Source organism: Pseudomonas frederiksbergensis (assembly GCF_001874645.1).
GTDB lineage: Bacteria > Pseudomonadota > Gammaproteobacteria > Pseudomonadales > Pseudomonadaceae > Aquipseudomonas > Aquipseudomonas frederiksbergensis_B.
Genome location: NZ_CP017886.1, coordinates 171,815 through 229,485, shown reverse-complemented (window position 1 = coordinate 229,485; position 57,671 = coordinate 171,815). Strand labels below are relative to the sequence as shown.

The 57,671-nt window shown below is 58.0% G+C and carries 40 protein-coding genes and 2 pseudogenes (2 of these 42 running past the window's edge); 17 read left to right on the top strand and 25 right to left on the bottom strand.

The window, feature by feature from the left end; all coding sequences use genetic code 11:
• From pepN to BLL42_RS00975, 6 genes are all read left to right on the top strand, one after another.
• Positions 1-2,373 carry the 3' portion of an aminopeptidase N gene (gene pepN / locus BLL42_RS01000; protein ID WP_071550339.1) on the top strand. Its footprint begins 285 nt before the window's first position, so 2,373 of the gene's 2,658 nt are visible here — the last part of the coding sequence; its start codon lies off the left edge, out of view; the stop codon is at positions 2,371-2,373.
• A 621-nt stretch (positions 2,374-2,994) separates the two neighbouring features.
• A complete protein-coding gene (locus tag BLL42_RS00995) occupies positions 2,995-4,047 on the top strand; it encodes a WD40/YVTN/BNR-like repeat-containing protein (RefSeq protein ID WP_071550337.1) in 1,053 nt (350 codons plus the stop codon).
• Between the two features lie 23 nt (positions 4,048-4,070).
• Positions 4,071-6,446 (top strand): efflux RND transporter permease subunit, encoded by a 2,376-nt coding sequence (locus BLL42_RS00990; protein WP_071550335.1) that lies wholly within the window; start codon positions 4,071-4,073, stop codon positions 6,444-6,446.
• A gap of 144 nt (positions 6,447-6,590) precedes the next feature.
• On the top strand, positions 6,591-6,887 hold the full coding sequence (locus BLL42_RS00985) for a DUF5629 family protein (protein WP_071550334.1): 297 nt from the start codon (positions 6,591-6,593) through the stop codon (positions 6,885-6,887).
• Entirely contained in the window at positions 6,874-8,049 is a 1,176-nt protein-coding gene (locus tag BLL42_RS00980) for a lactonase family protein (protein WP_071550332.1), read from the top strand. The genes BLL42_RS00985 and BLL42_RS00980 overlap by 14 nt, the downstream gene beginning before the upstream one ends.
• A gap of 156 nt (positions 8,050-8,205) precedes the next feature.
• Positions 8,206-8,385, top strand: coding sequence for a hypothetical protein (locus tag BLL42_RS00975; protein ID WP_071550330.1), 180 nt, complete (start codon positions 8,206-8,208; stop codon positions 8,383-8,385).
• A gap of 132 nt (positions 8,386-8,517) precedes the next feature.
• Here the strand turns inward: BLL42_RS00975 and BLL42_RS00970 are convergent, their stop codons facing one another.
• Genes BLL42_RS00970 through BLL42_RS00960 form a run of 3 tightly spaced genes read right to left on the bottom strand, consistent with a single transcriptional unit; the run spans position 8,518 to position 14,008 of the window.
• Positions 8,518-9,129 (bottom strand): glutathione S-transferase, encoded by a 612-nt coding sequence (locus BLL42_RS00970; RefSeq protein WP_071550329.1) that lies wholly within the window; start codon positions 9,127-9,129, stop codon positions 8,518-8,520.
• Positions 9,126-12,767 carry an AAA family ATPase gene (locus BLL42_RS00965; RefSeq protein ID WP_071550327.1) on the bottom strand — a complete coding sequence of 1,214 codons (3,642 nt, stop codon included), beginning with the start codon at positions 12,765-12,767 and terminating at the stop codon, positions 9,126-9,128. The genes BLL42_RS00970 and BLL42_RS00965 overlap by 4 nt, the downstream gene beginning before the upstream one ends.
• Positions 12,764-14,008, bottom strand: coding sequence for an exonuclease SbcCD subunit D C-terminal domain-containing protein (locus tag BLL42_RS00960; protein ID WP_071550325.1), 1,245 nt, complete (start codon positions 14,006-14,008; stop codon positions 12,764-12,766). The genes BLL42_RS00965 and BLL42_RS00960 overlap by 4 nt, the downstream gene beginning before the upstream one ends.
• A gap of 249 nt (positions 14,009-14,257) precedes the next feature.
• Between BLL42_RS00960 and BLL42_RS00955 the strand changes: the two genes are divergently transcribed.
• On the top strand, positions 14,258-15,841 hold the full coding sequence (locus BLL42_RS00955) for an ABC-F family ATP-binding cassette domain-containing protein (protein WP_071550323.1): 1,584 nt from the start codon (positions 14,258-14,260) through the stop codon (positions 15,839-15,841).
• A 6-nt stretch (positions 15,842-15,847) separates the two neighbouring features.
• Here BLL42_RS00955 and BLL42_RS00950 read toward each other — a convergent pair whose 3' ends face one another.
• From BLL42_RS00950 to BLL42_RS00920, 7 genes are all read right to left on the bottom strand, one after another.
• A complete protein-coding gene (locus BLL42_RS00950; protein ID WP_071550321.1) occupies positions 15,848-17,488 on the bottom strand; it encodes a BatD family protein in 1,641 nt (546 codons plus the stop codon).
• Complete coding sequence (locus tag BLL42_RS00945) at positions 17,485-19,233, bottom strand: VWA domain-containing protein (RefSeq protein WP_071550320.1); 1,749 nt, start codon at positions 19,231-19,233, stop codon at positions 17,485-17,487. The genes BLL42_RS00950 and BLL42_RS00945 overlap by 4 nt, the downstream gene beginning before the upstream one ends.
• Positions 19,230-20,306, bottom strand: a complete 1,077-nt coding sequence (locus BLL42_RS00940; protein ID WP_071550313.1) for a vWA domain-containing protein — start codon at positions 20,304-20,306, stop codon at positions 19,230-19,232. Before BLL42_RS00940 ends, BLL42_RS00945 begins: the two co-directional genes overlap by 4 nt.
• Entirely contained in the window at positions 20,299-20,793 is a 495-nt protein-coding gene (locus BLL42_RS00935; protein WP_071550311.1) for a DUF4381 domain-containing protein, read from the bottom strand. Before BLL42_RS00935 ends, BLL42_RS00940 begins: the two co-directional genes overlap by 8 nt.
• Positions 20,790-21,734, bottom strand: coding sequence for a DUF58 domain-containing protein (locus BLL42_RS00930; RefSeq protein ID WP_071550309.1), 945 nt, complete (start codon positions 21,732-21,734; stop codon positions 20,790-20,792). Before BLL42_RS00930 ends, BLL42_RS00935 begins: the two co-directional genes overlap by 4 nt.
• A gap of 5 nt (positions 21,735-21,739) precedes the next feature.
• Positions 21,740-22,699: an AAA family ATPase gene (locus BLL42_RS00925; RefSeq protein ID WP_071550307.1), complete on the bottom strand. Its 960-nt coding sequence runs from the start codon at positions 22,697-22,699 to the stop codon at positions 21,740-21,742.
• A 271-nt stretch (positions 22,700-22,970) separates the two neighbouring features.
• Positions 22,971-24,035 (bottom strand): autotransporter domain-containing protein, encoded by a 1,065-nt coding sequence (locus tag BLL42_RS00920; RefSeq protein ID WP_071550305.1) that lies wholly within the window; start codon positions 24,033-24,035, stop codon positions 22,971-22,973.
• A 767-nt stretch (positions 24,036-24,802) separates the two neighbouring features.
• On the opposite strand from BLL42_RS00920, the gene ccrA reads away from it, so the two are divergent.
• From ccrA to BLL42_RS00880, 8 genes are read left to right on the top strand one after another with little or no spacing between them, the layout of a single operon-like run.
• Positions 24,803-26,011 carry a crotonyl-CoA carboxylase/reductase gene (ccrA, locus tag BLL42_RS00915; RefSeq protein ID WP_071550303.1) on the top strand — a complete coding sequence of 403 codons (1,209 nt, stop codon included), beginning with the start codon at positions 24,803-24,805 and terminating at the stop codon, positions 26,009-26,011.
• A gap of 4 nt (positions 26,012-26,015) precedes the next feature.
• Positions 26,016-27,872, top strand: coding sequence for a non-ribosomal peptide synthetase (locus BLL42_RS00910; RefSeq protein ID WP_071550301.1), 1,857 nt, complete (start codon positions 26,016-26,018; stop codon positions 27,870-27,872).
• A 1-nt stretch (position 27,873) separates the two neighbouring features.
• Complete coding sequence (locus tag BLL42_RS00905; protein WP_071550300.1) at positions 27,874-31,887, top strand: type I polyketide synthase; 4,014 nt, start codon at positions 27,874-27,876, stop codon at positions 31,885-31,887.
• A gap of 38 nt (positions 31,888-31,925) precedes the next feature.
• Positions 31,926-33,662 (top strand): condensation domain-containing protein, encoded by a 1,737-nt coding sequence (locus tag BLL42_RS00900; RefSeq protein WP_071550299.1) that lies wholly within the window; start codon positions 31,926-31,928, stop codon positions 33,660-33,662.
• A complete protein-coding gene (locus tag BLL42_RS00895) occupies positions 33,652-34,380 on the top strand; it encodes a thioesterase II family protein (protein ID WP_071550298.1) in 729 nt (242 codons plus the stop codon). The genes BLL42_RS00900 and BLL42_RS00895 overlap by 11 nt, the downstream gene beginning before the upstream one ends.
• Positions 34,370-35,275 carry a serine hydrolase gene (locus BLL42_RS00890; protein ID WP_071550297.1) on the top strand — a complete coding sequence of 302 codons (906 nt, stop codon included), beginning with the start codon at positions 34,370-34,372 and terminating at the stop codon, positions 35,273-35,275. The genes BLL42_RS00895 and BLL42_RS00890 overlap by 11 nt, the downstream gene beginning before the upstream one ends.
• Before the next feature lie 17 nt (positions 35,276-35,292).
• Positions 35,293-36,051, top strand: coding sequence for a class I SAM-dependent methyltransferase (locus BLL42_RS00885; RefSeq protein WP_071550296.1), 759 nt, complete (start codon positions 35,293-35,295; stop codon positions 36,049-36,051).
• Positions 36,038-37,231 carry an MFS transporter gene (locus BLL42_RS00880; protein ID WP_071550295.1) on the top strand — a complete coding sequence of 398 codons (1,194 nt, stop codon included), beginning with the start codon at positions 36,038-36,040 and terminating at the stop codon, positions 37,229-37,231. The genes BLL42_RS00885 and BLL42_RS00880 overlap by 14 nt, the downstream gene beginning before the upstream one ends.
• Before the next feature lie 53 nt (positions 37,232-37,284).
• Here the strand turns inward: BLL42_RS00880 and proS are convergent, their stop codons facing one another.
• The 11 genes and pseudogenes from proS to BLL42_RS00830 all read right to left on the bottom strand — a co-directional run bounded on the left by proS (position 37,285) and on the right by BLL42_RS00830 (position 54,154).
• Complete coding sequence (gene proS / locus BLL42_RS00875; protein WP_071550294.1) at positions 37,285-38,775, bottom strand: proline--tRNA ligase; 1,491 nt, start codon at positions 38,773-38,775, stop codon at positions 37,285-37,287.
• Between the two features lie 268 nt (positions 38,776-39,043).
• Positions 39,044-39,202, bottom strand: a pseudogene (locus BLL42_RS29440) (endonuclease/exonuclease/phosphatase family protein); the annotation flags it as partial.
• A gap of 1 nt (position 39,203) precedes the next feature.
• The gene (locus BLL42_RS00870; RefSeq protein ID WP_071550293.1) at positions 39,204-39,962 is read right to left on the bottom strand and encodes a PIG-L deacetylase family protein; all 759 of its coding nucleotides are present in this window, start codon (positions 39,960-39,962) and stop codon (positions 39,204-39,206) included.
• Between the two features lie 229 nt (positions 39,963-40,191).
• Positions 40,192-42,351 (bottom strand): glycogen debranching protein GlgX, encoded by a 2,160-nt coding sequence (gene glgX / locus BLL42_RS00865; RefSeq protein WP_071550292.1) that lies wholly within the window; start codon positions 42,349-42,351, stop codon positions 40,192-40,194.
• Between the two features lie 114 nt (positions 42,352-42,465).
• Positions 42,466-42,774, bottom strand: a complete 309-nt coding sequence (locus BLL42_RS00860) for a DUF2934 domain-containing protein (RefSeq protein WP_071550291.1) — start codon at positions 42,772-42,774, stop codon at positions 42,466-42,468.
• Positions 42,775-42,795: 21 nt separating this feature from the next.
• A complete protein-coding gene (locus BLL42_RS00855) occupies positions 42,796-45,582 on the bottom strand; it encodes a malto-oligosyltrehalose synthase (protein ID WP_071550290.1) in 2,787 nt (928 codons plus the stop codon).
• Entirely contained in the window at positions 45,579-47,660 is a 2,082-nt protein-coding gene (gene malQ / locus BLL42_RS00850; RefSeq protein ID WP_071550289.1) for a 4-alpha-glucanotransferase, read from the bottom strand. Before malQ ends, BLL42_RS00855 begins: the two co-directional genes overlap by 4 nt.
• Positions 47,657-49,462 (bottom strand): malto-oligosyltrehalose trehalohydrolase, encoded by a 1,806-nt coding sequence (gene treZ, locus BLL42_RS00845; RefSeq protein WP_071550288.1) that lies wholly within the window; start codon positions 49,460-49,462, stop codon positions 47,657-47,659. The genes malQ and treZ overlap by 4 nt, the downstream gene beginning before the upstream one ends.
• 13 nt (positions 49,463-49,475) lie before the next feature.
• Positions 49,476-51,044, bottom strand: a complete 1,569-nt coding sequence (gene glgA, locus BLL42_RS00840) for a glycogen synthase GlgA (RefSeq protein ID WP_071550286.1) — start codon at positions 51,042-51,044, stop codon at positions 49,476-49,478.
• 517 nt (positions 51,045-51,561) lie between these two features.
• Entirely contained in the window at positions 51,562-52,005 is a 444-nt protein-coding gene (locus BLL42_RS00835; protein ID WP_071550285.1) for a DUF411 domain-containing protein, read from the bottom strand.
• A gap of 154 nt (positions 52,006-52,159) precedes the next feature.
• Positions 52,160-54,154, bottom strand: a complete 1,995-nt coding sequence (locus tag BLL42_RS00830; RefSeq protein ID WP_071550283.1) for a methyl-accepting chemotaxis protein — start codon at positions 54,152-54,154, stop codon at positions 52,160-52,162.
• A gap of 404 nt (positions 54,155-54,558) precedes the next feature.
• Between BLL42_RS00830 and BLL42_RS00825 the strand changes: the two genes are divergently transcribed.
• Positions 54,559-55,095: a hypothetical protein gene (locus tag BLL42_RS00825; RefSeq protein WP_071550281.1), complete on the top strand. Its 537-nt coding sequence runs from the start codon at positions 54,559-54,561 to the stop codon at positions 55,093-55,095.
• A 28-nt stretch (positions 55,096-55,123) separates the two neighbouring features.
• Here BLL42_RS00825 and BLL42_RS30940 read toward each other — a convergent pair.
• Both BLL42_RS30940 and BLL42_RS30740 read right to left on the bottom strand, forming a co-directional pair.
• Positions 55,124-55,225: pseudogene (locus BLL42_RS30940) on the bottom strand (aldo/keto reductase); the annotation flags it as partial.
• A gap of 58 nt (positions 55,226-55,283) precedes the next feature.
• Positions 55,284-55,415 carry a hypothetical protein gene (locus BLL42_RS30740; protein ID WP_269086204.1) on the bottom strand — a complete coding sequence of 44 codons (132 nt, stop codon included), beginning with the start codon at positions 55,413-55,415 and terminating at the stop codon, positions 55,284-55,286.
• Positions 55,416-55,572: 157 nt separating this feature from the next.
• Between BLL42_RS30740 and BLL42_RS00820 the strand changes: the two genes are divergently transcribed.
• The gene (locus BLL42_RS00820; protein WP_071550279.1) at positions 55,573-55,761 is read left to right on the top strand and encodes a hypothetical protein; all 189 of its coding nucleotides are present in this window, start codon (positions 55,573-55,575) and stop codon (positions 55,759-55,761) included.
• A 226-nt stretch (positions 55,762-55,987) separates the two neighbouring features.
• Here the strand turns inward: BLL42_RS00820 and BLL42_RS00815 are convergent, their stop codons facing one another.
• Positions 55,988-56,365, bottom strand: a complete 378-nt coding sequence (locus BLL42_RS00815; protein ID WP_071550277.1) for a fe2+ zn2+ uptake regulation protein — start codon at positions 56,363-56,365, stop codon at positions 55,988-55,990.
• Positions 56,366-56,661: 296 nt separating this feature from the next.
• On the bottom strand, positions 56,662-57,671 hold the 3' portion of the coding sequence (locus BLL42_RS00810; RefSeq protein ID WP_071550275.1) for a dermonecrotic toxin domain-containing protein. The gene runs 3,844 nt beyond the window's last position; only the last 1,010 of its 4,854 coding nucleotides appear in the window; its start codon lies beyond the right edge, outside the window; the stop codon is at positions 56,662-56,664.

Genomic DNA, 57,671 nt, shown 5'->3' with positions numbered 1-57,671 from the left:
TTTACGGTCGACACCAGCGTCAGGATCCACCCGGAAACCAACACCGCGCTGGAAGGCCTGTACAAATCCAGCGGCATGTTCTGCACACAGTGCGAGGCCGAGGGCTTTCGCAAGATCACCTATTACCTCGACCGCCCGGACGTGATGAGCAAGTTCACCACCACGGTCAGCGCCGAGCAGCACCGCTATCCGGTGCTGCTGTCCAACGGCAACCCGATTGCCTCAGGTCCCGGTGAAGACGGTCGGCACTGGGCGACCTGGGAAGACCCGTTCATGAAACCGGCCTACCTGTTCGCACTGGTGGCCGGCGACTTGTGGTGCGTCGAAGACACCTTCACTACCATGACCCAGCGCAGTGTGGCGCTGCGCATTTACGTCGAGCCGGAAAACATCGACAAGTGCCAGCACGCCATGAACAGCCTGAAGAAGTCCATGCGCTGGGACGAAGAGGTCTATGGCCGCGAGTACGACCTGGACATCTTCATGATCGTTGCGGTCAACGACTTCAACATGGGCGCCATGGAGAACAAGGGCCTCAACATCTTCAACTCCAGCTGCGTACTGGCCCGTGCCGAAACCGCGACCGACGCCGCGCACCAGCGGGTTGAGGCGGTCGTTGCCCACGAATACTTCCACAACTGGTCAGGCAACCGCGTGACCTGCCGCGACTGGTTCCAGCTGTCGCTGAAGGAAGGTTTCACGGTGTTCCGTGACGCTGAATTCTCTGCCGACATGCACTCGCGCACCGTCAAACGCATCGAGGACGTGGCGTACCTGCGCACTCACCAGTTCGCCGAAGACGCCGGTCCCATGGCTCATGCGGTGCGCCCGGATGCATTCATCGAGATTTCCAATTTCTACACCTTGACCGTTTACGAGAAAGGTTCGGAAGTGGTGCGCATGATCCGCACTTTGCTCGGCGCCGAAGGTTTCCGCCAAGGCAGCGACCTGTATTTCGAGCGTCACGATGGCCAGGCAGTCACCTGCGACGATTTCATCAAGGCCATGGAAGACGCCAACGGCGTCGACCTGACCCAGTTCAAACGCTGGTACAGCCAGGCCGGTACACCCCGTCTCGCCGTGAGCGAGTCTTACGACGCGGTGGCTAAAACCTACAGCCTGACTTTCCGTCAGAGCTGCCCGGAGACCCCGGACAAGGTTGAAAAACGGCCGTTCGTGATTCCACTCGAATTGGGCCTGCTCGACAGCAAAGGCGCGGCGATTGCCCTGCGTCTGGCCGGCGAAGCGGCTGCTGCCGGGACCTCCCGCGTGCTGTCGGTGACCGAGGCCGAACAGACCTTCACGTTCGTCGACATCGCTGAACAACCATTGCCGTCCTTGTTACGCGGCTTCTCGGCGCCAGTGAAACTGAGCTTCCCGTACAACCGCGATCAACTGATGTTCCTGATGCAACACGACAGCGACGGCTTCAACCGTTGGGAAGCCGGTCAGCAGTTGTCGGTGCAAGTGTTGCAGGAACTGATTGCTCAACATCAAGCGGGTCAAGCGTTGGTGCTGGATCAACGCCTGATCAGCGCGTTGCGCACGGTGCTGGCGGACGAAAGCCTGGATCAGGCCATGGTCGCAGAAATGCTCTCGCTGCCAAGCGAGGCTTACCTGACCGAAATCAGCGAAGTGGCTGACGTTGATGCGATTCACACGGCTCGTGAGTTTGCTCGCAAGCAACTGGCAGACAACCTGTTCGACACGCTGTGGCTGCGTTATCAGGCCAATCGCGAGCTGTCGAAGCAAACCGCTTACGTTGCCGAGGCCGAGCACTTCGCCCGTCGTAGCCTGCAAAACATTGCGTTGTCCTACCTGATGCTCAGTGGCAAGCCAGAAGTGCTGGCATCGACCCTTGAGCAGTTCGATGCCTGCGACAACATGACCGAGCGTCTGACATCGTTGGCGGTGCTGGTGAATTCACCGTTCGAAGCCGAGAAGGCCAAGGCACTGGCCAGCTTTGCCGAGCACTTCAAGGATAACCCGCTGGTCATGGACCAATGGTTCAGTGTGCAGGCCGGCAGCGGTTTGCCGGGTGGTTTGCAGCGGGTTCGTCAGTTGATGGAGCACCCGGCGTTCAACCTCAAGAACCCGAACAAGGTGCGGGCGCTGGTCGGTGCGTTTGCCGGGCAGAACCTGATCAACTTCCATGCGGCCGACGGTTCGGGTTATCGCTTCCTTGCGGATCTGGTGATCGAGCTGAATGGCTTCAACCCGCAGATCGCTTCCCGCCAACTGGCGCCGCTGACGCGCTGGCGCAAATACGACAGCGCCCGTCAGGCGCTGATGAAAGCGGAACTTGAGCGCATTCGCGCTTCGGGTCAGCTGTCCAGCGATGTGTTTGAAGTGGTCAGCAAAAGCCTGGCGTGACCTTATCTCCGCTCCCGCAGGTGTTCACTCGGACCCTGTGGGAGCGGGGCGCGATATTCCCCCGTAGGCGCTGCCGCAGGCTGCGATCTTTTGATCTTGGCGGCCTGATAGCCGACCAATCTCTTGCAGGTGTACATATCCGTTTCTGCGGTAACGGCCACTTACGGTTCCGCTCTTACAGCGTGTCACTTTTGCAGACGCCGGAGTGCCGGCCCAGCCAAAAGTAACCAAAACGCTTCGCCCCAAGCGTACGGCACCTCGCCTAGGCTCGGCCTGCCGAAGGGGCGGGTGGATCAAAGGCCAGATCAAGATCAAAAGCCAAAGCCAAAGCCAAAGCCAAAGCTCAAACCTTTGTGCCGGAAATTTCAGCTGGCTTGCTGATGCACAGCATCCCCGCCGAATGCCTGTCTATTCAGCCGCAACCGTTATTCCCTCCAGTTAACAAAACATAACGTGGCGTCGATTGTCAGACCTTTCGAAAGCTGGATAGGATAGGCCTGCTTCCGAAGGGGCTCTAGATTGCAGGTTTCAGGACAATGCTCCGAATCTGCCATCAGACGCACGCCCTGAACGGCGCCCTGAAAGGTTGAACGACCTAACAATAATAATGGGGGAAGGTCTATGAGTGAGCCTGTCATGGGTGTGGGTTTTTGCCGCCCGCCGGCGTTACGCAGATTCGCGTTGCTGGCTACAGCGCTCTCGCTGTTGGGGTCTGCCGCGCTGTCGGCACCCGTTCTGGCCGCAACTGCGCCAGCGTCCGATGTTGTCTACTCGATTGAGTCCGCCAAGTCCGCCAAAGGCCTGATGCTCGATGTTGCGCATGCGGGCAAGCGACTGGTGGCGGTCGGCGATCGTGGCCACATTCTGTATTCCGATGACCAGGGTCAGACTTGGGCCCAGGCCAAAGTGCCGAGCCGGCAACTGCTGACCTCAGTCTATTTCGTCGATGACCAGCACGGCTGGGCCGTCGGTCATGATGCGCAAATTCTTGCCAGTGAAGACGGCGGCGTGACCTGGACCAAACAATTCGAAGACTTGAAGCGCGAAGCGCCACTGCTGGCTGTCTGGTTCAAGGACGCCAGCACAGGTTTTGCCGTGGGCGCTTACGGCGCTCTGCTGGGAACCACCGACGGCGGAAAGAACTGGGAAGACGTCGGCAATCGCCTCGATAACCCGGATCAGTACCACCTCAACGCCATCGCGGCGGTCAACGATTCCGGGCTGTTCATCGTGGGAGAGCAGGGCAGCATGTTCCGCTCTTCCGACTGGGGCCAAACCTGGGAACGTCTTGAAGGGCCATACAAGGGTTCGCTGTTCGGGGTGATCGGCACGGCCACACCGGCCACATTGCTGGCCTATGGTCTTCGCGGCAACCTGTTCCGCTCCACTGACTTTGGCAGCACCTGGGCGCCGGTCGAGCTCAAGGCCGCACGTGGCGCGCTGGAGTTCGGTCTGTCCGGTGCGACCTTGCTCGACGACGGCAGCATCGTGATTGTTGGCAACGGCGGCAGTGTGGTGCGCAGCAGCGATGACGGCATGACCTTCAGCGTATTTAACCGTCCCGACCGCATTTCCGTTTCGGCGGTCACGGCGGCAGGCAATGGCAACTTGATTCTGGTAGGACAGGGCGGCGTTCGCGCTACTTCGCCAATCGGCGCCGAGCTGGGCAAATAACTAGAGGCGGAGCTATGACATCCATGAGCAGTCATCATCAGGACAAGGCGACGCTTCTCGAGCGCCTGATTTTCAACAACCGCCCGGCAGTGATCGTCATCTGCCTGCTGGTCAGCCTCTTCCTGTTCTGGCAGGCGACGCTGATCCGGCCGTCCACCAGTTTCGAAAAAATGATCCCGCTCAAGCATCCTTTCATTGAAAAGATGATGGAGCATCGCAACGACCTGGCCAACCTCGGCAACACCGTGCGTATTTCCGTGGAAGCCACCGATGGCGACATCTTCTCCAAGGAGTACATGGAGACCCTGCGCCAGATCAACGACGAGGTGTTCTACATCTCCGGTGTTGACCGCTCCGGCCTCAAGTCGCTGTGGAGCCCGAGCGTGCGCTGGACCGAAGTGACCGAGGAGGGCTTTGCCGGCGGTGAAGTGATCCCGCAGAGCTACAACGGCTCGGCCGACAGCCTCGACCTGCTGCGCAACAACGTACTCAAGTCCGGTCAGGTCGGTCGGTTGGTGTCCAACGACTTCAAGTCGAGCATCGTCGATATTCCGCTGTTGGAGTCTTACCCGGACCCGCAGGACCAGGGCAAGCTGCTGGCGCTGGACTACCAGAAGTTCTCCCACGAACTTGAAGAGAAGATCCGCAACAAGTTCGAAAAGCAGAACCCCAATGTAAAGATCCATATCGTCGGTTTTGCCAAGAAGGTTGGTGACCTGATTGACGGCCTGATCATGGTGGTCATGTTTTTCGGTGTGGCGTTCGTCATCACCCTGATTCTGTTGCTGTGGTTCACCAACTGCCTGCGCAGTACCGTGGCGGTCTTGAGCACCACCCTGGTGGCGGTGGTCTGGCAGCTCGGGTTGATGCACGCTTTCGGCTTTGGTCTGGACCCGTATTCGATGCTGGTGCCGTTTCTGATCTTCGCCATCGGTATTTCCCACGGTGTGCAAAAGATCAACGGCATTGCCTTGCAGTCCAGCGAGGCGGACAACGCCTTGACCGCCGCCCGGCGCACGTTCCGTCAGCTGTTTCTGCCGGGGATGATTGCGATCCTTGCGGATGCGGTGGGCTTCATTACCTTGCTGATCATCGATATCGGGGTGATTCGTGAACTGGCCATCGGCGCGTCCATCGGCGTGGCGGTGATTGTGTTCACCAACCTGATCCTGCTGCCAGTGGCAATTTCCTACGTTGGCATCAGCAAACGTGCCGTCGAGCGCAGCAAGAAAGATGCAGTCCGTGAGCATAGGTTCTGGCGTCTGCTGTCGAACTTTGCCAGCTCGAAAGTCGCACCGGTCTCGATCCTCCTGGCGCTGATCGCCTTTGGTGGCGGCCTCTGGTACAGCCAGAACCTGAAAATCGGTGACCTCGACCAAGGTGCGCCGGAGCTACGTCCGGACTCGCGCTACAACCAGGACAACAACTTCATCATCAAGAACTACTCCACCAGCTCCGATGTGCTGGTGGTGATGGTCAAGACCAAGGCTGAAGGCTGCTCGCGTTATGAGGCCATGGCGCCGATCGATGAACTGATGTGGAAGATGCAGAACACCGAGGGCGTGCAATCGGCGATTTCCCTGGTGACCGTCTCCAAGCAGATGATCAAGGGCATGAACGAGGGCAACCTGAAATGGGAAACCCTGTCGCGTAACCCGGACGTGCTGAACAACTCTATCGCCCGTGCCGATGGCCTGTACAACAACAGCTGCTCGCTGGCGCCAGTACTGGTGTTCCTCAATGACCACAAGGCCGAAACCCTCGACCGTGCAGTGCATGCAGTGCAGGAGTTCGCCAAGGAGAACAACAAGGACGGTCTGGAGTTCATTCTTGCTGCCGGTAACGCCGGGATCGAAGCGGCCACCAACGAGGTGATCAAGGAATCCGAACTGACCATTCTGGTCCTGGTGTACCTCTGCGTGGCGACCATGTGCATGATCACCTTCCGTTCCTGGGCGGCGACCTTGTGCATTGTGCTGCCGTTGGTCCTGACCTCGGTGCTGGGCAACGCACTGATGGCGTTCATGGGCATCGGCGTTAAAGTCGCGACCTTGCCGGTGGTAGCGCTCGGGGTGGGGATCGGCGTGGACTACGGCATCTACATCTACAGCCGTCTGGAAAGTTTCCTGCGTGCCGGCCTGCCGTTGCAAGAGGCGTATTACCAGACCCTGAAGTCCACCGGTAAAGCGGTGCTGTTCACCGGTCTGTGCCTGGCCATCGGTGTGTGTACCTGGATCTTCTCGGCGATCAAGTTCCAGGCCGACATGGGCCTGATGCTGACCTTCATGCTGCTCTGGAACATGTTTGGCGCACTGTGGCTGTTGCCGGCGCTGGCACGCTTCCTGATCAAACCGGAAAAACTCGCCGGGCAGAAGGGCAATTCGTTGTTCGCTCACTAAGAGCCGGCGCCTGTCAGGTGCCAATCAAAACCGCAGCCCAGGCTGCGGTTTTTTTTGCATTGAACATTATCTGTGGCAGGGCGTTTAGGTCTGCCCGGCAATTTGACCTATCATTAGCGTTTTCCAATTCAAAGATTGACTGCCATGACTGCCTCATCCGACACCTTGCTGACTACCCTTGAAACCTGCGACATGCTGGAAATCGATGGCTTGCATGCCTTTGAATTTTCGCTGGATGAGAATGATCAATTGCACATCGAGTGCATGGACGGGCGTGTCGCCAAACACTGGGAGTTCAGCCCGGCTCAGGTGCAGGCGGCGGTATTCGATCAGACGCTGCAGAGCTGGACCATCACCGGTGATTCCGGTGAGCACCGATTGGTATGCATGGAAGCGTTCGGTGGTGGTGACGAAGGGGATGACGAGCATGAGGGTGCGTAACGTCTGGCCACTGTTGATGGCTGGCAGCGTCGGCGCAATGGGGGTGCAGGCCGCCCCCGTCGACATCCATGAACTGCTGGTCGGCACCTACACCCAGGGTCAGAGCCAAGGGATCTACCGACTCAAATTCGACAGCCAGAGTGGTCAACTCGACGCTACGCCGTTGCAAGTGGTCAAGAGTGCCAACCCGTCATGGTTGACCTTGTCCAGCGATCAGCGGCGACTGTTTGTGGTTAACGAAAATGGTCCAGGGCAAGCCGATCCGGTAGGGCGGGTCAGCAGTTTTGCGGTCGAGCCGAAAACCCACCAACTGAGCCTGATCAGTCAGGTGCAAAGCCTGGGCAACGAGCCGACCCATTCCAGTCTGAGCGCTGACGGCAAGCACCTGTTTGTCAGCAATTATTCGGTGGCCGAAGACCCGGGTGGCAGCCTTGCCGTATTGCCAGTGAGCGCCGATGGCACGCTGATGCCGCCAGTGCAGTTGAGCAGCCATTCGTCAAGCAGGGTCAACCCCGAACGGCAGATGTCGGCGCACGTGCATTCGACGGTGTCCTCGCCGGACGGTCAGTATGTGTTTGCCAACGACCTGGGCGCCGACAGGATTTTTGTCTACCACTATGACCCCATGGCCAATCCGGAACGGCCGCTGACCGCCGCCACGCCAGCATCGGTCCAGTTGCCACCCGGTAGCGGGCCGCGGCATTTGCTGTTCAGTGGTGACGGCAAGCACGCGTACCTGACCCTGGAGATGAGCGCGCAAGTTGCCGTGTTCGACTATCAGGCCGGCAAGCTGACCCAGCGGCAGATGGTCGACCTGGCGGCTGGCCAGCCCCAGGCACAGAAAGCCGCCGCCGCGCTGCATGCTTCGGCAGATGGCAAGTTCCTCTACGTCAGCAATCGGGGTACCGCTAACGAGTTGCTGGTGTTTGCCATCGATCCGGCCAGTGGCGAGCTCAAGGCGCTTCAGCGGCGTTCGGTGGAGGGGGATCACCCGCGTGAGTTCAGCCTCGATCCGAGCGGCAAGTTCGTGTTGGTCGCCAACCAGAAGAGCAACCAGATCGTCATCATCGAGCGTGATGTGAAGAGCGGTCTGCTGGGCAAAACCGTGCAAAAACTGCCGTTTGACTCACCCAGCGATATCAGGTTTTTCCTGCGTCAATAAGCCGCAGGTCCCGTACGCCGGGGCCTGCGCGGTTCTATTAATCTGAGTGATATCCGCTACTGCTGCAAAAGATTTCAAGAGCAGCAACCCTCGGGCGTAAGTTTGCTTCACCGCCTACACCGGCAAAAGCCAACCGAATCTACGAGGGTTACCGCCATGAACTTCAATCTCTTCTCCGTGATTGCCGCTTCCGCCATCTCAGCCAGCGTTGTTCTGCCAGCCAGTGCCAACGTTGAGATCAGCTCGAAAAAATCCGGCACCCACAGCTACACCCAGAAATACCTGCAACACAGCGCCAATTTCTATGCCGCGCTGGATCACAAGATCCAACACTGAGATTCAAGCCCCGCCGACTTTTATGCAGGAGCGAAGTCACTTGATCCGATTGCTCGGCGCTACAAATGTGCAGCGCGTTGGCATAACGATGCCTCTGTAGGAGCTGCCGAAGGCAGCGCCTACGAGGTGGGTTCAGGTGGGTTGTTTGGCCATGACGGCGCTGAACAACGCTGACTCCAGAATCCCCTGCAACCACACTTGAAGATGCCGATAAGGCGTCTGGGTAAACCAGTCACGGTCGACATGGGCAAACTGGCGGATGAACGGCGCCAGTGCGATGTCCGCCAGGCTCACATGATCGGCCACCAGATAAGCTCGCTGTTGCAGCAACTCATCCAGTTCGTGCAAAAACACTTCGCCTTCTGCGCGGTAATACTCCATGGGTTGTTCCGGGTAGCGCTCAGCGTATTTGTAGCGATTGAGGTGCAGCTTGAACGTCTGATCGTTTGCTTCGATCAGCGCCGCGCCACGTTGCTGCGCCGCAGAGTCATCCTTGAGCAACCAGTCCTGCGGGTCATTCTGCTCCAGCGCCCACTGCATGATTTCCAGGCTTTCTTCGATCACTCGACCGTCAAGGCTCAGCACCGGCACTGTGCCCTTGCTCGACAACGCGAGCATTTGCGGCGGTTTGGCCTTCAGGCTGACCTCGACAATGTCCACCGCCACTGAACTGTAACGCAGCGCCATGCGTGCGCGCATGGCGTAGGGGCAACGCCGGAAGGAGTAGAGCGTCGGCGTGTTCATTTGACCTCCAGCGTGCTCAGGCCATTGCCCTGGCGGCGAACCTGAATCTGCACGGGGATTCGCTCGTGCATTTCCTGCACGTGAGAGATCACCCCGACCTTGCGCCCTTGCGCCTGCAACCCGTCGAGGGCATCCATTGCCAATTGCAGTGACTCGGGATCGAGGCTGCCAAAGCCTTCATCGATGAACAGCGATTCGATTTTCAGCGTGCTCGACGCCATCGAGGCCAGGCCCAGTGCCAGTGCCAGCGACACCAGGAAGGTTTCGCCGCCCGACAGCGAATGCACCGAACGCAGTTCGTCGCCCATTTCTGTGTCCATCACCAGCAAGCCGAGCATGCTGCCACCCCGCTTGAGCCGGTAGCGACGCACCAGTTGCCGCAACTGGGCGTTGGCGTGATGCACCAGCAGGTCCAGGTTGTAGGCCTGGGCGATCTTGCGGAAGGTGTCGCCAGTGGCTGAACCGATCAAGGCATTCAGCCGTGCCCAGCGCTGCCACTCGTTGTAGGCCTCGCTAATCCGTTGTGCCAGCGCCTGATTGGCGTCCTGACGGCGTTGATCTTCGGCTTGTTGCGCACGCAGTTCGGCGCAGAGCTGTTCGCTGATGCCGAACTGGTGTTGCAGCTCGCTGAGGGCAGTGGCCAGTTGTTCGGCGTCGAGCTTGCCGTTGTGCTGCACCTGATGGCTGTGCAAGCGTTGTTCGCGCTCATGCAGTAGCACCTTGGCTTGCTCGATGGCTTTTTCGCTGAGCTGAAGCTGTTGGCGCAGTTGGCTGACGTGCTCGTCGCTGAACGCCAGCAGTTGCTCCAGACCGCCATCGTCCAGTTCCGGATGAAGGGCGCGCCACTCGGCAATCTTGCCGCTCAGTTCATGACTTTCCGCTTCCAGGGCTTGCTGGTGTTGTTGCTCTGCCTTGAGCTCGGCGGCCAACTGAATCTGCTGGCTGCGGACTTCCTGCAGCGCTTGATTGGCTGTTGCTTCAGTCTGTCGGGCCTGCTCGACGGCCTGATCCAGTTGCTGTTGCCACTGCTCGGCACTCGGCTGGTCGCCCAGCAGTTCGGCGAGTTTCTGTTGCGCGGCGTGTTGCTGCTCGGTCAGTGCGGTGAATTGCTGTTGCGCGACGTCCAATTGCTGCACGCGTGTCAGCTGTCGGTCCTGTTCCTTCTCCAGGTTTTGCTGGCGCTGCTGTTGTTCGCTGAGTTCTTCGCGTTGCAGCTCCAGCTGTTCCAGACGTTGGGCAACCTGCTGATCGAGTTGCATGAAGGTCGCGGCGGGCTCGTTGCGCAAACCTTCAAGGATCGGAGCCGGGAGCAGGCTGCTGAACGCTGCCAGTTCTTCTTCAAGACGCTGGCCGTCGTTGCTCAACTCGCGTTGCTGGATCGCCAGTTGCTGGGCGGCCTGTTGGCTGGCCTGGTCGGCGGCGTGCAGCTGTTGCTGAAGACGTGCAGCGTCTTGCTGCAAGGTGAGCAGGGCGCTTTGGCGCTGTTCGTCTTGAGCGATGCTCTGATTCAACTGAGCGCTTTGCTGATTCAGCCAGGCGTCGCGTTTGCCAGCCTCTTGTATCAGCAATTGGGCGGCCAGCGGATGCGCTTCAAGGCTCGGTGTCAGGCTCTGCTGCTGGGTCGCCAGCTGTTCCTGTTGTTGCAGCAACTCCTTTTGCTGGGCAATCAGCCCGCCGACCTCGGTGCGCAGGTCCGCCAGTTTTTCCTTGAGCAGGTCGACCGCTGTTTGTGCGTTGGCCTGTTCGCTTTCATCGTGCCGGCCGAGGCTTTGCAGCAACGCTTCAGGCTGATGATAAGGATGCTCGACGCTGCCGCAGACCGGGCAAGGCTGGTCGTCCTGCAACTGTCTGCGCAACTCTTCGACGCTGGCACTGCGCGCCAGGCGCTGACGCTCCAGCAGGTCCTGCGTGACCTTCAGGGTTTGCTCGGCGACCGTCAGTTCGGCCTTGGCCTGGACGCCTTCGCGGGTCAGGCGTTCGCGTTCTGTCTGGACGCTCTGCAGGCGTTGTTGCAGTTCCTGCGTGCGCGTGTCCAGCTCCTGCTGACGGGCCCACAAGCGCGTCAGCTCTTCGATGGCGCGTTGCTGCTTGCGGTTGTCTTGCAGCAGGCTGCCAAGGATCTGAATCTGCTCGGCAACGGCTGCTGGTTCTGCCCCGGCTTCGTTGAAGAGCAGCTCCAGGCTTTGCCGTTGTGTGCTGAGTCGGGTCGCGGTGTCGGCGGCCCGTTGCTCCAGTTCGAGCAGTTCGGCCTGACCCTTTTTCAGGCGATTGCCCACCAGCATCAGTTGCTGCAACCGCTCGCGGTAGGCATTCCACGCATCGCTGACCGGCGCCAGTTGAATGCTCTGCTCCAGTTGGGTCGCAATCGTTGCGAGGCGTTCGGCAACCCGTTGTTGTTGCTCGAGCATCTGCGCGATGGCTTGCAGGCCTTCAGTGCTGGCCTGTTCGGCGTTGTGCTTGAGTTCGGCCGAGGCGTTGATGGTCTGGGTCAGGCGCGCCAGGTTGCTCTGTTCGCCGAAGGCTTGACGCAGCAGTGGGGCGCTGTTGCTGTGTTGGCTTTGGGTCTGGGTCAGCGCGGTTTTTGCGGACGCCAGACTGTGTTCGAGTTGAACCTGACGGTTTTGCAGCTCGTTTTGCTGTTGACTGTGTTGCTGAATCAGCGCGTCCAACGGACTCAGTTGCGCGCTCAGCTCGGTTTGCCGGGCAAACTGATGTCGTTGCGGTGCCAGTTGTTCCAGGCGTGCCAGGTTCAGCCGTTCGCCAGCCTGGGCATCCCACGACTGTTGGGCCTGTTGCAACTGTTCAGCAGCGGCCAGCTGCTGGTCCTGCCACTGGTGCAGTTCTTTGAGCCAGGTGTTCTGCAACTCAAGCTGCTTGAGCTGTGCTTGCTGGGTTTTGAGGTGTTGCTGGGCGTCGTTGAAGCGCTGATCGAGTTCGGCGCGGGCCTCGGGCTCAAGCGGTGTGACGCCAGTCGCTTGATCTTGCAGCCACTTGTGGGCTTCGCGGGTTTCCTTGCTTTTGTCGAAAGCGCGCTTGCCCAGGCGCGTGTAGAGCGCCGTGTCGGTGAGCTTTTCCAGCAGCTCGCTGCGATCGTTGTCATCAGCCTTGAGAAACGCGCTGAACTCGCTTTGGGCCAGCATCACGGCACGGGTGAACTGTTCGAAGTTCAGGCCCAGCACGGCTTCAAGCTGAGTCTTGTATTCGCCTTTCTGGCTGGCCAGCAGTTGATCGGTATCGAGGTCGCGCAGGCTTTGGCGGCTGGCTTGCAGCTTGCCGTTGGCTTTTTCACGGGCGCGATTGGCTTCCCAGCGCGCCCGGTAGCGACGGCCGTCGATGCCGACAAAGTCGACTTCGGCATAGCCATCACCGGTACCGCGGCGCAGCAGGGTGCGCGGGTCGCCCGTGGCGATCTCGCCGTCTGCATCCGGTACTTTGGCGTCTCGTCCGGTGTTGTTGAGGCGTGGCACCGCACCAAACAGCGCCAGGCACAGGGCATCGAGCAAGGTGCTTTTGCCGGCGCCGGTTGGCCCGGTAATCGCGAACAGGCCGGCACTGGCCAGCGGTTCGGCGGTGAAGTCAATTTCAAAGGGGCCCGCCAGCGAGGCGAGGTTTTTCAGGCGGATCGCGAGAATTTTCATGGCTGTTCGCTCTCCTGCTGAACGTCTTGTAGCAGCAGCGCAAAGTCCTTGAGCGTCTGTTCGTCGACGGCGCTGCCATAGTTGTCCAGCCAGGCGCGGCTGAACAATTCCTGTGGGGTGAGCTGATCCAGTTCGATCAACTGACCGTTGTCGTCAGCGCCGTCTCGACTGCCGGAGCCTGCATATTCGGCAGCGATTCGCACCAGCCGCACAGCTTTGCCTTGCAACGCGGTTTCGATTTGTTGACGCAGGTCCGGCTGCGGTTCGTCGAGGCGTACGCGGACTTCGAGCCACGGCTGGCGCTGGAGGTCGGCCAACAGGTCGATGTTCGGCAGGTCTGCCAACTGCGTCAGGATTTCACTGAGCGGAGCAGGGCCGAGGCGTTGCAGGTTGACCGCACGGGGGATCAACCGCGGCTCGACGCTGAGCAGCGTCTCGCCGTCGAGCGTGATGTCGAGAATCTGATGCGGATAGCCGATCTCGGAAAACGACAGCGGAATCGGCGAGCCGCTGTAGCGAATGCGCTCCTCGCCGTTGACCTTCTGTGGTTTGTGCAAGTGGCCAAGCGCGACGTAGCTGATGCTTTGCCCGAACAGGCTGGCGGGCAGGGCTTCGGCATTGCCGATGATCAGGCTGCGCTCGGAGTCCTCGGACACCGATCCACCGGCCATGTGCGCGTGGCTGATGGCGATCAGCGCCTGACCGGGTTGACGCTTGGCATTGGCGGCTGCAATCAGCCATTCATGCACCTGACCGATACCGCGCAGATAGTCGTCGCCCAAGTGGGCGCCGGTGACTTCGGCGGGGCGCAGGAACGGCAGCGCCAGGCACCAGGCAGCGATTTCGCCCGAGGCGTCGGGCAGTGGAATCAGCAAGCGTTCCGCATCCAGTTGACCGTCATCAAGCCACAACACCCGGCCCAGCGCGTGAGTGCGCAAACGGCGCATCAGCGGCGCGGGCAATTCGATCCGCGAGCCGGAGTCGTGGTTGCCGGCGATCATCACGATGGTCAGCGACGGCTGTTGTTCGTGCGCGCTGACGATGAAGTCGTAGAGTCGTTCCTGGGCTTTGACCGGCGGATTGACCGTGTCGAAGATGTCACCGGCGATCAGCAGCACATCGGGCTTTTCCAGCCCAAGTTGCCGCAGCAGCCAGTCAAGGAAACAGCCGTGCTCGAAGTCGCGTTCCTGGCCATGCAGGTTCTGCCCAAGGTGCCAGTCGGAGGTGTGGAACAGACGCAAGGCGTACTCCGCGAAAAGTAAGGTGATGGCCGCGAGGAAAAGGGTGGCGGCTAAAGGAGAGGGAGTTTACTGGCAAAAGACCGGGGATGCTGAAAGCCTTGAACGATTGCCTGTCGATTGGTGGCGGCCTTAGGTACATTGGCCAACGGGGCGTCTGGTGTTCACGGTGATTGCCCGTCCGCCCGACGCTGTCGCGCACCATCAGGGAGTTGTTCAGTGCCGATCTGGCCGAGTGTTTAAGGAAGCGTCATGACCCAACGGTTACTTCAACTTGATCATGTGTCGTTCAACCTGCCTGACGGGCGCGTTCTGTTCGATGACTTGAACCACACCTTCAGTGCCAGGGCCACCGGCATCGTCGGTGCCAATGGCTGTGGCAAGTCCTTGCTTGGTCGGCTTCTGACCGGAGAACAGCGGCCCACCAGCGGCATCGTCCGTCGGGAAGGGCGAGTTTACGCCGTGGCACAGTTACTGGAACCCGAGCGCTATCCCAGCGTTGCTGCGCTGGCCGGTGTCGCCCCTGTTCTGGCGGCGCTGGATCGCATTGCTCAGGGCAGCGTCGACGATGACGACCATTCGCTGGCGGTCGATCAATGGGATTGCGCCACACGCCTTGAGGCGGAACTGGAGCGGATCGGTCTGGGCCATTTGAATGCCGCCGCTCGCACCGACACACTCAGCGGTGGCGAACGGCAACGGGTAGCGTTGCTGGGCGCGTGGTTATCCAGGGCCGACTGGCTCATTCTCGATGAACCCAGCAACCACCTGGATATTGATCAGCAACACAAGCTCGCGCAGCAGATCGATCGCTGGCCCAACGGCCTGGTGTTGATCAGCCACGACCGGAGCCTTTTGGAACACATGAACGAAATCGTCGAGCTTTCGCCATTGGGGCTGTCGGCCTATGGCGGCAACTACAGTCAGTATGCGGCGGCGCGCGAGCAAGAACAGCAGTCGTTCCAGTCGGCGTTGCAAGGTGAGCGGGCACAGGCCAAGCGTGAGCAACGCGAGATGGTCGTGCAGATGGAGCGTCAGCAACGGCGTAATGCGCGCGGCGACCGTCAGGCCCGCGACGGCAATCAGACCAAACTGATCACCAATGCCCAGAAAGAGCGCAGTGAAAACAGTCAGGGGAAATTGCGCCTCAATCAACAGTTGGCCCGGGAGCAGCAACAACAACGTATCGCCGAGGCCCGTGCACGGTGCGCGCCGGAGATTCAGCGCATGATGCTGTCCCCGGAAAGCGTGGTACCCAACGGCAAGCTGATACTGCAGCTCAACGACGTCGTGCTGCCGTTCGGTGACACGGCGCCTGTCAATCTGACGCTGACGGGGCCGATGCGCATGGCAATCCTGGGCGCCAATGGCAGCGGGAAGTCGACTCTGTTGCAGGTGATTGCCGGCGAACTGCCAGTGCGCGAAGGCAAGCTCATACGCCATTGCCATGTCGGCTGGCTGGATCAGCACGCCGGATTACAGTACCCCGAACGCACGGCGGTGCAATGGCTCTACGAGAGTAATCCGGAGTTGCCCGAAGCCGAGGCGCAAACCCGGTTGGCGCAGATGGGTATTGATGCGGATCGTGCGATGCTCAAGACCTGTCAGTTGAGTGGTGGCGAACGTTTGAAAATCGCACTGGCCGCGCAGTTGTATGCACAGCGGCCACCGCAATTACTGTTACTGGATGAGCCGGACAACCATCTGGACCTGCCCAGTCGAGTCGCGCTGGAGCAGATGCTTGATCAGTACCAAGGGGCATTGATCGTCGTCTCTCACGACAGCGCTTTTTTGCAGGCGATTCATCTGGACGCCGAGCTCCATCTCAAAAGCTGAAGACCCTCACTTCGGATACAGCGGCGGTAAACCACTGTCGCCGACCGGATCATGGACCCGTTCGGCGATCGGGATGGCGCGGATCGCGCGCCAGAGTTCTTCGCCTTGCCAGTACTGCCCGCTTTCGCTGTAAAGCGCGCCGTTCAGACCGTCCAGTGCGTCGGACAGTGGCACGAAGCGGGCGGCCATGTCGGCCAGGGTTTCCGGTTGTTGACGAGCCCAGGCGTCGAGTGCCTGGCGCGTGGCCTGTGGGTCGTTGGCCTGGCTGGCACGCTTGAGGTCGTCGAGCAGTGTTCGCGGGCTCGGGCCCGTTTGCGCGGCGCGCAGAATTGCCGGCTGCCAACGCGCACGCCACCACAGGCCAAAGCCCAGCAGGGTGGTGCAGGCGAGGATCAAGGTGCTGAGTTTCCAGTACCGGAGTTCTTCACTGCCGACCGCTAAGGTCGCCGGCACGTTACCCGTCGGAGTGTCGACCAAAAGGCTCGGGTTGCTCACGGCGTTCAGGGTGCGAGCGGGCAGGCTGCTGCGCTCCAGATGATCTTCAAGGGTATTCCACCAGACCACTTCCACGGGCGGCAATTCGATCTGCCCGATGCGAGTGGGCACCAGTGCTTCGCGGTCTTCACGGATGCCGATCAACCCATGCTCACTGGGCTGACTGCTCAGGTGTGGCTGATCGGGATAACGCCGTAATCCACTGGCCTCGGTGGCGGGCAAGGGCGGCAGTTGCGAGCTGGCCAGGCCTTCGACTTTCAGGGTCAGGCTGCGGGTCATGGAATCGCCCACTTGAACGTGATCCGGCTCCGGGTTCCAGCTTTCACTGAGGCTCAGGCTGCGCGCAGGCAGCCAAGGGGTGTCGGCGGGATAATTGGCCGGTTTGGCCTTGACGGTCAGGTTGAGCCCGGTGGAACTCACGCGAATCATTTTGCCCGCTTTCGGCCCCTGCAGGCCGGGCTCCTGAGTGGGTTGCGTATCCACCAGAGTGGCGCTGAACATCTGCGCGGGAATTGTCAGCACGCCGCTGTGTTGTGGGTAAATCGCATACCGCAGTTCGATCACGCCATGGCGCAGGTCATTGATGACTTTTTCGTACGTGCGCGATTCGCCGAGTTGTTCGACGCGCGCATCGGCGATTTGCAGCGGGGTGAGGTTGCTGTCGTCATACAGCGACACCGAGTGATAGATGCGCAAGGTCAGAATCGCCTGGGCCTGCACGTACACCGTGTCCTGATCGAGGCTGGCCTCGATGAACACTGGCGCCAGTTTGTCAGCGCTGTCCTGTTTCTCGCTTTCGACCACCTGCAGGTTGATCGGCTGGCTTTTGTAATCACCGAGCGGCAGGGGCGGGATGACAATTGTGCCGTTCTGCCGGGGCAGGAGAGTGATGATCCAACGGGTGGTGGCGTGGCTGTCATTGCCCAGGGTTGTGAGCTGGTTGACCTGGCGGGTACCGCGAACTTCGAACAGCGGATCAAGTGCGCTCAGGTCAGGTTTGCCGAACTGCGTGACATCACTGGATTCGAGGGTCAGTTCGACCGTCTCGCCGGAGTTCACGCGGCTGCGATCGATGCTGGCAACCAACCCTGCAGCCTGGGCACCCACGGTCCAGAACAAAAGGCTGAGCAATAGAACGGTGAAGCGGGTCATCGAGTTTTTCCCTGATCCTGATGTTGTTGCTGTTCGTGCCAGAATTTACGCCTAAGCAATTCGCTCGGCTCATCCGGGATTTTACGCAGCCATTGCTCCAGGGCCTGCCGGTGCTCGCTGTCGAAGTTGGCGTCGGCACTGCGGATCGGCGGTGTGCTGCGTTGTTCGTCGCCCAACTCACTGCCCGGTACTTCATTATTGCCCGGTTGTGGCGGGCTGTCGGTCTGGCTTTCGCTGTTGGCTTCGTGGCGGGTTTGCGCGGTTTGAGTGTCGGTCTTTTGCTCGTCACTGGTCGAGGGTTGTGTCGTTGCACCCGGTGGCGGTTGCTGAGTCTGCAGGTGCTCTTCGCCGTCGGTTTTTTCCGGTTCGCTGGGCGGTGTGGGGGCTTTCTGTTTGATCAGCGCCTCTACCAGCGCTTTGTTGGTCTGCGCTGGGCGTAAGTCAGGTTGCAGCTCAAGGGCTTGTTCATAGGCATCGACGGCAGCTTCCAGTTCACCGCTTTTAGCCAGGGCGTTGCCCCGATTGTAGTGCGCACGGGCGTCGTTGCCCTCGGCGAAACGCTCGGCAGCAGCGGCATACTCACCGGCCTCATACAGCGCGACGCCTTGCCATTGCGGGTCCTCAAAACGCTGCGCGGCCTCGGCGGGTTGGTGTTGCTTGAGCAAGTGCAGACCCTGTTGGTCCGGGCGCAGCCAAAGATCGTTGAAGTCGAAGGCGTAACTCGGTTGCGGCACCATGAACAGCAATGGCAGGCAGAACAGCCAGCCTCGGCGTCCCGCGCAGGCCGTCAACAGCAACAGTGGCAATAACAGCCAGTAGCCCTGATCGGCCCAGGTATCCAGGCGCAGGGTCTGGCCATTGTTACGCAAGCTATGCGGGCTATCGAGTAGCCCGAGGCCGCGCAGGTCGCTGTCGTCCAGTTGCGCTTGCCGGTAACGCCCCTTCATTTCGCTGGCAAAGGCTTTCAGACTCGGCCCGTCGAGGCGTGGTACGAGGATCGCCCCCTGCGCGTCCTTGAGGAAACTGCCGTGTTCGTCAGTGACCGGTGCGCCTTGCGACGTGCCGACACCGAGCATCAACCATTGCGGTGCCTGACCGCGCAGAGCCTGACGGATACCCTGGCGTTCCTGTTCGGTGAGAGATGAGCCAATCAGCAGGATCCGGCCCTGGCCGAGGGCGCCGCGGTTGAGTAATGTCAGCGCCTTGGTCACGGCCAGATCGGCGCGATGACCGGCCTCGGGCATGATCGACGGTTTCAGTGCTTCCAACAGGTTACGGCTGGTGGCCAGGTCGTCCGAGAGCGGCACCAGCGTGTGCGCGCTGCCGGCATAGACCACGATTGCGGTTTGCGCATCACTGCGGGCTTGCAAGAGATCGAGCAGCTTGCGCCGGGCCTGTTCAAGGCGCGTGGACGGCACGTCGGTGGCGAGCATTTCCGGTGTCAGTTCAAACAGCACGACCAATGGGTCGGCGGGTTTCTGCGCGGATTGTTCAACCCGCTCCCAGCTGGGGCCCAGCAGCGCCAAAACCGTCAGAACCCAGGCCAGGCCCAAAGCGATCCACGGCAATTTGCTTTCACGCCCGTTACCACCGCTGAGCAGGGCGGCATGGAAGGCCGGCGGCAGGATCATCTGCCAGCGCCCCGCGCGTTTTTGCCGGTGCCAGAGTTGCCACAGCAACCAGCCCAATAGCGGCAACAGCAGCAGCCACCAGGGGCGGAACCAATAGGGCCAGAGCGCGATCATCGGCGTCTCCGCAGACGCAGGCGCTTAAGCCGCTGGCGCCAGTCAGGGTGCTGTTGCAGAAAATTCGACCGGGTGAAAAGGCGTTGCAGCAGGTTATCTGGCCAGCGTTCGCGAACCACCAGCAACAGGCTCATCAGTAACGCGGCGGCCAGCGGCCAACTGTACAGCGCCTGCGCCGGGCGGGCCTGGGTCGGTTGTTGAGTCACCGGTTCCAGTTGATCGAGGGTTTTCTTGATCTCCAGCAATTCCTGGCCGTCACGCGCACGGAAGTAGCGCCCACCGGTGGCCTCGGCAATGGCTTTCAAGGCCGGTTCATCGAGGTCCATGGTCGGATTACCCGCCAGAAAAGCCAGAGGACCGTTTTGCTCCGGATCGGCACCAATACCGATCGGGTAGATTTTCACGCCTTCTTCGGCGGCCAATCGCGCGGCGGTCAGGGGGTCGATTTCGCCGCCATTGTTGGCGCCGTCGGTGACCAGAATCAGCACGCGGCTTTGTGCCGGGCGTTGGCGCAAGCGTTTCAAGGCCAGGCCGATGGCGTCGCCAATGGCGGTGTTCTTGCCGGCGATGCCGATCCGCGCTTCGTCGAGCCAGATACGCACGGTACGCCGGTCGAACGTCAGTGGTGCTTGCAGATACGCCTGGCTGCCGAACAGGATCAGACCGACGCGATCGCCATCGCGCCCTTCGAGGAAGTCACCGAGCAAGTGTTTGACCAGCGACAGGCGGCTGACGTCTTCGTCTTGCCACTGCATGTCGGGAAAATCCATGGAGCCGGAAACGTCGACGGCCACCAGCAGGTCGCGTCCGCTGGCGGCAATCGGCAGCGGTTCGCCGAGCCATTGCGGGCGTGCGGCGGCGATCAACAGCAGCAGCCAGAGCAGGATGAACGGCGCTTGCTGGCGCCAGGCCGGCAGGTTGGCACGGGCGCGACGCCGGGCCAGGCCTTCAAGGTCGCTCAGAAAGCTGACCTTGAGCGCCGGCTCGCCGCTGTCGGCGACCGGCAGCACAATCCTCATCAGCCACGGCAGTGGCAGCAGGGCGAAGATCCATGGCCAGGCGAACTCAAACATGCTTGCGAATCCAGGTGTCGATGGCTTGTGTCAGGCCGGCGATGGCCTTGTCGTCGAGCTTGCATTCCGGTTTATAGGCACCTTCAACCAAGATCATCCAACGGGTCAGGCCGGCAGCCGGGCAACGGTTGTCGAGAAACGCCAGCCATTTACGACCATTAAGGGTGTGGCTCTGGCTATAGGGGTAATGGTTGCGGCACAGGCGCTTGAGCAGCCCGTTGAGTTGTTGCAACCAGGCGCCGGCCGGCGCGCCGTCATACGGTTTGGGCATTTGCGCCAGTTCCGCCAGCGCCGCCAATCGGACCGGGTCCAGCGGCTGTTCGGCGCGCTCGGTGGCGCGCTTGAGGGGAATAAAACGGCGCAGCTGCCACAGGCCGAAACCGATCAGCGGCAGCAGCGCCAACAGTAGCCACCAGCCTGGCGCCGGTGGCCAGAACTCGATGGGCGGCGGAGTCATCAGCGGTTGCAGTTGATCGAGGTTGCTCATTGGCTTTTACCCGGACGTTTCGGGTTCAGGTATTCACGCAATTGTTCGACCATCTCGCTTTGAGTGCTCAGGGGCATTAACAGGACGCGCAGTTTCTGCGCCAGTAATTCCCAGCGGGCAATGCGGGCTTCGGCCTGGGCGCGATAGCTTTGGCGCAGATCGAAGTTCAGCGTATCGAGTTCAAGTTGTGCCCCTCGCTCGGCGAAACGCAGTAATCCGGCAGCGGGCAGGGCATGATCCAGCGGGTCGGAGAGTGGCAGTAACAGTAAGTCGCAGTGGCGCGACAGCAGGCTTAGCTGCTGCTCTGCGCCTTCGGACAAGGCACGCTCGTCGCAGATCACGATCACCAGGCTTCCTGGGCGCAGCACTTCGCGAGCGCGGCGCAGGGCCATGCCCAAATCATCGCGATCCGTCTCGCCTTCGGTGTTGAGGGTCTGGTTGACGCGCACCAAGCGGTTGAGCAATTGCAGCAGGCTTTGCTTGCTGCGCCGTGGTTTGATTTCGTAGTGCTGGTTGTCACCGTACACCAGCCCGCCAACACGGTCGTTATGCCCCAGCGCAGCCCAGCCAATCAGGCTTGCGGCTTGCGCGGCCAGCACCGATTTGAACATCAGCCCCGAGCCGAAAAACAAGCGGCGACTTTGCTCGACCATGATAAAGATCGGCCGCTCGCGCTCTTCGTGAAACAGCTTGGTGTGCGGCTCTTGAGTCCTTGCGGTGACGCGCCAGTCGATGGTGCGCACATCGTCGCCAGCCTGATAGACCCGCACCTGATCGAAGTCCACGCCACGCCCGCGCAGCTTGGAGTGGTGCAGGCCAATCAACGGGCTGCGCTGGCTCGGCGTGGAGAACAACTGCACTTCGCGCACGCGATGGCGCATCTCGATCAGCTCGGAGAGGCTCACACGAATGCCCGCTTCGGGCGCAAGCAGCTTGCTCATCGGGGTCAAGCGACAGCTACGACGTCGAGAATCCGCTGGACCACGCGGTCCTGGTCAATGCCAGCGGCTTCGGCTTCGAAGGAAAGAATGATGCGATGGCGCAACACGTCGAACAGCACCGCTTGAATGTCTTCGGGGCTGACGAAGTCGCGACCGGCCAGCCAGGCGTGAGCGCGGGCGCAGCGGTCGAGGGCGATGGAGCCACGCGGGCTGGCGCCATAGGCAATCCACTCGGCCATTTCAGGGTCGAACTTGCCCGGCGTGCGGGTCGCCATGACCAACTGCACCAGGTACTCCTCCACGGCGTCGGCCATGTACAAGCCGAGAATTTCCTTGCGCGCAGCAAAAATCGCTTGCTGGCTGATCCGGCGCTCGGGCTTGGTTTCGCCGTGCAGCGCTTCACCGCGGGCCTGTTGCAGAATGCGCCGCTCGACGGCCGCGTCCGGGAAACCGATTTTGACGTGCATCAGGAAGCGGTCGAGCTGGGCTTCGGGCAGTGGGTAGGTGCCTTCCTGCTCGATCGGATTCTGCGTGGCCATGACCAGAAACAGCGGCGACAGTTCATACGTGCTGCGGCCCACGCTGACCTGCCGCTCGCCCATGGCTTCGAGCAAGGCCGACTGGACTTTGGCGGGGGCCCGGTTAATTTCGTCGGCCAGCACCAGGTTGTGGAAGATCGGCCCCTGCTGGAACACGAAACTGCCGGTTTCCGGGCGGTAGATCTCGGTACCGGTGATGTCGGCAGGCAGCAGGTCGGGAGTGAACTGGATGCGATGGAATTGCGCTTCGATACCTTCGGCAAGCTCTTTGATGGCCTTGGTCTTGGCCAGGCCTGGGGCGCCTTCGACCAGCATGTGACCGTCAGCGAGCAGAGCGATGAGCAACCGCTCGATGAGTTTTTCCTGGCCGAGAATCTGCGTTGAAAGAAAGGTTCGCAGCGCAAGCAGCGCTTCACGATGTTCCATCGATGACTGTTCCTGGAGAGGGTGAGCAAAGGCGTTCGAATAACACCAGGGCTGGGGGCGTTACTTTAATCCATCGCAGGGGGTGGCGACTAACGGCGATCAGGGATTTTTTGGGTTTTGTGGACTTGTTTGGGGGATATTCGGATTTTTTGCTGTGGCGGGACTGAGTCTGCGCTGTTTTTGCGGTGCTCATCTCTGGCAAGCCCGGCGCTTGCGGCTCGCGGCTTGCCGGCGATGACGTCAGTTCAATCAACGTGGATTCTCCAGACGTTCACCATCGCATCTGTACTCCAAGGCTGCCCATCAAACCATTCAAATCGTTGGCGACCGTGGCGGCGCTGTAATCGCCGCTGACATACAGGCTGACGGAGGGCGTGACTCTGGCCACCAGTCCCAGTCCCAGTTCGATCGAGGACGAGTTCCGGCTGCTGCTGAGCTTGTCGACCTGGCCGAGGGTCACGGTGTCGCTGGTGTTGACCGTGTGCGAGAAGTTGGTACGGACATAGGGTTCGATCGGCAGGCCCTTGATGTCATAACTCCCTTTCAGGCTTGCACCGACCCTGCCGCTCCAGGACGTCAAGTCGGTGGATGAGGTATTGCCGCTACCGGCATACGGAGTGTCCAGGCTAATCCGTTGGTTGATCAACTCCGCCTGGGGTTCGATTACCCAGTTTTCGCTGATGCCGATGGGGAACCCGCCTTCCACCGAGAGGGTCATTGCGCTGCCTTCGGCGGCTTGGCGCTGGCCCTGATCGTTGAGGCTATAGCCATTGACCCGACCACCGCTGGCGGTCAAGTCCACGTGCCAGCCGCTTGCGCCGGTCAGGCTCCAATAGGCGCCAAGGTTGGGGCCTTGCACGTTGAGGGTGTTATTCGGGTCGACGATGGCAGAGCTGATCAACAGACCATTGCCATTGCCCTGAAACTGGTTTGTACCGCCCACCAGACCCACGCGCTGAGTGCTGCCGCCGCTGCTTTGCAGGGTAATCAACGCAGGGCCTTTGAGTTCGGCGCCGGTCATGCCGGAAAACGGTGAGCCGAGGACGTCGCGCTCTGCGCTTCTGGCAGGTTGACCATAAACCCGATCCCAGGCGGAAGGAGCAGCTTGCTCGACTGTCAGCAACTGGTTATCAAGGCCGGGATTGCGGGTGAAGCGGATGTTGTTGGTCACATCAGGCGTCGGTAGGGTGAACGCCGGGACATCCTGCTGATACCAGGGGATCGGCTGCTCCTCGACAGGGGATGCCTGAACCTCCATGGATGTGCACAGCAACAACGAAGTAGAAACGGTGTACAGAGTGATTTTGATCTCGTGTTGGATGAGGGCGGTGTTCATGGAGGTCTACCTTGCAATCGCATGCCATATCTCTATTTGGCGTCTCTCCTACCCCGAATGAGGGGCGACCGATTTCATTGAGGCAAAACCCGGCGGCCCGCTGTAGCGGGTTTTCGGGGCTTGCCCCAGAAGGTAATTCCGGGGGTAGTAACGTTTAGCTAAGAAGACCGATGGCTCCGCGTCAAGAAATTGAACGATGAGCGGTATGGATAATTTAGGCTCTGCAACTTACTGATTTTCAGTAATTATCTAAGTTATTGTTTATCTGGATAATCATATTTTGACGTCAAATCAGCGGCTTTTTTCACATTCCGAAGGCTTTGATTCAAGGCGTGGATGGTGCTGCGAGAGGTTTTCTTGGGGGCGTCATCCTCCGAACGGCTTGACCTCCATAACGAGAAGAAATCTACCCACTCGCTATGTTGCAGTGAGTGGCAAATCGTGCAGGCAACTAATACATCGATGTTCATGTGTTGATATGGTTGTAGGAAGAAAATTACGCAATTTCGAGAAGAGTCTTAAGTTGAATCAGGATTGGTAGTTCTTGGTTGTACGCAAGTTCTGAAATTTAGGTATTTTCTTTGCGAGAATTTTTTATCTGTACTAGTTTCGGTGTATCGACGATCTCTCGTTGATTTATTTGCAGGTCTGCTTTGTCGTGTTTTTCGAGTTGTTGATCCGCTGTTGACTGGTTTGGTTGCGATGGGTGGTGGTGAAATTTGTAGAGGAAAAAATTTTAATTAAATAACGCCAAGGATGATCGAAATATGAATAGAGTGGCCGTGACCCTTGATCCTACAGATCTCAATATTCCTGAGATGATGTTGGCTCAAACTATTAGACCTGAAAGGTACGGTGAGCCTTTAAGCGCTTTTGCTCTTGAGTCTGTACCTGTGCCTTACTTTCAATCCGACGAGTGCTTAATCAAGGTCATGGCTGCAGGTGTCAATCACAATGGAGTTTGGGCTGCACGAGGATATCCAATCGACGTCATTGATCTTCAAAGATCTCGTGGTGAGGAACATGACTTTCATATCGCCGGGTCTGATGCCTCAGGCATTGTTGTGGCTGTTGGCGCTGATGTCGACGATATCAGTATTGGGGATGAGGTTGTTCTGCACTGTGGTTGGTGGGACTCAGATTCTGTTGTCGATGAAATCATGGACAAATCGGCAAAGATCTGGGGTTACGAAATAAATTTTGGTGCGTTTGCCGAATACACCCGGGTTAAGCGGCAGGCGATCCTACCCAAGCCCGCGCACTTGAGTTGGGAGCAAGCGGCCTCCTATATGCTCTGCGGAGCGACTGCTTATCGCATGCTCCACGGCTTTGCCCCCCATACGGTCAAACCGGGTGAGGTGGTCCTTATCTGGGGTGGCAGCGGCGGAATGGGGTCGATGGCCATTCAACTCGTCAACGCCGCTGGAGGCATACCGATCGCTGTAGTCAGCAGCGATGAAAAAGCCGCTTATTGTCGGCAGATTGGTGCCAAGGGCACTATCAACCGCCAGGATTATCGACATTGGGGCGTGCTGGAAGATATCGAGAATCCAGTCGTATATGCCCAATGGCTAAATGAGGCTAGGCGTTTTCAGAAGGAAATCTGGCGTCTGGTAGGGGAGAAGCTAAGTCCCAGTATTGTCATTGAGCATCCTGGTGAAGATACGTTTCCTACATCCTCATTTGTGTGCGCGCCCGGTGGCATGGTTGTTATTTGTGCTGGTACCAGTGGGTATAAGGGAACGTTCGATATTCGCTATCAGTGGATGCGGCAAAAAAGATTCCAAGGATCTCACTTTGCTAATTCAGCCCAATGCAGTGCGTTCAATAAACTGGTTCGCCAGGGTATAATTAAGCCTTGTTTGACAAGAATTTTCGACTTCGAAGCTTTGCCGCTGGCTCATCAGATCATGTTTGAGAATCGGGAGCCTCTGGGTAACTTTGCGATTCGGGTTGGTAGTCAGTGGGAGGGGTGAGCAAATGTTATTTATTCAAAGATTTGTCGGTGTTTCTCGTGCTTTTCCAGAAGTGGTGGGAGTTCTCGATTCTTTTTCGGAAGTTTCATGCGGTGAGTTATTTAGTCGGGCTCAACGTTTGGCTGAAGTTGTTGGGGCGCAAAGCTCGAGTGTGATGATCGGTGTGTTGATGGAGAAAAGTGTCGATTACATCGTCTCGATACTAGCTATTCACTTACTGGGGCGAACTGTCGTGCCACTGGACAGCAGTTACCCGGTTGAGCGATTGAGGAAAATGATCACATCAATCGACTTGTCTTTATGCTTGGTGAATCAACAGCGCAGTATCGAATTGTCCAGGATGCTGGACGAACATACCCACCTATTAAGCATGGAAGAGCTCGGGGCGATGTCGGTCCGTACCTCTGGCATCAAGATCACTTCTGAGGCACTGGATGAGTCCCCGGCCTATGTGGTTTTTACCTCCGGGACCACCGGGCAGCCCAAACCGGTCATGGTGCCTTATCTATCGCTGAGTACCCTTATTGACTGGATGGTAGAGGTTCCGGGCCCGTCTGGCACCACTCTGCTTTATGCCGCCCAAGGGTTTGATGTCTCATTTCAGGAAATCTATAGCGCCTTGTGCCGGGGTGATCGTCTGCTGGTCATCACGGACCGGCAAAAGAAAGATCTGCACGAACTGACTCGGCAGTTGGCGTCAAGGGCAGTCACCCGTCTGTTCTTGCCCACTTCAATGCTGATCCCATTCGTCACGTTTAATCTGCACGATGCGCAGGCATTGGCAGATCTAAGGGAAGTGATCTGTGCCGGAGAGCAGTTGAAGATTACCGACGCCGTTAGGCAGTGGTTCAAGACGCATCCTCAATGTCGCCTTATCAATCACTACGGTCCGGCCGAAACCCATGTAGTGATGGAGCATCGACTCGACAGCGAGCCACATGGCTGGCCGGATCTTCCACCCATCGGCCAGGTCACCCTTGCGAGTAAAGCCTATTTGCTGGGCGACCAGCTACAGCCTGTGGAGCCAGGCACAGTTGGACAGCTCTATATCGCAGGCCGATCACTGGCGCTGGGGTACTACGGCATGCAGATGCAAACGGCTGAGAGATTTGTTACCCATCCCCAGACACATGAGCGGATATACAACACTGGCGACATCTGTGTCCTGAACGAACAAGGGTTATTTGAGTACAAGGGGCGCCGTGATAGGCAGTACAAGGTTCGGGGTTACCGGGTTGAGTTGAAAGAGATCGAGGCGACCGCCATCGACTCCGGGCTGCTCGACGATTGCCTCGTTGTTGCCCGGCAGTCAGGTCTGACCACTTCGCTGATCATGTACTTTACTGCGCAGGACAGTGATCAAGACATCAGCTTGAGCCTACATGGATACTTGGTGGAAAGACTACCCGATTACATGCTGCCCTCGTTCTACAAAAAAATAGTGGCCATCCCATTGACGCCCAACGGTAAGACCGATGTCGACAAGTTGCCCCAGGTCGGTGGGCTAAGGTCTGAAGTGTCGTCGAGATACATTGCACCGCAGGGAGAACTCGAAACGACTCTGTGTGTGCTGGCGGCGTCCTGCTTCGGTCTGGATCGGATCGGTGCCAACGACAACTTTATCGAAGCAGGCGCGAACTCCATCACTCTGGTTACTCTGGTGGCTGAGTTGCGTTACCTGCTGGCCCATGACTTCCGCCAGACCGATCTGTTCGAATATCCCACTCCGAGGCTTCTGTGCAGATTTTACCAACGCTCAATAAGCGCGACGGGAGAGATTGACCCGACCATTGCGCCTGTCAGCAGTTGGAAGCTGAGAGCGGCGGTCATTCATGGTTTTCAGGGAAGAAAGAGAGGCTGACATGCACGATCACGAGGAGCATCAAGCATCGCCGGTTGAATGCGGCATTGCGATTATCGGCATGTCCTGTCGTTTTCCAGGGGCCACATCGGTCCACCAGTACTGGCAAAACCTCTTGTCCAGTGTTGAAAACATCCATGTCGAGACCGAAGTCGATGGACGAATTTGTGCTCGCGCCGAACTTCCCGGTATTGAAGACTTCGATTACAACTTTTTCGGATTCAGCATCAAGGATGCCCAATTGCTAGATCCGCAGCACAGAGTCTTGCTTGAGTGCGCGTGGGAAGTACTTGAGGACGCATCGCTGCATGCTCATACCGAGTCTATTGGCGTTTTCTGTGGCGCCGGGCCCAGTTCCTATTTCATCAATAATGTACACGGCCTTCATGCCCGCGACTATGCCAGTGGTTTGTATCAATCATCCGAGACGCTAGCGCAATTTATGGCCACGGACAAAGAGTTCCTGGCCAGTCGTATTGCATACAAACTCAACTGCTGCGGCCCTGCCGTTAACGTTCAAGCAGCCTGTGCAACGTCGATGTTCGGCATTCAGGCCGCTATCCAGGCATTGTTACTGGGGGAGTGTGATGCTGCGCTGGTTGGTGCCGCTGCTGTCTCGGTTCCGCAATCGATTCCGTACATTTTCGAGTCAGGCATGCCTTTCAGTTCCGACGGACATTGTCGCCCGTTCGATGCCCGGGCAAGCGGAACGGTGTTCGGCTCGGGGGCGGCTGTCGTAGGGCTCAAGAGGCTTGCCGACGCTCTGGCTGATGGTGATCAGATTCACGCGGTGATTCGCTCGGTCGCCACCAACAACGATGGCGCTAATCGAGCAGGGATGTCGGCGCCTTCTGTGGCAGGTCAGGCGCGAGTCATTCGCGAAGCACTGAATATTGCCGGTATCGGCCCCGAACACGTGAGCTACATCGAGGCCCATGGTACGGCAACGCCTATTGGTGATCCCATCGAGATCAAAGCACTGGCCAATGCCTTTACCGGCCGTGATCGTGAGCAAACGTGTTACTTGGGGAGTGTCAAAGGCAACATCGGGCACCTGGGTTGGGCGGCCGGGATGGCCGGTCTTATCAAGGCTGTATTGATTGTCAGACATAAAGTGATTCCCCCCACCCTCAACTTCGAGCAGTACAACCCCGAGTTGTACATCGAAGAAACGCCTTTCGTCGTCAATCGGCAATGCGTTGCTATACAGGCGCATCACGTCATCGCGGGCGTCAGCAGTTTTGGCTTGGGAGGCAACAACTCGCACCTGATTGTAGAGTCTGCTCCAGCACGGGAGTCTCCATATTCATTACTCGACAAAGATGCGCTTTGCTTGGTCCCGATCACAGCGAGAGCGGGCGACGGCCTACAGCAATTGTGTGGCAGCTATCGGAAGTTTCTCGAGACGCAGGTAGACGAATGCTTCCCGGCATTCGTCGACAATCTCCTGCAATCCAGATCGTTGTTCGAACAGCGTACGTTTGTCATTGCGAGCAGCCGCAAGGAAGCAATCGACAGTCTGGCCGGCTTGTCAGTCAACGCCAAAACGCATAGCAAGGGTGCGCCTCGGGTTGGCCTGATGTTCTCTGGACAAGGAGGTGAACATCGAGCAATGGGGCTGGAACTCTACAGATATGAAGCTGTATTCAAAGCTGAGTTGGATGCATTTGACCCAGTCTGCCTAGACGTTTTTGGAGCCACCGCCGCGATACTCTTGTTCGATCCGCAGATCAATGAGCGGATTGAGCGAGATATTGCCTGCTCGCAGCCCATGACATTCGCCTTGCAGGTTGCGATGGCGCGCTTGCTTATTAGTTACAACGTCACCCCGGTGGCCTTTTTTGGACACAGCCTTGGAGAATACGCAGCTGCCTGCATAGCGGGGGTTTTTACTCCCGAGCAAGGTTTCAGAGTGCTGGTGGAGCGCAGCAGGCTTCTGGATTCGCTGGGTGATATCGGTGCCATGGCGGTCCTGGGGTGCGATCACGAGCGAGCGTTAAAGTTGATTGAGGCGGCGGGGGTGAATCTTTCGATTGCCGCCTTGAACGCGGCGAACAACACTGTGATTTCCGGAACCCTGGAGGCAGTTGAAACGTTCATTGAAGTCGCGGACGGTAAAGGGCTGAACGCGACACGGTTAAAGATTTCGCGTCCTGGGCACTCCTATTTACTCGACCCGTTGCTGGACCGGTTTGAGGCCTATCTGGACAGTGTCGAGCTGAGCGTACCCACACGCCCCTTCATCTCGAGTATGACGGGGGAACTGGTCACTCACAAAGTGGCAACCTCACAGTACTGGCGTCGTCATCTGCGTGAAACGGTAGATTTCAGGGCTAGCGTTGTCTGCGCACATGACCTGGGGTGTACCCACCTTGTCGAGATCGGGCCAAAAGCCACGTTATCGGGCCTGCTGATCAGCGACACAGAGGATATGTTGGCCGTGCTTCCTGTGGCCAGGGGCGGTCACAGGGATCATCGGCAATTTTTGACTGTGCTGGGTGAGCTGTTCCGGTCTGGTGCCGACATCCACTTCGCGACCAAAGGTTGGCGGGCACCCGTGCTGGATGGGTTGCCAATTTATCCTTTCCAGCGCATTCGCTGCTGGATCGAAACGGCTGAGCCAGTTCAATCCATTGCCGAAAATACGTATCAGACGGTCTGGCACGTGTTGACTGGTGACCAGATGGACAGTCAACTGACTAGCTGCCAAAAGGTGCTGTTTCTTGCTAGAAGCGAGGTGTGTAACGACGCAGAGATCGGTTATCTGGAAACGGTCTTCGATCAGTTTCACTACTTCGAGTTGAATCAGCCGACTTGCGTTAATGCAGCGTTTGGTGAGGCCATGAACGTACCTGCACCACAAGATTACGATCAGTTGTGGGGGAAATATCGAGACGGTATCGACAGGGTTTATCTCGACCTGCGGCACTTCCTGGCACCGCCGGCCGCACTGGAATCTGGGAATGATGTGGCAACAGCAGTCAGTACCTGTTCGCTGGTGTTGAATCTGTTGCGCTCGGTGATCGGATTTTTTGAGCAGCGACCGCAGATTTGCATCTTGTTTTCTACCCAGGCCAGCGGCGATGAGGACATGATGCTTAACCCCGTGGCGAACAGTGTTGTTGGCATGATCCGCTCGTTGTTGATTGAGGAGCCTGGCTTGAAGGTCATGACCCTGAATTTCATCAGAGAGCAGCCGCCCAAGGGAATAGAGGAGGCCCGATACCTCCAATTGTTGCCGTTGACAGATGAGTTCGTAATCACGGTAAGGCAGGCTGAAGCCTTCGTGCTCCGGCTGGAAAAAACCGTGATCAATGATGCCTCTCGTTTTACCTACTCCTGTGATCAAAGCTACTTCCTGATCGGAGGAGGTGGAGGCATCGGCAGGCAATTAATCGAAAGCCTCTGCGCTGACCAAGCCCGATCTATCCATGTTATTGGGCGGACGGAACATCCTGGCGAGGCGTTGAGCGAGCTTATGGAGCGTCATCCGACGATCCGGTATCTGGGGCTCGATCTGGCCACCGACAAGGATCGCCGCGAATGTGCGAAGTGGCTCCAGAGCTTGCGAATTCAGAGGGTCGCGATTTTTAATCTGGCTGTCGATCTCAATGACAAACTGTTTGACGAGGTTCAGGAAGAGGATCTGACTCGCTCGTTTCGATCCAAATGCAGTAGCGTTCTGACCCTTTACCAACTGCTGTGTGACCAGGGCGTGGCGATAGACTTCGTTTTCAACTTCTCTTCAGCTACATCGATTCTGGGGAATGGCGGGCAGTCGGCCTATGGCGCTGCCAGCGCTTTTCTCGACGCGGCCCATTCGCATTTGTTCTCTAACGCCGGGCGCGTACTGACGGTCAATTGGGGCGTATGGGGCGATGCTGGAAAGTTGCGAAACGACGAGCAGCGAATGCAGGTGCTCAAAGCCAGTGGTTTGAACAGCCACAGCAGCGAGCAGGGTCTGCTGTTTATCCGCCAGCTTTTTCCGGGCCTTCTCGTTCCGCTGCTTTCATGAACATTACGGCAAACGCCCTGCGCAAAAGAAACCCGGTCATGGCACGTTTGCTTGAACGGCTGACGACTCATGATACGGGCGACGACAGGGCGCAGGCGGTCAGTGTTTCGGCACGCATACTCGGTTGTTCCGACGAAACCCAGGTTGCCGGCATCCTCGAGACCTGGCTCGCAACGACGGTCGATGACCTTGTCGGTCTGGAGGTGTCGACCCGCGGCCGCTACGACTTGATCAAGGATGTCGATTTCAGGGCACTAGGATTCGACTCCTTGGCACTGGTGCAGCTCAAGAATGCACTCCTTGCGCAATTGGGTATGCATTGCACCCTCAAGAGCTTTTATTCGATGCTGGCATTGAGTGAACTCCATGCCACCCTCGCATCCCACGTCAACACGTCGGTGTGGCGTGATATGAATCGCGACGTCAACAACCGTGCTGATACGTGTGCGCAGGACATAGCTGTTTCGTTGCAACAGACGAGGTGGATTTCGCTTATCGGCAAGGATTACGGCCTGCGCATCATTCCGTATCTGATCCACTGTCCGCTCAATACAGAGCACTGTCGAAAAGCGTTGGCCCAGGTTGTGGACGAGCATCGATTGTTGAGGACCTTTTTCCCCAATGGGCGGCCAACGGTCAGAACAACAGCGCAGGTACTCGCTGATTTTGGAGCGTTATGTACGGACCTGTCGTCACTAACACCCTTGGACAAGGCGAAGCAGATTGGGGATCGTGTTCGGGTAATGGCGCGAGATCTGTCCAAGCCAGCGGATAACGTCACCTGGGCTATCCATTTTATCGATATTGGCGAACCTTTCTTTATTGCGCTGCTGGGCGTTCAGCACCTGGAGTTCGATGGTAAATCACTGACCTTGCTCTTCGATCGATTGGGAGATTGTTTGCATTACCTTGCTGCCAATGAACCATTGACTCGGATCGAGAGCGAGCTTAGCTATGTCGATTATGCGCGACGTCAGCAGCAATACCTGAACCAACAGTGGCCAACCGATGCGGGTTTCTTCAAGGGGCTTTACAACGCATTCGAAAGCACCACGGTGTTGCCCGCGCATCCGGGTTTCACATTGACGACCGCCTGTTCGTCGTCCCGACACAGCGTCGAAGTTCCGGGTGCTAACCGTGCCCTGGTTGAGTTGGCAAAGCGGCAAGGGTTCAGCGTCTTCAATGCGATTTTGTATGTCTACGCCACGACCATGGCCGAAGTCATCGGTTGCGATCAGTTGATTATCAGCGCGATCAATAGCAGCAGGGGCTTGAGCGAATTCAACAACGTCATCGGCCCCTTCACCTCGCCGTTGCCCGTGCCAATCACCGTGCATCACGACTGGTTGAGCGGAATCTCGATGGTCGCGCGCACATTGGAGGCCATACAGGGCTATCCACTCATGCATCCGTCAATGTTGATCGGCGAAGTATCGGCTTTTTCAGGGATGGCGCAAGACTCCTACTTCTCGGACCTTGGGATCAACTTTCTCAACTATCGCCAAACCGCCGATTCCCCCGGAAAGGTGCAGATCGAAGGTGTGGAGATCCTCGGCCCGGTGTCGGGTGATTTGCTATCTGGCGCAAATGTCGAAGACATGCGGCGGGTACCGGGGTTGCATTTGGTGGTGGAAATCAACGCTGATGATTTGCGCTTCAACTTCTGGTTCCACACCCAACGTTTTTCGACCGTTGAGGTTGAAGGCTGGGGGCGTCGTATGGTCGTTCACTTGGGGCAATTGCTGGACATGGCGAGGACAACTCATGGCCAATGAGCCGTTGTCTCTACTGTGCTTCTCGTACGCTGGCGGTAGTGCAGGGTTCTACTCGCGCTGGCGCCGTTTGCTCCCACACATAAAGGTTATTCCGGTCGACATTCCTGGGCGAGGACGGGCGGTGGATACACCAGCACTGGTGACGCGCGACTCCCTGATCGACTACCTGCTGAGCCACTACGCAAGGTTGTGTGTGCCGCCATTTGCACTTTTCGGTCATAGCCTAGGGGCGCGTATTGCCTTTGAATTTCAGTGGGCACTTGAGCAAACCCTCGGGCTAAAGGCTGCAAGATTGTTTGTCAGCGGATGCTTGGCACCAGAACGATTTGCCCGGGCAATGAGTATCCGGGAGCAGGATCTGAGTGATGAAATACTGCTTCGTGTACTCGAAGAACTGGGGGGGACTCCACCGGAACTTATGTCCAATCCGGGATTGATGGAGGCGGCCCTGCCAATGATCAGGGCCGACTTTCTCCTGGCCATCGATCTATCGAAGAGCACCGAGACTCCAATTGACGCAGCTATCAACTTGTTGCTGGGTAGCCGGGACAAGGTGACTAACCTGTTCGAAGATTATCCGGGGTGGATGAGTCATACCAACCGGCAATGCCAGGTATCGGTCATCGAAGGGGATCATTTTTTTATCCGATCCCAAACGGCATTGGTCGCGAGGCTGGTGGGTGAGAAGCTGAAGGAGTTTGCGTTAAATGTGGACTGACTACGAAGTGCTGCGCGTAATGGGTGACGGTGGTTATCCGTCCCTTCAGGCCATCGGGCAACGAATGATTGAATGGGCAAAACGCGAGCAGGCCTGTTCATATCGCTGGTATGTACGCGATGTCGTTTGCGGTACCCATCATGATTTCAAGTGCCGTGCTCGCAGTCCCTCCTCAAGTACCCGAAAGCTGTACATTTTGGTCACGGTGCTCTTGCTGATCGAGCGCGGGGAGTTTGCCCTGAGTGACAGCATCCTTGTGGATAAGGAGAGGGCGGGTCATCAAACCTGCGGTGGTCTTTGGTTACTGGATAGTCCGCGAGCGTTCACGGTTGCAGAGTTGCTTAAGTTAATGATGGGGCTGAGCGACAACATTGCCACATTCTATCTTGTGGAAATGGTCGGTCTTGATCGCCTTAACGCCTTGTCGAGTGTCTTGGGACTATCCGGAACCTGGCATTTGTCTGCTGTGCCGAGTCAGGCATTGGCTGTTGATCATGCATTGAATGCAGTCAATACCACCACCGCATTGGATCTGGTGACGGCCTTGTCGATACTCGTCAATGGCACAAAAAACCGGTTGCCCCACGACGGGCATTTCATAAGCAAGGCGTTGTGTGAGTTTGGCCTGCACATAATGCGCGGGCAGCAGGACACAACCGCCATCAGGGGTTGGTTGACCGATATAGAGCAGGTTGGCGACAAACATGGCATCGGTTATCGCAACTACAACAATGTAGGTTATCTGGCGCGGGGAGGTGAAGTGAAAATTGTTTTTTCGATCATTGTCGACGACCTGCATCGCATTGAAGAACCGAGGCCTGCCTTTGCTTATGCCAGGGATTTCATTGCCTTGTTTTCGCGCTTGCTGGATGACTACAGCCGGCTTGAACACTAATTCCGAGGACCCGCAAATTGGCAAACTCCTTAGCCACAGCCTATGTGAACAAATCCGAAATCTATGACAGTGCGAGACCTTCCTATCCGCAAGAGGCCGTCGATTTCATCAAGAGTCAGCTGGATATGTCGCTGGCATTACCCGTTCTTGATGTGGGGTCTGGAACAGGGATACTGACCCGGCAATTGGCGACAACGGGCATGCCTGTGATCGGGGTCGAGCCCGACGCACAAATGCTGGTCAAGGCCAAGCGCCACGAAGGGCAACAGAGTGCGATCTATCATCAGGGTTCAGCAGAGCACTTGAATGTCCGGGACCGCAGTGTGGCTGCGCTGATATGCGGGCAATCTTTTCATTGGTTCGAGCCGAACAATACCAGGCTCGAATTCAAGCGGGTGCTGGCCACCGATAATCCAGTATTTCTCGTCTGGAATATTCGAAGCCCGGATTGCGATGGGTTTCATGTCGCCTACGAGCGTCTGTTGAGCGGTGCCTTCGACCGATATGCGGAGACATTGCAAATCGACGATGCGTTGGAGGACAAGATTCGGCAGTTTTTCAGCGGGCCCTTTCAGGAGCGGACTTTCCACAACTGCCAGCGGTTGAGCGCATCGGGACTGCTCGAAAGAACCATGTCATGTTCGTATGCGTCACAGCCTGGGACACCCGAGTATGTGGCGGCCAGTAACGCCTTGAATACCTTACATTGGGAACACCAGCAAAACGGCGAAGTCACGCTCAATTACAGAACGCGTGTTGTCTATGGCCGTATTTAAGACCATCCGAACAAGCTCGCTGTTCAGTGGTTCGGCAATCGTTGTACCACTGTCTTTCTTTCCGACGCTGGCGAGGGCCGCCTTCCTTTCTTATTTTTTGATTTTTTTAAAGGAAAAGTTTGCACTTCCAGTCGATGAGATCGGGCTTTTTGTCGGCGGCTTTATTCTCTTGAGTTCCTTGATCAGCCTGTTGTTCGGTGCGGTGCTCGACAAACTGAGCATCAAAGCACTGATGCTCACGTCATCGATCATTCAGTCGACGGTGTACATGAGCCTATTTTTGTTCAACTCGCTGACCCTGGTTTTTGTGCTTTGTCTGTTACTCAACTTTGCATATCTCACGCTGGAAACTTCGGTACGCATGTGCATCGCTAGGTTGTTTCCCCCGCAGGAAACCTCGTCGGTGCTATCGCTCAAGTACACTCTCACTAACACTGCCTATGCGTTGGGGCCCTTGGTCGGGCTTTGGCTTAATCGGCAAGGCGTTTCGCCGTTATTGTTTTGCAGCGTATCAGCGTTGTTTTTTGTCCTAGTGGCCGCCAGTCCCTTCACAATGCCACGTGTGGTCGAACAGGAAAACGTCGAAGGTGAAGGCGTGTTCGGTTCTCTGGCAATCATGGCCAAGGATCGCAACCTGTTGAAATTCACAATTGCCAGTGTTCTGTTGGCAGGTGTGTTTGGGCAGTTTCATATTTATGTGGGCCAGTATCTGATCACGACCCACTCTACCGCCCAGATGTACGAGATCATCAACGTTGTATTTGTCACGAATGCCCTGACTTCGATACTGCTGCAGTATCTGATCGGTCGAAGGGTCGCCGCTGAACGATTCAGAGTCTGGATCGCCGGATGCATTCTGGCATTCGTAGTCGGACTGATCGGCTTCGCTTTTTCCCAGACCCTCTACGCCTGGATCTTCTTCACTGCTATTTTTACTGTGGGGGAAATTATCATTCAGCCCCTGGAATTTTTTTACATCACCCGTCTTGCGCCGGCCGGGATGAAAGGGGCGTATTACAGCTCGCAAAACCTGACCTACCTTGGAGCGGCCTCGACGCCAGTGGTATGCGGTTTCATCCTTGCGGGCTTGAATCCGCTCTATTTTCTTTTGTATTTGATGGTTTTGCTTCTGGTGGGGGGGCTGATTTTTTATGTAGAAGGCGGCAAGCTGGCTCAATAAGAGTTGTCTGAAAAAAACAGCCCCTTTCAGGAGGGGCTGGTCATGATCAAGGATTAATATGATTTCGCGTAAAGAGCCCACGTGTTGGTTGGCTTTCCAGTGAATAAACAGGTTGCTGTAGCCTTGGGTTGAATCAAGGGGATGCAGCGGACTGTTACGCCGAACTCTCCAATGGCCTTTTCAACTTCTTTATCCTCAATGAAAGGCGCCAGAATGAACGCATTCAATTTATCTTTTCGCTGGAAGGCGCTCTTGAAGTCTTTGAGGCTGGTCACTGTTTTGGTGTGAGCGGAAAGTTTTGATTTTGCACTGTTGAGCATTGATTTCTGAATAGTGAGTAGTGTGCGCTGAATTTCTTTGATAAAAGCGCCCGAGTCAATTTTCAAAATGCTTTTGGTGTTGTCTCTGCAAGAATAAGAGACCATATTTTGTTCGAGTTCCTTTATTCCGACTTCAACCCGAACAGGCACGCCTCGTTTTATGTGATACCACTTTTTTTCGCCGCTATTCATTTCGCGTTTATCAATGCTGATTCTAAGGTACTGGCCTTTTATTTTTTTGCGTGAAATTTTCTTTTTCAGATCATCACAGTAAGCATAAATAGCCTCGGCATCCTGTTCGTTGCGGACTATCGGAACGATGATGACCTGTGTTGGTGCTACCAACGGCGGTATTACCAGTCCGTCGTCATCTCCGTGGGCCATGATCATGGCACCAATCAATCGTGTGGAAACGCCCCATGAGGTCGTCCAGGCAAGCTCCTTGATCCCGTCCTTATTGACGAAACGAATGTCCGAGGCCTGGGCGAAGTTTTGACCCAGAAAATGCGAGGTTCCGGCCTGCAAAGCTTTGCCGTCCTGCATCATCGCTTCAATGGTGTAGGTGTTTACAGCGCCAGGGAATCGCTCCCATGAACACTTTTCACCCTTGATAACCGGTATGGCCAGATAGTCGATGGTGAAACGTTCATAGATATCGAGCATCTTCAATGTCTCGTCCAGGGCCTCTGCTTTGGACGCATGAACGGTATGACCTTCCTGCCACAGGAACTCCGACGTTCTGAGGAAGATCCTTGGACGCATTTCCCAGCGGAGTACATTGGCCCACTGATTGATAAGCAGGGGTAAGTCTCGGTAGCTTTGCACCCACCTTGAGAACGAGGCGCCGATAACTGTTTCACTGGTGGGTCTTATGATGAGTGGTTCTTCCAGCTCACCGGCAGGGATTAATTTTCCATTAGCTGATTGTTCGAGTCGATGATGGGTTACAACAGCGCACTCTTTGGCAAAACCATCTACATGCTCTGCTTCCTTTTGAAGGAAAGATAACGGGATCAAAAGTGGAAAATAGGCGTTCGCATGCCCTGAATCTTTGAATTTTTGATCAAGTTCTCGCTGAATCTGTTCCCAGATTCCATAGCCCCAAGGGCGGATGACCATGCAACCTCTAACGGGGGAGTTTTCAGCAAGTTCAGCTTGATTGATGACTTGTTGGTACCATTCGGAAAAATTTTCATTTCTTGTAGGCGATATCGCATTTTTCATAATGCCTCGGGCCTTTAAATGGCTGCTTGTGATTTTGGATCTGGTGCTGTGTAGGTGTATGTATATTTTTTGGCGTTTGAAATTTCAAGCACTCATGTTGTTGTTTGGTTATTTCGGAAATTTCTTTCAGGAAAGTCTGCTTTTTCAGGGGAGAAGGCGTGCTTAAAGAGGTGGTTCACTCGGAAATCTGAATCGTTTGCAGTGATAAGAAGAAACCGAGGAGTTCAGCAACAAGCCCGAGGAGAACCATTAAAAATGCACTTCAACCGCCAGCGATGATCACGGCGGCGTCATCTGGCAGCGACTCGATCAATTGACAGAGTAGGGCCAGCTGCAATTGGCGATGACTTTCCAGCAGACTCATATGGACACAGATTGCGTGTACTTCGGCGTACCCTGGCACGTCGGGCACGCAATGCAGCTCGCCGTCATACAAAAACGATTTCATAGGGTTGACGCATCCGCGTCAGGATAGCCCTGGGCAGCTTCGGCGCGATGCCGATCTCCGGTTCACCGTCCAGCTGGCTGGCGTAGGCATGGGTGGCGTGACACTTGCGCGCGACGGTCCAGGTGTCGAGGCGAAGCTTGCGGGCGCGGTGCCAGGGAATCAGCCCCTGATCGCGTGCGGGCCAGTGCCAGGCCCAGACCGGTACTTCATTGAAACTCGCTCCCACCATGAGCGCGGCTTTTGCGGTGGCCCGGCCTACCGTGTCATGGTCGATGATGCCGTCCTCGCTCCAGGTGGTGAACACCACATCACCCGGGCGCAGGTAACGTGCGATGAAGTGCGTCAGCTGCAGTTCACGCTCGGCCAGCCCATTGTCGGTAAAACCGCCGCGGATCCATTTCAGGCTGTGCATGGGCAAACCGAGGCGGCGCAGGGCTTCGACGCTTTCCTGAGGGCGAAACACGCTCAGGCGCTTCTCCGACCACAGGTTGGAGCCCGGATGACTGGCACTGCCGTCGGTAATCGAGATCAATTGCAGGGGATGGCCGAGGGTGGCGAGCAACTGCAACAGGCCGCCACAGGTCACCACTTCATCCCCCGGGTGCGGGGCGATCACCACGGCACGAGCACCGGCGGGGATCAGCGTAGAGGTGCTGATGACTGGAACGTTGTCCAGTTGCCGGGCAGTGTTCCAGATCTGCACAGGCAAACTACTGTCGACGAGGATAGTGGATTTCATGGCGATACGTCCTTGTTCTGGTTTGCCGTCACACGTATTACGGCTGGCTGAACACACCGGCGCAGACCCCTTGCGGCCGGATGATCGGCGGGCACAGCGCTCCAAACCCTGGATTGCTGCGAGCAGAGTATTGCTCATACATCATCATTCGTCGCCCCCGTCACCTCCTTAACGAGCGTTTTTGTGACGTAGATTGCTCAAACGCTGCCGATGAGGGGGCAATTGCGTATCAGTCTTCCTCCTCATGTTGTAACTCAAACAACAGCAACGAGCGTCCGGTCACCGAATATTCGTGACTGAAGTCGAACCGCTCCTGACCCCGAATCGATGGCTGGTTGGTGTCGAGCATGCAGCTCCAGAAACCACCGTCAGGCACTTCTGGCAGAAGAAAATTGACAATGTCGTGGTGGGCGTTAACCACCAACAGCAAGGTGGCGTCGGCGCCTTTACGGCGGATTCCGGTTTCCTGGGCGCGACCATCGAGCAACATGCCCAGGCACCGCCCGTGGCCGTCGTGCCATTGTTCGGTGGACATTTCGCTGCCGTCCGGCGCCAGCCAGGTGACGTCCTTGACGCCAATGTCCTCGTTGTCATTGCCCACCAGAAAACGTCCGCGCCGCAGAACCGGATAGGTCAGGCGCAGCTTGATCAGGCGTTTGACGAATTTGAGCAAGGCCTTGCCGTCTTCGCTCAGGTTCCAGTTGACCCAGCCAATTTCGCTGTCCTGACAGTAGGCGTTGTTATTGCCGTGCTGGGTTCGGGCAAATTCGTCACCGGCCACCAGCATCGGTGTGCCTTGGGCCAGCAACAGGGTGGCGAAGAAATTACGCATCTGCCGCTGGCGCAGCGCATTGATCTCGGGATCGTCGGTAGGGCCTTCAACGCCGTGATTCCAGGACAGGTTGTTATTGCTGCCATCCTGATTGTTTTCGTCGTTGGCTTCGTTGTGCTTGTCGTTGTAAGAGACCAGGTCATTCATGGTGAAGCCGTCATGGGCAGTGACGAAGTTCATTGAGGCGTAGGGCCGACGCCCGCGCTGATTGAACATCTCACCCGATGCGGTCATGCGCGCGGCGAAGTCGGCGAGTTGGCCGTCATCGCCTTTCCAGAACGCGCGTACTGTGTCGCGGAATCGATCATTCCACTCGACCCAGCCCGGCGGAAAACGGCCGACCTGATAGCCACCGGGGCCAATGTCCCAAGGTTCGGCGATCATTTTCACCTGACGCAGAATAGGGTCCTGGCGGCAGGCAACGAGGAAGCTGTGACGCTCGTCGAAACCGTCGTGATAACGTCCGAGGATGGTCGCCAGGTCAAAGCGGAAACCGTCGACGTGCATTTCCGAGGCCCAGTAACGCAGCGAATCGGTGACCATTTGCAGCACGCACGGGTGGCTCAGGTCCAATGTGTTGCCAGTCCCGGAGTCGTTGATATAGAAACGCTTGTCGTCCGGCATCACGCGGTAGTAGGACACATTGTCGATGCCGCGCATCGACAGGGTCGGGCCTTGTTCATTGCCCTCGGCGGTGTGGTTGTAGACCACGTCCAGAATCACTTCGAGGTTGGCTTCGTGCAGGTGCGCGACCATTTCCTTGAACTCGGCGATCTTGCCACTGGCCAGGTAACGCGGATCGGGGGCGAAGAAGGCGAGGCTGTTGTAACCCCAGTAGTTGGTCATGCCCTTGTGCAACAGGTGCTGGTCATTGACGAACGCGTGTATCGGCATCAGCTCCACTGACGACACGCCAAGTGTGCGGATATGTTCCAGCAGGTCATCGACCATCAGCCCGGCGAAGGTCCCGCGGACGGCTTCCGGGACGGACGGATGACGCATACTGATGCCGCGTACGTGAGTCTCATAAATGATCGTTCGATCCCACGGCACACTGACCCGATGATCGTGCCCCCAGGTGTGCGCGGGGTCGATGACCTTGCACTTGGGCACGAAGGGCGCGCTGTCGCGCTCATCGAAACTGAGGTCGGCGTCGGGGTGGCCGATGGTGTAACCGAACAAGGCTTCGGACCACTTCAATTGCCCCACCAATTGCTTGGCGTAGGGGTCGATCAACAATTTGTGGTGGTTGAAGCGGTGACCGTTTTGCGGGTCGTAAGGCCCATACACCCGGTAGCCATAGATCAACCCCGGATGGGCGTCCGGCAAATAACCGTGAAAGATTTCGTCGGTGTATTCCGGAAGCTCGATACGTTCAAGTTCGACTTCACCGGCATCGTCGAACACACACAGTTCGACCTTGGTGGCGTTAGCCGAAAATATCGCGAAGTTGACCCCCAGACCATCCCAGGTCGCACCGAGCGGAAAGGGCAAGCCTTCACGGATTCGCGAGGCCTCGACGTGAGGTTCTGGCGCGGCTTTTTTTGGCGTGGTCATCATTGCTCCTGCAATCGGGCTTGGGTGTTGGCGCCGGCATTGCGGGTTTCTCAAGGCCGAGCCACCCCGAAGTGGCGAGCCTGCTCGCCACGTGGTCAATCAGGATTGGCACCCTCAACTGGCCGGCTTGCGCGGTGCTCGAGGCTTTTTCGCCGCCACAGGTTTTTCACCGGGTGGCGGCACGACCTTGGCGGCTGCGGCGGGTTTTGCTTTGACGTTGGGTTTGGCCGCCGTGGGCTTGCTGGCTGCTGTTTTGCCGCTATTGGTTTTGGCGGCCTGGGCAGGCTTGGTCGGGGCCAAGGCTTCGGCTTCTGCCAGTTTGCAGGCCATCTCCCAGTGGCGCGCCTCCTGGCCTTCGGGTTTTCCCTCGGATTCCCAGATCTGATAGGCAAATTCACGAACGCGTTTGTCATCGGTACTCATCGCAATGCTCCTGAGTTGAACTCAAGTCTGGATAAACAGATTGACCGGGAAGTCTCCCAGCGCGGCGCTAATCAGCAACTCCTTGTGGTGTGTGACTGCACCTGTTGTAAAAAGTCCCTTCAGCTTTTCTTCGGCGGCGGTGAACGGCAGTTTGACCCGGGTGTCGCCCCAGAGCAGGGCAGGCACCTTCGGTGTGGCACTGCTTTCCAGCAGCGGTGCGACCCGTACCGGCACCAGTACAATCGCCCGTTGGCCGTCGAGTTCACGGGCGAAAGCCAACACCCGTTCAGCCTGGCTGCCCACCACCTGCAACGCTTGATAACGGCCCCGCCGAAACAGCTGCGGGTAGTGCGCGCGTACCGCCAACGTGTGCGCAATCAACGCCTGTTTGATGTGCCCGCTACGCCAGTTGTGCAGCAACTGTTGAGTGTCCACCGGGTTTTTCAACGCTTGCTGGCGGACGGTGAAATCAACCGCTCGTCGATTGTCCGGGTCCACCAGGCTGAAGTCCCAAAACTCATTGCCCTGATACAGATCCGGAACCCCCGGCACCGTCATGCGCAGCAAGGTTTGCGCCAATCCATTGAGCGCGCCGCCGCAGGCAATCGCTTGCGCAACGTCGGCGATGGCACTGCGTAATGGCAGGCCTTCGGGGCTGATCAGAAGGCGTTCGAGGAAGGTTCGTGCGGCCTGTTCATAAGGCTCATTCGGCGCGCTCCAACTGCTCTCGAGTTTGGCTTCGCGCAGGGCTTTTTGCTGCCACTGTCCCAGGCGTTCGGCGTAGGCCGTCAGCGACTGCTGGTCAGCGCAATGCAGCTCCAGCGGCCAACTGGCGAGCAAGGTCTGGTAGAGAATCAGTTCATCAGCGGCCGAGGGCATCGACGGAACACTGCGCAGGGCGCTGGCCTGTCTCCGCCAGTTTTCGACCTGTTCGGCATACCAGACACTGCGTTCGCTGAGCAGCGCCAGACGTGCCCGGCTGTCTTCACCACGCTTGTGGTCATGGGTGGCGGTGGCCAGCAGGTTGTCCGCAAACTCGGCGAATCGTTGGCTGCACGCCACGTGGAAGTCCGCGAGTGGGGCGCTGAACTGTTCGGTGTTGAAGCCGACATCGTTACGCGACAACAGTACGCCTGAGCGATAGAGCGCGGTGTCTTCCACGGCTTTGGCGGCGGCCGGCGAGGTCAGCTGCTGAAAGCGCACGCACGCATGCTTGAGGATCTTGCGTTGACGGCCCACCGGGCGCTCACGCCAAGGCTGCCCGCCCAGCCACTGCCCCAGATAGTCGAGCACCGGCCAGTCGGCTTCGCTCAAGGTTTGCCGCGCGCCGTTCAGGGCGTGCTGAAAAAACACCTCGTCTTGCGCCGAGCGCCCACACGGGCCGGTGTACGTTCGGTATACCGGGAAATGCACGATCAGTTCCTGTAATGCCCGACGAATTGCACCGAGGGTCATATCTCGGCTCATCAGGTCATCGCGGGCTACTTGCAGCAAGGCCTGCGCGACACTTTCGAAGTCGCCGGCCAGCGAGCCGTTGAGAATCTGCTGACGCGCCAGCTGCGCTTCTTCGAGGAAGGCGGCGGGCCGCTCGGTGTGCCGGTTCCACAGTTTGCCAAGGACCTGCTCGCCCTGCGGGTCGTGTTGCAGCAACGACAACTGATTCATGAACTCATAGCCAGTGGTGCCGTCGACCTGCCAGTCGCCGCGCAGGGCTTCGCCGTCGCCGAGGATTTTTTCGACATAGATCGGTACGTGTCGCGACGGCGACAGTGCGTTCACTCGGCGTCTGAGTTTGCGGCAGTAACCATGCGGGTCGGCGAGCCCGTCGATGTGGTCGATACGCAAACCATCCACCAGGCCGTCGGCAATCAGCTCGAAAATTTTTGCATGGGTAGCCTCGAACACGGCCGGGCGTTCGACCCGCAGCCCTGCGAGTTCGTTGACGTCGAAGAAGCGCCGCCAGTTGATGTCATCGGCCGCCGTGCGCCAACTGGCCAGGCGATAGCTCTGGTGTTCGAGCAACGCGTGCAGCCGGCTGAAACCTTCGGGTTGGCGGGAGTCGTGGAGGCCGAGGTTGTGCTCGATGCAGCGCAGGATCGCCGGATTAGTCGCCAATAGTGTCAGCGCATGCTGCAGCGGTTGCGCAAGGGAATGGGCGTCGGTCTGGTAGTGCAGGGTGGTGAATTGATCGGCCAATGCTTTGAGTTGCAGTGCCTGTTCGGCGTCGAGCGAGTCGTCTGGCTTGAGCAGTTCAGCGTAATCGGCGGGGCAGATCGGGAAGCGGTGCTCGTGGTGTTCGACATGGAAGCTGCCTCGTCCTGGATCGATGAGCAGTGTCAGCGTGCCGTCCTGTAAGGCGCTGCCGTAGTCGCTGTCCAGAAACGGCAGTAACAACTGACCTTCGAGCAGCGGGTCTGGCGAGTGCCATTGAATGTCGAAAAATTCGCCATAGGGACTCAGTCGGCCCCATTCCAGCAGGTCCAGCCACCAGGGGTTGTCGGCGCCACCTACGGCCATGTGGTTGGACACGATGTCCAGAATCAGCCCCATGTTCTGCGCGCGCAGCGCGCTGACCAAGCGCCGCAGGGCTGCTTCACCCCCCAGTTCGGGATTGACCCGGGTCGGGTCGACCACGTCGTAGCCGTGCATCGACCCGACCCGCGCGCGTAGCAGTGGCGAGGCATACAGGTGGCTGATCCCTAACGCAGCGAAGTACGGCACCAGCGGCACGGCGTCATCCAGGGTGAACCCATGATGAAACTGCACGCGCAACGTCGCCCGCACCGACGAGATTTGCGCCTCACTCATTGATCACGCTCGGCCGCCTGAAGGCGTGCGCAAGCGAGCAGTTCCAGACGTCGTGCGGCATCCGCATCGTCCAGCAGCACGTCGCTTTCATCGGCAAAACGCCGACGCCAGTTCGGATGACTGTCGATCGTGCCCGGGAGGTTGGCCTGTTCATCGATACCCAGCGCATCTTCCAGCGGCAGCAACACCAACGGCGCGCGGGTGTGACCCAGAAAACGCACGCTGGCGTCAAGCACCTGGTCGGTCTCGTGGGCTTCCTCACGGAAATTTTGCGGGTCCTGGCTCAAGGCCCGACGCAAACCTTCGCGCTCGCGTTGGCGGTGCTCGCGCCATTGCTGTTCGCCGTGGCCGTCGACGATCCCCAGCCGGGCATTCCATTCGATGTCGCGGCCATGCCACCAACCGTTGAGCGTCGGCAGGTCATGGGTGCTGGTGGTGGCCAGCGCGTTGTCCGGCCAATCGAGAATCGGTTTGAAGCGCGCACCGTGGTCCTGCTCGAACAGCAGCACGCGCATACCGAGGATCGAGCGGGCGATGAGTTTGTCGCGCAGGCCATCGGGCACGGTGCCGAGGTCTTCGCCGAGCACGATCGCCTGATGTCGATGGGACTCCAGGGTCAGCAAGCGCAGCAGGTCGTCCACCGGGTAATACAGATACGCACCGTCACTCGGCGGCGCGCCAAGGGGGATCACCCACAGCCGTTGCAACCCCATGACATGGTCGATACGCAGGCCGCCCGAATGGGCAAAATTGGCCCGCAGCATCTCGATGAATGCACGAAAACCGTTACGTATCAGCCCTTCGGGGGAAAACGCAGAAATCCCCCAGCCTTGACCCGCGCGATTGAGAATGTCTGGTGGTGCGCCGACAGTGAGGGCGGCGAGCAATTCGTCCTGACGACCCCAGGCCTGGCTGCCACCGCCATCCGCGCCAACGGCCAGGTCGGCGATCAGGCCGATGCCCATGCCACTGCTTCGGGCAACGGTTTGCGCGCGTTGCAAGCTGCGGGCGATCAACCATTGGCAAAAGGCATAGAAACCGATACGTCCGGCATTTTGTTCGGCAAAGGCTGCCAGCTCGGCACTGCGCGGGTTACGCCAGTGCGCAGGCCACTGGCGCCAGTCGAGGCTTTCGCCACGGGCGGCACAGTCTTGCTGGAGGGCCTCGAAACGGCAGTGGTTTTCCAGGGCCTCGCCACCGCAGTGGCGAAAGCTGCTGAAGTCCTCGTGCAAGGGATGATCGCCCCGCGAGAACCCTTCATACAGCGCTTGCAACAATTGCTGCTTGGCCTTGGCGGCGGCAGGCCAGTCAATCAACGGTTGGTCTTCCAGTTGTTTGAGTTCGTCGGCCAATTCGGTGGCGTCGATGGCCAGACGCAGGGCGCGCTCGCCGAGAATCTCCCCGGGCGAGGCGTACAAACTGTTGAGAAACAAACGGCTGGAAGGCGAGTAGGGGCTGTAGCGTTGCGTATCGTTGCTGAACATCGCGTGCAGCGGGCTGATCGCTAACGCGTCGGCGCCGCGTTCACCGGCAACGCGGGCGAGGTTTTCCAGCGCCTGCATGTCACCAAAGCCACCGTCGCCGGGGCGCCGCAACGAATACAGTTGCACACTCAGGCCCCAGGCCCGGGGTGTCTGGTTGTTAACGGCGGCGGCTACGCTATGGCACTGCAAGGGGGCCACAGCGAGGGTGAAGCATTGACCGGCGATGCTGACCTCCTGATAGCCGACCGGGATCAATCCCGGCAGCACCGCGTCGGCATCAAGTTTCAGAGTGAGGATTGCGCCGTCTTCCAGATGAATCTCACAGGGCGTTTCAGGCTCGAAGTAATGGGCAAGGTCGAGCCCGGCGCTGACGTCGACGGTCATCAAGGGTGGCAAGTGTTTGCGTTGTTGCTTCTGTTGCAGCTCCAGCAGGCTGGCGTCGATTTCCTGAGCGCTACCGGCCGGGTGGCCAAGCCCGGTGAGCACCGCTCGCAGTGCAGCCGGAGCAACTTTCTGTGGGCGGCCGTTGGCGTCGATCCAGTCGACGGCCAGGCCGGCCCGGCTGGCGAGGATTTCCAGTTGCGCATCGCTCATGGACGCTCTCCAGTGGGGGTTAGTAAGGAAGCCGTTGCCGTCAGGCTGACCAGCGCGCAGTAGGGGGCGAGGGTGCCTTGTTGCAGGTGTTCGAAGGACTGCTGCGGGTACTCGAACAGCAGCCGGGTATGGGGGTGTGGCGAATGGGGCACAGGCTTCGCGTTGAGGTTCAGGTCGATGCACAGCAGGCTGCCATCGCCCAACTGCCAACGCGCACTCACCGCGCCTGTTGCCAGTACCGTGGCGCCTAGCGCGTGAGCACCGGGCAGGCGCGGGGTGATTTCTCGATGACGGATCAGCAGCAATTGTCGATAGAGCTTCAGGGTCGCTTGCTGTGTTATCGGTTCAGATGACGTCAGTGTCGGGCACGATGCAGTGAAGGTGTGCGAAGCATTCGGATCGGGAATCTGCTCGCGTGTGTGCGGATCGGCAAAGGCGCTGAAGGCCGCGAATTCATTGCGTCGACCTTCACGCACCCGCTCGGCCAACTCGCCATGGTGGTTGGTGAAAAACAGAAACGGCTGGTCAGCGGCGTATTCGTCGCCCATGAACAGCAACGGGATCATCGGTGACAACAGCAAAAGTACAGTCGCAGCGTGCAACGCCTGAGGCTTGGTCAACTGGTGAAGGCGCTCGCCAAAGGCACGGTTGCCGATCTGGTCGTGATTCTGCAGAAACAGCACGAAGGCGCTGGGCGGCAAATGCCCACTGCGCTCACCTCGGGCATGGCCGTGGCGATGGGTATGGCCTTGATAGGCGAAGCCCTGGCTCAGGCAACGGGCCAGTTGCTCGGTAGGGTGCTCGGCGAAGTCGGCGTAATAGGCCTCGGTTTCCCCGGTCAACAGCACATGCAGCGCATTGTGCCCATCGTCGTTCCACTGCGCGTCGAAGCCCTGTTCCAGCAGGCTGGCCTGGTTGCGCTCGTTTTCCACGGTGAGCCAGACATGGCGGGGTGGATCGATGTGCTGGCGTATCCGCGCCGCCAGTTCCTGGAGGAAATCCGGATCCTCGATGGCGTGCACCGCATCCAGACGCAAACCGTCGAAACGGTACTCGAGCAGCCACATCAACGCGTTGTCGATAAAGAAGTCGCGCACCTCGCGACGCCGGAAATCAATGGCCGCGCCCCAAGGCGTGTGCAGGTCTTCGCGAAAAAAGCCTTTGGCGTAGTGATTCAGGTCATTACCGTCCGGACCGAAATGGTTGTAAACCACGTCGATGATCACCGCCACGCCCAAGCCGTGGGCGGTATCGATCAGATGTTTGAGCGCTTCAGGCGTACCGTATGACGACTGTGGCGCGTAGGGCAGCACGCCGTCGTAGCCCCAATTACGCTCGCCGGGAAACTGCGCCAAGGGCATCAGTTCGATCGCTGTAACGCCCAGTTCGGCCAGCCGTGGCAGGTGTTTTTCGACCTCGACAAAACCGCCCAGCACACCCACATGCAGTTCGTAGATCACCGCTTCATGCCAGGGCCGGCCTTGCCAGAAGCAGTGCTGCCAACGGTAAGCGTGCGGGTCAACCACCACGCTGGGTGACGTAAGACTGCCGGCTTGCGCCCGGGACGCGGGGTCCGGCACGTTCCGTTCGCCATCGATGTTGTAGCGATAGCGGGTGCCGGCCGGGCAATGGGTCTCGATCACGAACCAGCCGTCCGCCTGGGGTAGCATCGGCAGTGATTGCCCGTCTTCAAGCTCGACACTCACATAAAACGCATCGGGTGCCCACAAGGCGAAGCGGGTGTGTTCGGCATCCAGCATGACGGCGCCGTGGGGCCAGGTTTCCAGAGTCCGTAACGGCATTCAAGGATCCCTCTCACGGCTTGACCGACTGACCCAACGCCTTGGCGACCAGTTGCTCATAGAGCTCAGCATAGGGCTCGACCGCCTTGCACCAGTTGAACGGCGCGGCCATGGCCCGGCAGCGCATGGCGTTCAACAGGGCCGGGTAGGCGAACACCTTGAACGCCCGACGCAAGGCTTCCTCGTAGCTGGCAACCGTGGATTCATCGAAGAGAAAACCGGTGACGCCATTTTCGATGGTGTCGGCCAGCCCTCCGGTGTTGCGTGCGACCGGCAACGAGCCGAAACGCTGTGCATACATCTGGCTCAAGCCGCAGGGTTCATAGCGTGAGGGCATCAACAGGAAATCACTGCCGGCAAACATCCGCCGCGCATCGGTTTCGTTAAAGCCGATGCGCACACCGATCTGCCCTGGAAAACGCAGGGCCAGGGCACGCATGGCTTGTTCCTCTTCCGGCTCGCCCCGGCCGATGATCGCGATTTGCCCACCCGAAGACACAATAAACTCGGACACGGCTTCGGTCAGGTCCAGGCCTTTTTGGTACACCAATCGCGAGACCACCGCGAACAGCGGACCCTTGGAGTCTTTCAGACCGAACAGCTCGCGCACGTGGGCAGCATTCACTGCTTTGCCGTCCCAGTCGCCGATGCTGAACGGGCAATACAGGTGGGGATCGGTCGCAGCGTCCCAACTTTCGTCGATGCCATTCGGGATGCCGCTGAGCAGACCTTGCTGGGTCTTGCTGGCAAGGAAACCGTCGAGACCGCAGCCGAAGGCCGGGGTGGTGATTTCCTGGGCGTAGGTCGCGCTGACGGTGGTGATATGGCTCGAATAGGCCATGCCAGCCTTGAGGAACGACAGTTTGCCGTAGAACTCCATGCCTTCCTGTTGCAGGGCATGTTCGGGAATACCCAGTTCGGGGCAAGAGGCGAGGCTGACCACGCCTTGGTAAGCGAGGTTATGAATGGTGAACAGAGTCGGCGTGCGCTGACCACGCCAGTGCATGTAGGCCGGGGCCAAGCCTGCGGGCCAGTCGTGGGCGTGCACCAGATCCGGGCGCCAGTGAATCTGTGCCAGATTGGCGGCGATGTCGGCGGCTGCCAGGCCCAGACGGGCAAAACGAATATGGTTGTCCGGCCAGTCGCGGCCATTGTTGGCGCCGTAGGGCGACCCCTCACGCTCGTACAGTTCGGGGCAGATCAAGACGTAGATGACCAGCCCGTCCGGCATGTCCATGCGGCCAATCTTGCAGGGGGGCAAGGCCGCGTGACCGCCCAGTTCGCCGATGATGTGGATCGGGTTTTCGCTGTGCATCACTTGCGGATAACCGGGAATCAACACCCGAACATCGTGCAAATGGGCCATGGCTCGGGGCAATGCGGCAGAAACGTCACCCAAGCCACCGGTTTTCACCAGATCGGCGATTTCCGAGGTCACAAACAGCACTTTCTTCTTGTTTGGATTCTGACGTGGAGCGGGCAGTACCGTTTTCGCACCCGGGGCAAGAACCGACATCGAGGTCGGCTCGCCAATTTGCTGGTGAGAACGCTCTCCCTGGATTTCTAAAGCGGCACTGTTCATGTGTTTCTCCCGTTTTATTGATCTGTTTCAGGCATCTCACCCCACGATGCAGGCGGCCAGTTCCTGTGGCCGGGCGCAAAAGCGCTACGCAAGGAACAGCAAACGCTGGTCGATGCGCTGAATCTCAAAGGCTGTAGTGGTCGTTGCAAGGATTGCACCAGTCGCTGCGGCCTTACCTTTAACCTGACCCGTTACTTCGGCAGAAAGTTTCGAGTTTTTCCCCACAAAATGACCGGCCGGTTTCCAGTCACGAAATGGAGTCTAGGTCAGAACTTAGAGCGGAGTGTGTGACGTTTTGAAATTGTTCGACAATCGGTTCTGCCGCCACGATTTCCGGGCTCAATGAGCTGCACCCGCACCGACGAAGTGCAAGTTCTTTCGCAGCCGAGGCACAAAAAGAGGGAGAGGGTTGCCAGAGAGTGGGGCGAGGCAAAGAGCCGTCCGCACTCTATTGGTGCGGATGGCAGCAGCAGAAAAAGCGTTCGCTATCGCGTAGACACCGCAAAAGGATTTGCGATTACCGGGCCGGGTAGTCGGCGATCACTTCATCGGTGCCATTCCTGGTCAACCCCATGACCTGATAAGCATCGGCCATGCCCTCCATTTCCATGCCTGGCGAGCCCATGGGCATGCCCGGAGCGGCCACGCCGAGCAGGTCGGATTTACTCAAGGCCAGTACCTGTTCAGCGGGAACATGGCCTTCGACGAATTTGCCGTTGATCACAGCGGTGTGACATGAAGCCAGTCGCGGCGGGACGCCAAGGCGCTGTTTGACTTCGCTCATATTGGCTTCGACGTGGTCGTTGACCTTGAAGCCGTTGGTTTCCAGATGCACGATCCACTTTTTGCAGCAACCGCAATTGGCATCGCGGTGGACATCGATCGGAATCAGCTCGGCCGCCTGGGCCAGGGAGCTGATGAGCAAGGCAGAAAGGGCTGCCAGACGCAGTGTGGTTTTCATCGGTTATCTCTCGCTGATCATTTCACGCAGCGCATTTTGACCATTTTCCCCGATGAAGCAGGGCACTTATGTTTCAACGTTATACATAGACATCCCTTGAAGGCAGATCTTGACAGTTATGCCCACGCGAAACGCGCGGGCGTCATTGCCTGGCTCACTTGACCTTGAAGCGCCCCATGATCGAACTGACCCGAGTATTGGCGTCCAGCAGCTGGCGAGTATTGAGCTCGGTAGCGTGACCGCTTTGCACCAGCTCTTCGACCATATGGCGGATCTGCACCATGCTGCGGTTGATTTCCTCGGTCACCGCGCTTTGTTGCTCGGCGGCGGTGGCGATCTGGGTGCTGAGGCTGTTGATGTGGCTGACCGAGCCGGCCATTTCATCGAGCCCGGCGTTGACTCGCGCTGTCGCATCGGCGGCGGACTGACAGCTGGCCTGGGTGTTTTCCATCGCCGCCACCGAAGAGCTGACACCTTGGGTCAGGCGGGTGAGCATCTCGTTGATCTCCGAGGTGCTGGCCTGGGTACGGGCGGCGAGGGCGCGTACTTCATCGGCGACCACTGCAAAGCCTCGACCTTGTTCGCCGGCCCGCGCGGCTTCGATCGCGGCGTTGAGTGCCAGCAGGTTGGTTTGTCCGGCAATGGCACCGATCACCCCGAGGATTTCGGTGATGCGCTGGGCGTCCTGCTGCATGCTTTCGACTTTGTGGGTGGCGCTGGCCACTTCGTCGATCAACGCGATCACGCTGGTTGAGGCTTCGCCCACCACCACCCGCGAGCGGTCCGCGTGTTCGTTGGCACGTTGGGTAAACGCGGCGGTTTCGGCAGCATTCTCGGCGACGCTATCGGCGGTAGAACTCATCTCGGTGATGGCGGTGACGGTCTGGTCGGTCTCGGAGGCGTGACGCTGCAGGATCTGGTTGGTGTGTGCCGAGGTCTGTTGCAGTTTGTCCAGGCTTGAGGCCATGGCGCCTGTGGCCTGAGTGACTTCGCCGATCATGTTTTGCAGGTAGGCGATGAAGGTGTTGACCGAATGGCCGATCGCGCCCAGTTCATCCTCGGCGCGAATGGTGATGCGTCGGGTCAGGTCGGCGTCGCCGCCGGACAGTGCATCAATGTTGGCTTTCAAGGCTTTCATACGCTGGATCAGTTGGCGGATCGCATACATTTGCAGCAGCACCAGCAGCAGGACCATCGGGATCTGCAGCAGACTCAAGGTGCTCAGTACATCGTCACGCTGAGCGGTGATCAGCGTGGTCGGCAGGGCGGTGGCGAGGAACCACGGGGTGCCCTCGATCGGTCGCATGAAGAAGGTGTTCGCCACGCCTTGATTGTCGAACTCGACGCGTTGCAGCGAGGTGTTACGGCGCTCAAGCGCGGTTTTGATCTGCGCGGCAAACGGCGAGTTGCCCGCCAGCTCACTGATGTTTTTCAAGACAATCGGGCCACTGATGCGCGAGCTGTTGCTGATGATCTTGCCGTCGGCCTCGACAATCAGCATTTCGGCGCCCAGGTCTTTTTCCTTGCGCGCCACCAGTTCATTGAAAAAACCCAGGGTGACGTCAATGGTCGCGACCCCGTACGGCACGCCGTTGCGCGCTATCGCCATGGCGCAGTTGGTGCGCGGTTCGGCGCTGGCGTCGTCCTTATAGGCCGCGGCCCAGGCGCATTGGCCGCGGGGTGTCTGCATTCCGCCCTTGTACCAGGACTGGTCGTAATAGTTGGGCGCCGCGTCACTGTTCCAGAAGGTGTTGACGGCCAGCTTGCCCGACGCATCCCGGTGCCAGAAGGTACTGAATTTGTTGCGTCCGGCTTCGCGCTGGCCAGGCAATGGCCAGATCCCGCCACCAAACACTTTCAGTTCACCGTACTGGTCCACCAGACCAGGCAACACGGTGTCGATGGTCGCGCTGTCGAGCAGGGGGATGGTCTGGGTGATGCTGCGTTGCTGCGCTTGAACCTTGTTCAGTTCGCCCTGGATCTGTTCGGCCACTTCGGCGATGCGGTTCAGGGCCACCTGTTCTTCCGTGTGCCGGAGTTTCGGCGCGACCAACTGGCTGATACCCACCACTGTCAAGGCGAATAACAGCAGGATAAACAGCACCAGAAACAGCGTGTAACGGGCTTGAATGGTACGGAGTGCGGGCATTGAACCTGTCCTTGTGCTAAGCGCTCTTGTTGAATTGGTGCGGCGTTTAGCAGCTATCGGCCTGCGGTAGACGGCCTTTAGTACTATGGTCCCAAAACAGGCTTTTTATGGACGACCGGTCAGTCACGGGCGTGAGCCATGTTCGCTTTCATCCCGGACTGGCAACGTGTTTTTTCCGCGGTTTCAAGCGAATTCAATGATGGTCTGATGGTTAAACAATGGTTTCAAGCCAATGGATTCAAGGGTTTGGTGGTTTGTATCCGAATTGTACAAGAATTGTAAAAGGCTGAAATATTTGTAGGTGGAGGGGCACTGGCACATTGATACTTGCGCGCAATTCCATCGGTTGAATAAGGACTTTTTATGGTCGCCTTACAAGGACGTCTGCGCACAGGGGCATTGTCATGACGATCGGTTATGTCGGAGGCTGGACCAGCAAGGCCGGTTTACTGGTTCGCGAGGGCGGAACGGGGGGCAGTAAACCCGTGTCGCAGAGCGTCAAGGTCAAGCAGATGCTCGCATTGGTGGGTAACGACCCATTAGCACTGAACACTGCAAAAATGAACGAGCAGAAGCTCTACAAGAACTTCAAGGGATTCGACCCCGAGACGGTCACGGTCAAACAGCTCGGAAACGTCAGCGCCTTTTTGCGGGATCGGGGTTTGATCAGCGATGTGACGGCTCTGACGCTGCTCAACGCCGGCGACAAGTTCGATCGCTTTGGGGTGCAGAAAAACCCGGATGAAAAATTCAATGCGCTGGAGTACTTCGCCACGCAACTGGACAACATTCAGAGCAATAACCTCAAAGGTAACAAGTACGCCAATCACCTGATCCCCGAGTACAAGAAGGCGATTTATGTACTGCAGAACCTGAAAACCTATGGCATGGGCAACGGCACAGCTGTTCCGAACACCAAAGGTGTCAACGGCAAAGCCTGATCCTCAAGCGCAACAGGTCCGTCACACATAGCAGCTCTTCGCTAGTGTGCGGACCATCAATATCGGCGGTATCGAGCAAATTGATGCCCAATTCCAACGCGCGATGCAATGTCGTGGTGTTCTCAATAGTTGTCAACTATTGAGAACAGGGGAGCACTTAATGAGGTGAGCGCGCCGCTTAAAACAAGTCAACGGCGGTAGTAGCCATCATGGTAGTAGCGGTGGTCGCCATGCCAGCCACCTCCGCATGGGAAACATACGCAACCGCTCATGGTCAGGATAATCAGCAGGGGAATCAGCAGTGTGATTCGACGGAACATTTCTCAATCCTCATCGTTTGAACCGCATGAAGCCAAAATGCTTCATGGGCTGTAACATGAGACCCCGCTTGCAGCCGCTCATCCCCGAAGAAGCGTATGAGCTTGGCATGCGCCACGATACAAACCGGATACATATGTTCAGGTTCAGGAACCCGTAATGACCCAGTCGCAACGTTTGAAATATTCGATTCTGATCTCCCTTGTCGTGCTGGGGATCATGCTTGGTCTGTCGTACATGCAGAGCACCGGAATGATCAGCGAAAAGTTGTTCCAGTACATCGCTATTGGCGTGGCGGTGGTCGTTGTAGTGATCAATGGGGTGATGCGGCGCAAGGTCAAACCTTAGGCTCTGTACGAAAACTCGCCGAGCGGCGATCAGGCAAGGCAAAAACAGGCGAGGAACGGCTGGGGTCGCACGCGACTTTAGGTCCCTAAATGAGCATTATCCGCTGCGCGACCCCTTCGGGCCGTCCTTCGGACGTTCTCACTCCGTTCGTCCGAGCCTGTTTTTAACGCAGCCTGGTCGACGCGCAGGCAGTTTTCGTACAGAGCCTAGGCGACGCGGTAACGCGTCATTGACTGCCGTAGAGCACGGCTGCGGCTTGCGGGTGCAGGCTGTAGCTCTTGTCATCGTTCAAGACAACCACGCCTTCGCTGCACAGTCGCTTCAGCACTTCGCGAACGCTGAGAAAAGACAGGGGTATATCCAGGTCCAGCAAGTGGCTATGCACGCCGCGCACCCCTTGCGGGCGATCGCTCTCGGCAGCGGTCAGTAGCGCGTCGATCACTTTCAGGCGAATCAGGCTGGTTCGCAGGCCGAAGCTTTTGAGCAACTGCCTGATGCGCTCGTTGTTGTGGCGTTCAGCGTTTTTGGTGAACGCGCCAGCGTCCAGGTTCAGCGAACCGTTTGGCGCAGAGTTGCCATCCGTTGGCAATTGCGAGTTGTACATGCAAAAACTCCTTTTCAGAGCCTGACCAGGAAAAAAGTGATGGGCGCTCTCATTGATTAATGACGAATGAGCTGCGCAAATCATGAGGGTTCGTATGTAGAAAATTTGTCGGAACCACGTCAGCGCAAGGTGAGATGGGCTGTTTTTACCGGGGTTTACGCCATTAAATTTTTGTCATGTTGATTCGTTACTTGGCACGTCAGGCTGACCCAACGGCTGTTGGTCGAGGGCAGAGTCGTTTAGTTTGCCGAAAGCCTGAATGAAGGCCGCGCCCCTCAGGGTTGCGGCCTTCAGCGTCAAGGCGTGCTGATATCCAGTTGGCGCCCCAAGTGGCTGATAAGCCAGGCAACGGAGTCGGCATTGCCCAGTTGCACGGCCAGCCTCACGTTTGAATCGCTCATGAAGGTTGCGCGGGCTGCCTGTAGAGTTTGTTGTCCGGTCAGCGTCAGGACATGCTTCAGCGCGTCGACCGTGTTTTCGTAGACAGTGCTACCCAAGTCTTCCCACTCGTCGCTGGCGGGATTAAAGCTCTTGAAGAGCTGAGTCAGGGGCGTCCGGCTTGATAGCGCTTTCTGCTGGAGTGTCGTCAACCTGTCCTTGAGTTTCCGGGCACCTGGATTGAACGTTCCCAGCAGATCGGCAAAGGGCTTGCTGGTGTCCAGGTAGGTAATATCCTCGGTCTTGCTGACGAGATGCGATAGCTCATGGATCAGCGTTGTTGCGCGGGCATGGACGCTGATGGCAAAGGATGGCTCCGTCATGTAGTTGCGGTAATGTTCGAGCCTGGGGAGAAAGAATTTTTCCAGCAGATGGAGTTTTTTCCCCACGTCATCCGGGATGGTAAAAGCAAACACACTCTCGGGGTCCTCACGACTCGTGCCCACAACAAAACGTTTGGAGTCCACTTTTCTCAGGTCCGGGTCCAGTAACGCGCCAAAGATCTCGCCGATGACTTTCTCAATCTTCACCACATGTTCGGGCAGTACCGCCGGCACACCGAGGAAGTCCTTGATCAGTCGATGCACGCGTGTCGTCGGTGCCGAGCTTGTATTGATCAACCTCAGGTTCTGATAACTGTTCCAGACGTAGGTGGTCGCGAGGTCCAGGGCTTCATCAATCAATCGGGCCCTGACCGGATAGAGCTGACGAATCGCGCGCATGCCAGTGGCTTCTACATTCATACCCGCCTGACGGCTGATACGCGTCTTTAGCCGGTTGAGCATTCCGTAGCGCGGGGTGGTTGCCGATAGGTCGAGAGTCCACTGTTTTGAGGTGTTCTGCAGCAACTGGGGACCCTCGCCGCGAT

Bases quoted from the DNA above. Each gene is read 5' to 3' on its own strand.
- BLL42_RS30740 (WP_269086204.1), bottom strand. From the start codon at position 55,415: ATGTTCCGTCGAATCACACTGCTGATTCCCCTGCTGATTATCCTGACC.
- BLL42_RS00820 (WP_071550279.1), top strand. From the start codon at position 55,573: ATGACCCAGTCGCAACGTTTGAAATATTCGATTCTGATCTCCCTTGTC.
- BLL42_RS00950 (WP_071550321.1), bottom strand. From the start codon at position 17,488: ATGACCCGCTTCACCGTTCTATTGCTCAGCCTTTTGTTCTGGACCGTG.
- BLL42_RS00965 (WP_071550327.1), bottom strand. From the start codon at position 12,767: ATGAAAATTCTCGCGATCCGCCTGAAAAACCTCGCCTCGCTGGCGGGC.
- BLL42_RS00900 (WP_071550299.1), top strand. From the start codon at position 31,926: ATGGCACGTTTGCTTGAACGGCTGACGACTCATGATACGGGCGACGAC.
- malQ (WP_071550289.1), bottom strand. From the start codon at position 47,660: ATGAGCGATGCGCAACTGGAAATCCTCGCCAGCCGGGCCGGCCTGGCC.
- BLL42_RS00825 (WP_071550281.1), top strand. From the start codon at position 54,559: ATGACGATCGGTTATGTCGGAGGCTGGACCAGCAAGGCCGGTTTACTG.
- BLL42_RS00880 (WP_071550295.1), top strand. From the start codon at position 36,038: ATGGCCGTATTTAAGACCATCCGAACAAGCTCGCTGTTCAGTGGTTCG.
- glgX (WP_071550292.1), bottom strand. From the start codon at position 42,351: ATGACCACGCCAAAAAAAGCCGCGCCAGAACCTCACGTCGAGGCCTCG.
- BLL42_RS00910 (WP_071550301.1), top strand. From the start codon at position 26,016: ATGTTATTTATTCAAAGATTTGTCGGTGTTTCTCGTGCTTTTCCAGAA.
- BLL42_RS00935 (WP_071550311.1), bottom strand. From the start codon at position 20,793: ATGAGCAACCTCGATCAACTGCAACCGCTGATGACTCCGCCGCCCATC.
- BLL42_RS00830 (WP_071550283.1), bottom strand. From the start codon at position 54,154: ATGCCCGCACTCCGTACCATTCAAGCCCGTTACACGCTGTTTCTGGTG.
- BLL42_RS00855 (WP_071550290.1), bottom strand. From the start codon at position 45,582: ATGAGTGAGGCGCAAATCTCGTCGGTGCGGGCGACGTTGCGCGTGCAG.
- BLL42_RS00980 (WP_071550332.1), top strand. From the start codon at position 6,874: ATGAGGGTGCGTAACGTCTGGCCACTGTTGATGGCTGGCAGCGTCGGC.
- BLL42_RS00920 (WP_071550305.1), bottom strand. From the start codon at position 24,035: ATGAACACCGCCCTCATCCAACACGAGATCAAAATCACTCTGTACACC.
- BLL42_RS00860 (WP_071550291.1), bottom strand. From the start codon at position 42,774: ATGAGTACCGATGACAAACGCGTTCGTGAATTTGCCTATCAGATCTGG.
- BLL42_RS00990 (WP_071550335.1), top strand. From the start codon at position 4,071: ATGAGCAGTCATCATCAGGACAAGGCGACGCTTCTCGAGCGCCTGATT.
- BLL42_RS00985 (WP_071550334.1), top strand. From the start codon at position 6,591: ATGACTGCCTCATCCGACACCTTGCTGACTACCCTTGAAACCTGCGAC.
- proS (WP_071550294.1), bottom strand. From the start codon at position 38,775: ATGAAAAATGCGATATCGCCTACAAGAAATGAAAATTTTTCCGAATGG.
- BLL42_RS00905 (WP_071550300.1), top strand. From the start codon at position 27,874: ATGCACGATCACGAGGAGCATCAAGCATCGCCGGTTGAATGCGGCATT.
- BLL42_RS00970 (WP_071550329.1), bottom strand. From the start codon at position 9,129: ATGAACACGCCGACGCTCTACTCCTTCCGGCGTTGCCCCTACGCCATG.
- ccrA (WP_071550303.1), top strand. From the start codon at position 24,803: ATGAATAGAGTGGCCGTGACCCTTGATCCTACAGATCTCAATATTCCT.
- BLL42_RS00890 (WP_071550297.1), top strand. From the start codon at position 34,370: ATGTGGACTGACTACGAAGTGCTGCGCGTAATGGGTGACGGTGGTTAT.
- BLL42_RS00975 (WP_071550330.1), top strand. From the start codon at position 8,206: ATGAACTTCAATCTCTTCTCCGTGATTGCCGCTTCCGCCATCTCAGCC.
- treZ (WP_071550288.1), bottom strand. From the start codon at position 49,462: ATGCCGTTACGGACTCTGGAAACCTGGCCCCACGGCGCCGTCATGCTG.
- BLL42_RS00955 (WP_071550323.1), top strand. From the start codon at position 14,258: ATGACCCAACGGTTACTTCAACTTGATCATGTGTCGTTCAACCTGCCT.
- BLL42_RS00835 (WP_071550285.1), bottom strand. From the start codon at position 52,005: ATGAAAACCACACTGCGTCTGGCAGCCCTTTCTGCCTTGCTCATCAGC.
- BLL42_RS00925 (WP_071550307.1), bottom strand. From the start codon at position 22,699: ATGGAACATCGTGAAGCGCTGCTTGCGCTGCGAACCTTTCTTTCAACG.
- glgA (WP_071550286.1), bottom strand. From the start codon at position 51,044: ATGAACAGTGCCGCTTTAGAAATCCAGGGAGAGCGTTCTCACCAGCAA.
- BLL42_RS00895 (WP_071550298.1), top strand. From the start codon at position 33,652: ATGGCCAATGAGCCGTTGTCTCTACTGTGCTTCTCGTACGCTGGCGGT.
- BLL42_RS00930 (WP_071550309.1), bottom strand. From the start codon at position 21,734: ATGAGCAAGCTGCTTGCGCCCGAAGCGGGCATTCGTGTGAGCCTCTCC.
- BLL42_RS00940 (WP_071550313.1), bottom strand. From the start codon at position 20,306: ATGTTTGAGTTCGCCTGGCCATGGATCTTCGCCCTGCTGCCACTGCCG.
- BLL42_RS00945 (WP_071550320.1), bottom strand. From the start codon at position 19,233: ATGATCGCGCTCTGGCCCTATTGGTTCCGCCCCTGGTGGCTGCTGCTG.
- BLL42_RS00815 (WP_071550277.1), bottom strand. From the start codon at position 56,365: ATGTACAACTCGCAATTGCCAACGGATGGCAACTCTGCGCCAAACGGT.
- BLL42_RS00995 (WP_071550337.1), top strand. From the start codon at position 2,995: ATGAGTGAGCCTGTCATGGGTGTGGGTTTTTGCCGCCCGCCGGCGTTA.
- BLL42_RS00870 (WP_071550293.1), bottom strand. From the start codon at position 39,962: ATGAAATCCACTATCCTCGTCGACAGTAGTTTGCCTGTGCAGATCTGG.